Here is a 55,573-nt window from a genome sequence, read left to right as displayed (position 1 = left end):
GCACGTAGGCCGGTTCGTTGGACAGCACGACGTCCGTCGCCACGATGCGCTGGTGCAGCCCTTCCTGGGCCAGCTCCCACCGCGCCGAGGCCTCGCTGGACAGCACGCCATCGACCCGCCCGAGTTCCAGCATCTGCCACAGGCTGCGGCGCGTGGTGGCCTGCGTCAGCCGGGTGCGGAAGGCCGGCTGCGACACCAGCTCAGCGTACTCGGGGCCGTAGACCACGCCGATCTGCACCCCCAGGCGCAGGCCCGGCACCTCGGCCAGCCGGGTGGCCGCACCGACGCGCGCACGGTCCGCGGCCCGCACGTACAGCCGGTTGCGAGACAACTCATGCTGGGCGACGAAATACGCATACCCCTCGCGCTCCGGGCGGCGGAATCCGCCGGGCAGCACGTCCAGTCGGCCGGCTTCCAGCTCCACCAGCGCGCGGGCCCAGGGCAGCTCCACCCACTGCACGCGGCAGCCCATGCGGCCGAGCACCAGCTCGACCATCTCCACGTTCAGCCCCGACAGCCGGCCGTCGGCCAGCCGCATCGAGTACGGCGGGTCGTCGTTCCAGCGGGCCCGCACCTCGCAGGCTTGCGCGCCGGCACCCAGGGCCAGCAGGAGGCAGACAGAGGCGATGAACTTCACGCCAGCATTGTGGCCGGGCTGACGGCTTTGTCAGTGGTCTCCGACACGCCCGCGCGCCCCCAACCGATACGCGGCGCCAAGCCTGTCACGGATGCTGTGCCCATCACTCGCCGGAGCACGACATGACCCTCGACGCCCACCTGCCCCATCCTTCCGCCCTTGAAGCGATTGCCCTGCCCGCGGCGCAGTGGATGATGCCCGCGCCGCCGGCACGCATCATCGTGGTGCCCTCACTGCCCGAAGCGGAGCTGGGCTACGAATCGGCCCTGCCCTGGACCCTGGGCGACGAGCTCGCGCCGACGGGTTACTGAATCAGGCCGTTCTTCAGCGCGTAGTAGGTCAGATCACTGTTGGTCTGCAGCTTGAGCTTCTCCAGCACGCGCGTGCGGTAGGTGCTGACCGTCTTGACGCTCAGGAAGAGCGCCTCGGCGATATGGCCCACCGTTTCTCCCTTGGCCAGGCGCAGGAAGACCTGGAACTCCCGTTCAGACAGCGCCTCGTGCAAGGGCTTGTCCTGAGCGCCGGGTGAGCCGGCATTGCCCACCACGCTGTCGGCCAGCTGCTCGGCGACCGCGGCGCTGATGTAGCGCCGGCCGCGCGACACCTGCCGGATCGCATTGGCGATCTCCTCAGGATCACATTCCTTGTTCAGGTAGCCGCTGGCGCCTTGGCGCAGCAGCGTCGTCGCGTAGTGCGCCTCCGGAAAGCCGCTCAGGATGAGCACCGGCAGTTCGGGGAAGCGCGCCTTGATCGCGGCCAGCGCATCCACACCGCTTTGATCGGGCATGGAGATGTCCAGCAGCAGCACGTCCACCTCGCCGCCCCGGGCCATCTCGAGCGCGTCATGGCCGCTGGCGCCTTCCCCGGTCACGCGCAGGTCCACGTGATCGGACAGGTACTGGCGCAGCCCGGTGCGGACGATGGCGTGGTCGTCGACGATGCCGATTCTGATCATGGTGGGGGAACTCTGGCGTGGAACTTGTTCTCAGAGTAGCAGCCCGTCTGCCGCACGGGCAGCGCCTGCCGTCCTACATCGCTGACGGTCCAGTCCGACAGGGCGCCGCGCCGCGGGACTATGTCACCGCATGTAGCCGGGCCCGATAGTGAGGCCAGCGGTTCTCGAAGCCGCCCACCTACAGGAGATGCCAAATGTTCAACAAGTCCATCCTGACCGCCGCCGTCACCACCGCCCTCGTCGCCACCCTGGCTGCCACCACCGGCTGTGCCGTCACCCGTGACCAGGAAACCGTCGGCGCCTACGTCGACGACACCGCCGTGACCACCCGCGTCAAGGCCAAGTTCGCCGCCGACCCCACCGTCAGCGCCATGGCCATCAGCGTCGAGACGCTGAAGGGCACGGTGCAGCTGTCGGGCTTTGCCAAGTCAGCCGAAGAGCGCGCCATGGCCGAGAAGCTCGCCCGCGAGACTTCGGGCGTGAAGGCCGTGAAGAACGACATCGCCGTCCGCCAAGGTTCCTGAGTCCCGCTATAGGACTAGTCCTACAACGCGACAAGCCGCCGGCACTGCCGGCGCGAGGTCGAAGCGGGCCATACTTGAGCCTCCCTGAATCCCACCGCAGCCCTCGGGTCATGCCTGCACTCAAAGCCTTCATCGTCGAAGACAGTCCGGTGATCCTTGAGAACCTCATCGCGACGCTCGAAGAGGTGGCCCAGGTGGAAGTGGTGGGTTCGGTCGCCGATGAAGCCGGCGCGGTGCGCTGGATGAAGCGCGACCCCGATGCCACCGCCGACCTGTTCATCGTCGACGTGTTCCTGCGCTCGGGCACGGGGCTGGGCGTGCTGCAGGCCGCCCAGCAACTCGGCGTCCGCGCCAGGCGCGTCGTGCTGACCAATTACGCCACCGAGGAAATGCGGCGCCGTTGCGCCAGCCTCGGGGCCGAGCGCGTGTTCGACAAGAGCCGCGAACTCGACGACCTCATCAGCTACTGCGCCGAACTGGCTGGTCCAGCGGCAGCATCGCTTTGACTGTGCTGAGCCGGTTCGATCCCTGGCTGGAGGGTGCCAGCCGCAACCGTGGCCTGGCCGTGGCCTTCGCCGCCCTGGCCGCAGCTGCGGTGATGGGCGTCAGCGAAGCCGCGTTCTGGAGCGCCGACGAAGCCCTTCGGCAGAGCCAGGCCCGACACGTGGCCCGCAACGACGGCCTGCGCCTTCGCGAGCTGCTGACCGATGCTGAAACCGCCCAGCGCGGCTTCCTGCTGACCGGCCGCGACGACTACCTCACCCCCATCCAGCTGGCCGAGCGCGAGCTGCCGAGCGTGCTGTCCCGCCTGCGCGGCCAGTACGCCAGCTCCGAGTGGGAGGCCCTGGTGGCCGACGCCAGCCGCCGGGCACGCGAGAAGCTCTCGGAGCTGCAGTTGGTGGTGCAGCTCTACCGGGAAGGCAACGTCACCGCCTGGCGCGGCCTGGTCGAATCCGACATCGGCCGCGAGAAGATGCAGGCGGTGCGCGATGCGGTCGCCCAGCTGGACCAGCACGAGCTGGTACAGATCGCCGGCGAACGCGATGCGGTCGCCCGCTCCCTGATGTATGGGCGCCTGGGCGTCCACGGCCTGACGCTGATCAGCCTGTTCGGCCTGGCCATCTTCCTGCGCCGCAACGAAGCCCTGCACCGCACCCGCCGGGAGCATGCGCAGGAGCTGGCCCAGGAACGCGACCGCCTGGACCGCGAGGTGGCCCACCGCACGGCGGAGCTGACCGAGCTGGCCCGCCACCTGCAGACGGTGCGCGAAGATGAGCGCGCCCACCTGGCCCGCGAGCTGCATGACGAGCTCGGCGCGCTGCTGACCGCCGCCAAGCTCGACGTCGCCCGCATCCGCCGCATGACACGCACCGGCGCGCCCGAGATCGATGACCGCCTCAAGCACATGAGCGAGCTGCTCGACCAGGGCATCGCGCTGAAGCGCCGCATCATCGAAGACCTGCGCCCGTCCGCCCTGTCCAACCTCGGCCTGATCCCGGCGCTGGAGATCCTGACCCAGGAGTTCGCCCAGCGTTCGGGCCTGCAGCTGAGCCTGGAGCTCGCCGAGGCGCCCACCAACGAGGCCGGCCGCCTGGCGCTGTACCGCCTGGTGCAGGAGGCCCTGACCAATGTGATGCGCCATGCCAAGGCCAAGCATGTGCGGGTGTCGCTCGACGAAGCCGATGGCTGGCTGCAGCTGCACATCCGCGACGACGGCCAGGGCTTCAACCCCGACGCCGTCGGCTCCGGCCATCATGGCCTGCTCGGCATGCGCTATCGCATCGAGAGCCTGGGCGGCACGCTGCAGCTGCTGTCCGCCCCGGGGCGCGGCACGCTCGTGCTGGCGCGGCTGCCGCTGGCCGAACCGGAGCCGGAACCCGAGCTGCCGCCGGTCACGGCACCGGGCGACCTGGGGCCGGCCGTCAGCCCGCCCATCGGCCTGAGCACGCCGGGCGGCGCCGCCGCCTGACCCGCCTGCCGTCCTACAGCGCGAGTCCGCGCGAGCCGACACCGCCGCCTGCCGGCCCCGCCCACACTGAAGGCCACAACACCTTCAGGAGGGGTCATGCAAGTTCCAGGATCGACACGCGCGCACGGCTGGCAGGCGCAGCCACCTGCGTATTGCCCCCTGCCGGACCTGACGACCACCACACGGGACGCCGATGTGATTTCGCCTTCGCGACGCCGCCGCCTGCAACACGCGCTGGCCCTGATGGTCGCCGCCGGCACGCTGGCCACCGCCGCCGTGATGGCCTTGATCGATGATCCGCGCCCGCTGGACGTGCAGCTCAGCACCGCCCTGAGCGACGCCGGCCAGACGCTCCACGGCTGGCAGCAACAGCTATCTCGCGGCTTGCAGGTCTCGCTGCTGGCCGTGGCCGATGGGCAGGAGACCGCCCCGCAGGCGCAGGCCACGACGGCCCTGGCACCCGCCGCAGCGGCCGCCTCGGCGCCGCTTGCGGTCGACACCGTTCAGTAGACCGACGTGGCCTCCGGCACCGCCGCCACCACGTCGGTGAGCGGCTGCGGCCGATGCAGCAGGAAGCCCTGCACCTCCCCCACACCCAGCCGCACCAGCTCCAGCAACACCTCGGGCGTCTCCACGCACTCGGCCACCGTCGTGAGGCCCAGCGTGCGGGCCGCGTCCACAAAGCTGCGTACGGCGACCTGATCGAGCGGATCGGTCATCAGCGCACGCACGAACTGGCCGTCGATCTTGAGCAGGTCCACCGGCAGCACCTTGAGATAGCTGAAGGAGGAAGACCCGGCGCCGAAGTCGTCCAGCGCGATGCGCGCACCCAGGGCCTGCATCTGCTCGATGAATCGAGCCGCCTCTTCCAGCTGGGTGATGACCGCCGTCTCGGTGATCTCCAGGCACAGGGCCGCGGCTCGCGCAGGGCCGAGTGCGGTGAGCAGGCGGCGCGCCTCGTCGTGATACGCCGCGTCCTGCAAGGTCAGCGCAGACACATTGATGGACAGCGACGCGATCGCGCCGACGGTGTCCTGTGCCAGCAAGGCCACCGCCTGACGCAGCACCCAGCGGTCCAGGCGCGGCGCGAGGTGAAAACGCTCGGCCGCCGGCATGAAGGCCCCGGGCAGCACACGGCTGCCGTCGCGCTCGCGCAGGCGCAGCAGCAGCTCGCCGCGCAGGCGGCCGTCATCCTCGCCCTGGGCCGGCAGCACGCGCTGCAGGTCGAGCTCGAAACGGTCTTCGTCGAGGGCCTGCTGCAGCCGCGTCGCCCAGCGGTGCTCGCTCTGGTGCGCGCGCAGCGCGATGTCGTCCGCCGCCCAGAGCTGCACCCGGTTGCGCCCGCGCTCCTTGGCCGTCATACAGCAGGCATCGGCCTCGCGCAGCGCCGTGTCGGCGTCGGGCCAGCGCGCATCCAGCGGTGCCACGCCGATGCTGGTGCCGATGCGAAAGCGCTGCTCGCCGTGCACATAGCGGTATTGGTCCATGGCATCGCACAGCTTCTGCGCCACATGCACGGCCTCCTCCAGCGAGCAGTTCTCCAGCAAGGCCGCGAACTCGTCGCCGCCCAGCCGCGCCACGGTGTCGCGCCCCCGCACGCCGGCCTCCAGGCGGCGAGCCACCTCGCGCAGCACCTCGTCGCCGGCGGCGTGGCCGCAATGGTCATTGACGAGCTTGAAGCGGTCGAGGTCGAAGGCCAGCAGCGCATGGCGGCTGCCGTCACGCCGCGCCCGCTCGAGCGTGCGGCTCAACCGCTGGCTGAACTCCGTACGGTTGACCAGCCCCGTCAGGCCGTCATGGCTGGCGCGCCAGCGGATCTCATCGAACTGGCGACGCTGCTGGGTCACGTCGCGGAACACCAGCACGGCGCCCCGCACCTGCCCGTCGGCATCCCGGATCGGGGCCACCGAGTCGTCCACCGCACGCAGCTCGCCGTCCCGGGCGCGCAGCACGGTGCCTGGCGGCAGCGCAGTCGGGCGCCCGGTGTCCAGGCAGCGCTGCACCGGGTCGGGCAAGGGCTCGCCACTGTCTTCGCGCTGCGGCCGGAAGACCTCGCGCGCCGGCTGACCCAGGGCCTCGGCCCCCGACCAACCCGTGAGCCGCTGCGCGACCGGGTTGAGCCAGGTCACCCGGCCCCGGGCATCGGTGGTGAGCACCGCGTCGGCGATGGACTGCAGCGTCACCTCCAGCAGCTCCCGCTGCTCCTCCAGTTGCCGCTGCAGCCGGCGCGGCTCGCTGACATCCCAGCACACGCCCGACAGCCGCAGCGGCCGGCCAGCGGCGTCACGCAGCACCCGGCCCGTGCCGCGCAGCTCGTGCACGCTGCCGTCGGGCCAGCGCACCCGCCACTCGCCTTCCAGCTGCGGGCCACCGCGCAGCGCGGCCCGCAGCGCGCCGGCCGCAGCGCGGCGGTCCTGCGGGTGCAGCCGGTGCCGCCAGCGGGCCATGTCGATGCGCTGTCCGTGGGCCGCCTCGCCATGCAGGCGCCACATCACGTCGTCCCAACTGAGCTGGCCGTCGCGCAGGTCCAAGTCCCAGACGCCGATGCCGCCGCTGTGCGTGGCCAGCGCCAGGCGCTCCAGCGCCCGCTCCAGCTCGGCGCGCACCTCGGCCGGCTCGCTGACGTCCAGCATCACGACCCCCACGCGCCGGCCGTTTTCGTCTTCGTCCGCCCGCCCGACCACGCGCAGCACGCGCGACACCGGCGCCCCCATCTCACCGACCGCGCAGGGCAACTCCACATCCCAGCCCTGACCGTCGCGCGCCGCACGCTGCAAGGCCGCGTCGAGCATGGCGGCACCATCCGGGCCGAACCGCGCCAGCAACATCGCCAGCGTCGGCACGCGGTCGACCGGCAAGCCGAGCAGTTCACAGGCGGACTCCGACAGGGTCAACTGGCCGCTGTCCGCCTGCCACTCCCACGCGCCCACACCCGCCAACCGGGTGCACCGGGCCAGGAAGCGCGCGTTCTGCGCCAAGGCCTGCTGGGCGGCCGAGAGGGCCGTGGGATCGCTCATCGGTGCCTGCTCCATTGCCAAGACAGGCAAGCGTCGCGCCCGGGCGGCTGTCGCCGCGTCGGCCAGACGGGGGCGGGCACGTAGGACAAGGCCGCATTCCGCCCCAGCGTTGACGCTGTCCTACAAGCGGCGGGTCATCTCGCACGTTGAATACGCATCGCGGCATGACCGCATGGCCCAGGAGACCTTCATGACCCCGTCCCGCCAGACCTTCGCCCGCTGGAGCGCGCCTGCCGCTCTGGCCCTCGCTGCCCTGGCCGCCTCGCCGACCGCCCAGGCCACCGATGTCGGTGTGTCGATCGGTTTCAGCCAACCCGGGGTCTATGGCCGCGTCGACATCGGCCGCTACCCCAGCCCGGTGCTCGTGGCGCCTCAGCCGGTCGTCATCGGGCGACCGGTGGTCCGCGAGCCGGTGTACCTGTGGGTGCCGCCCGGTCACCGGCGCGACTGGCGCCATCACTGCCGCCAGTACGCGGCCTGCGGTGCGCCTGTGTATTTCGTGCAGGACGGCTGGTACCGCGAGCACGTGATCGTCCGCCGTGACGGGCCGCCGCACCGCCACGAGCATCACGGCCATGGACACGGCCACGGCCGCGGTCACGGCCCGCACTGACGGGCGGCCGCGGCCGCGATCGGGCGAATAGGCCACACCCGGCCGCCACTTCCGGGCACCGCCGCCCGTGACGGCGGCCTACAGTCAGGCCCCACCCGACCGTTGCGCCGCTGCCTGCGGCTGGCCTGGATGCGCGCCTCCGTCCCTCCCGCACAACGCCTGAAGCCCCTCACCCCGCCGCCGGCGCCGCAGCGACGGAGTGCCTCGGCCTATGCCTGGCCCATGCTGCTGGTGCTGGTGGCCTGCGGCGGCGGCGGGAGTGGCAGCCCCGCGCCCGACACCACCCCGCCACCGCCGCCCGCCGCCACGCCCAGCCCGCTGCCCATGCCGGTGCCGGCGCCGAGCCCCAGCCCGGCCCCCAGTCCCTCCCCCAGCCCGGCGCCCTCGCCAGCCCCCAGTCCTGCACCGTCCCCGGCCCCCACGCCGGCACCCGCGCCCACGCCCGCTCCGAGTCCCGCGCCAACCCCCACGCCTGCACCGGCGCCCACACCGACGCCGCCACCTCCGCCGCCCGCGCCTCCACCGCCTCCAGCACCGCCCCCGCCGCCACCGGTGGCAGGCACGGTGGCCGGTGGCCTCGCCCTGAGCGGCGCCACGGTGCGGGTGCTGGACCCGTCCGGCAAGGCCATCGCCACCGGCAAGGCGGTCAGCGCGACGACCGGCACCTATGGGCCGATCACGCTCACGGGCACCGGCACCTTCCGGGTCGAAGCCTGCGGCACCGTGGCCGACAAGCCGCTGTGCGTCTGGGGCCTGACCAACACCGGTGGCACCCTGCACCTGACCCCGATGACCAGCGCCATCGCCGTGCTGGCCAGCGGCCTGGGCCCCGAAGCGCTGATGAACGGCGCCCTCGCCGCCATACCCGACGCCACGCTGGCCAACGTGCACACGCAGCTGCGCACCGCTTTGGCCCCAGCGCTGGCCGACGCCGGGCTGGCCGCCGGTTTCGACCTGCTCGCCGGCGCCCTCACGCCCGGCGCCCACACCGGCTACGACCGCCTGCTCGACACCGTGGGCGTCTCGCTGGGCACCGACACCAAGGCCTTCGTGTCACTCACGTCCCGGCTCGGCAGCGGCACGGCCTACCTGGAGCCGGGCACGACCCAGGGCAGCCTCAGCGTCGATGCTGCGGCGGCCAGCGTCGATCTGCCGGCGCTGGATGCGTTGTTCGCCAAGCTCATCGGGGCCACCGCGAGCAATGCCGCCTGCGTGAACTCGCAAACGGGCCTGGCCTCGCTCATGGACCCCAATGCCCGGGCCAGCATCGACCCGGCGACCAGCGCCTTCACCGGCGCCACGCAGGCCGCGCAGATCATCTGCCTGCGGCTGAACGGTGTGCTGGGCGAGGGTGAGGTGATGTTCGGCGGCAAGCTGCTGCCCACCACGCTGGGCCGCTGCGCCCTGGGCGCCGGCGATCCGCTGTGCCGCATCGACTTCGTCTACCAGAACAGCAAGGGCTTTCAGCGCCGCCTGGGCGTAGAGCAGGCCGCCGTGAAGCGCAGCAGCGGCTGGGTGCTGCTGGGCAACCGGCTGGAAGTGCAAGCCACGGCCGTGTCGCGCGTGGTGCTGACGCGCCGGGTCGATGCGACCGCAGCCGACAGCACCGCGCGCTACCTGGACATCAGCATCCCCGCCTTGACCGTGAGCGGGGGGGCGGTGCTGCAGTGCGCCCGCGTCAGCCAGCTCGATGCCAGCGGGAACAGCCTGCCGCTGGCCTTCTTCAAGAACGCCGGCAGCGGCAGCTACCTCAGCCTGTGGAGCGCCAGCAGCAGCGACGCCACGCCCAGCCTCGACCCGGCCACCGGCGCCCTGCGAGGCGCCGACCAGGTCGCCCTGCCGCTGGCCAGCGGCGCCGCGGGCGATGCGGTGGCCCGCAACTTCGCCCGCGCCGGCCGCGCGCTGCAGATCGACCTCTACAGCGACAGCGCCTGCGCCACGCCGCTGAGCGGGCTGGATGGGGCCTCGATCAGCATCGACCTGGCGGGCCTGCCCCCGATCGCGGCCGCCAGCCAGAGCGGCCAGCCGTGGCCGGCCCTGGCCACGGCGGCCAACTCGGCGCTGGCGGCACTGAAGGTGGCGGCCAACGCCAAGCTGACCTACAACCCCACCTGGACGACCACGCGCGCCGGGCTGGCCTTCAATCGCGCGCAGCTGTGCCCCGACAAGGCCTGCAACACCCGCCTGGCCGAAACGGAACTCGCCGCCGGCGCGACCACGGCGGCACTCAGCGCCACGCTTGGCAGCACCGCCCTGGCCGACAACGCCTACAAGCTGCTGCGCCTGACCGGCCGCACGCTGGACGGCCTGGTGCTGCAGCTGGACGCCCAGTCCTGCTCGGCCCTGCCCGCCGGCTCGCCCTGCTGACGGCTCAGGACGGCGCCACGCGGTACAGGCGCCCGCTGTCGGTCACGAACACCAGCGCGCCGTCGCGCGCCTGCTTGACATCGCGGATGCGCTGGCCGAGGTTGGCAAACAGCGCCTCCTTGGCCACCACCGTGTCGCCCGACAGCGTCAGCCGCCACAGCGCCTGCCCGGCCAAGGACCCGACGAAGAGCTGGCCCTGCCATTGCGGGATGAGCGCGCCGGTGTAGAAGGCCATGCCTGACGGCGCCACCGAGGTGGGTGTCCAGGTGGTGAGCGGCTCCACGAAGCGCGGCGCATGCGTGCCGCCCCCGATGCGGCAGGCGTCGCCCACCGGGTCGCCGTAATTGCAGCCATAGCTCACCAGCGGCCAGCCGTAGTTGGCCCCGGCCCGGGCGATGTTGATCTCGTCCCCGCCCTGCGGGCCGTGCTCACCCACCCACAACTCTCCGGTGACCGGATGCAGGGCCGCCCCCTGCGGGTTGCGGTGGCCCCAGCTCCACAGCCCCGGTCGCGCGCCCGCCGCCAGCGCCGGGTTGCCCGTGGGCAGGCTGCCGTCGCGCTGCAGGCGCACCACCTTGCCCAGGGTCTGGGTGAGGTCCTGCGCGGGGCTGCCCTGCTGGCGCTCGCCAAGGGTGATGAAGAGCGTCTTGTCACGCCCGAACACCAGGCGCGAGCCGTAGTGCCCGCTGCCACTCACCTTGGGCGCCTGCCGGAAGATGACCGTCAGCCCCTGCAAGGCATTGCCCACCAGCTGGGCGCGCGCCACCGCCGTGCCCGAGCGCCCGGCCTCGCTGCCGCTGCCGGGCTCCGAATAGCTGAGGTAGACGTAGGGGCTGCTGTCGAAGTCGGGGTCCAGCGCCACATCGAGCAGGCCGCCTTGCCCGGCAGTGTCGACAGCCGGCGCGCCGCTGACGGCCTGGCGGCTCGTGAAGTCGGCCGACACGCGCACCAGGCCACCGGTGCGTTGTGTGACCAGCCAGCTGCCGTCGGGCAACTGGGCCAGGCCCCAGGGCGCATCCAGCTGCACCGGCTGAGCGGTGGCCACGGGCGGGCCCGCGGTGGGGGTCGGCGCGGGTGCGGGCGCAGGCGCGCCAGGCGACGCGACGGGCGTCGCACCGCCACCGCCGCCACAGGCCACCAGCAGCCCTGCCAGGCCGAGCGCGCTGCAGGTGCGTGCGAGCGAGGTGTTCATGCCGGGATGATGGCGCGGTGCGCGCCGTGTGCAAATCACGCCGGGCAGCGGTTCAAGCCGAGGTTGTTGCCAGCGGTTAACGAGATGACCCACGGGCAACGTCGCGTTACGGGCGTGACGGCATGCGCGCCACCATGCGCGGCCTTGCCCGAGGACCCGACCCATGCGCCTGCCCGCTCTCCTGCTGGTGCCCGCCTGTGCTGCCCTGCTGCTGACCGCCTGCGGTGGCGGTGGCGGGGCCGGCGGCACCAGCCCTGACGCCTCGCCCGTCAGCTCGCCCGTCACCACGCCCACCGCGCCGCCCATGACCCAGCGCGATGCGGTGCGCCTGGCCTCGCAGGCCACCTTCGGCGCGACCGAGCCGCTGATCGCGCAGATGCGCACCCAGAGCGCGGCCGCCTGGGTGCAGGCCCAGGTCAACCTGCCGGCCAGCTCCCGCTACACCAGCGGTGGCGGCACCGCCATCCACACCGACACCAGCGGTGTGGGCTACTGCGACCAGCCCGCGCACCAGAGCGACACCTGCTGGCGCGACTGGTACTCCGGCCAGCCGCTGCTGTGGGACTTCTACCGCAATGCCGTCAACCAGCCCGACCAGCTGCGCCAGCGCGTGGCCTGGGCGCTGCAGCAGATCACGGTGGTCAGCAACCTCGAAGTGCAAGGCACCTATGGCCTGCGCCGCTACCACAACGCCTTGCTGGACAACGCGCTGGGCAACTACCGCGACGTGCTGCGCGCCGTGGCGCTCAGCCCGGTCATGGGCGACTACCTGAACGGCGTCAACAACGACAAGGCGGCGCCCAACGAGAACTTCGCTCGCGAGCTGCTGCAGCTGTTCTCGCTGGGCACCTGCCTGCTGAATGCCGACGGCAGCCTGAAGGGCGGCCGCTGCACCGCCACCTATGACAACGCCGCGGTGCGCGCCTATGCCTATGCGCTGACGGGCTGGACGTATCCGGCCGGCGGCGCCTCCAAATGGGGCTGCTGGCCCAAGGGCGCCAACTGCACCTTCTACGACGGCGAGATGGTGCCGCTGCCCGCCCTGCATGACACCACCGCCCGCACGCTGCTGGCCGGCGGCAGCGTGCCCGTCAACAGCACGCCCGCCCAGGCGCTGGACGCGGTGCTCGACAGCCTGATGGCCCACCCCAACCTCGCCCCCTTCATCGGCCGGCAGCTGATCCAGGCCCTGGTGCGCTCCAACCCGTCGCCAGCCTATGTGGGCCGGGTGTCGGCGGCGTTCACGGCGGGTCGTTTCACGAATGCCGGCGTGAGCTTCGGCGCCGGCAAGCCGGGCGACCTGGCGGCCACCGTGGCCGCCGTGCTGCTGGATGCCGAAGCCCGGGGCGACAGCTCGCCCGGCTCGACCGGCGGCCGGCTGCGCGAGCCAGCGCTGATGATGGCCAGCGTGCTGCGCGCCCTGAACGGCCGCACCGATGGCGACGCGCTGGGCTGGTGGTGGGGCGAGACGCTGCGCCAGCATGTGTTCCGCCCGCCGTCCGTCTTCAACTTCTACCCGCCGGACTACCCCGTCGCCGGCACCTCGCTGCAGGGCTCGGCCTTCGGCATCCACAACGCCAACACGGCACTGGAGCGGCTGAACTTCCTGACCTATCTGCTGAACTGGGGCGGCTCCAAGCCCGCGACCAACGTGCCGAATGCCGTCGGCACGCAGGTCGTGCTCGACAGCTTCGATGCCGATGCCGCCGATGCCGCCAAGCTGGTGGACCGCCTGTCGCTGCTGGCCCATGGCGAGCCCCTGCCCGACGGCCCGCGCGCCAAGGTGCTGGAGGCGGTGCAGTGGTGGACCGACAAGACCGACGCCAAGACCTGGCAGCGCAACCGCGTCGCCACTGCCGCCTACCTCGTGTTCGCGGCGCCGCAGTTCCAGATCGTGCGCTGAGAGGGCCATCACCATGCATCACCACACCCCCGTGAGCCGCCGCCGCCTGATGGCCGGCGCCCTGGGCCTGGGCACGCTCGGCGCGCTGGCGCCACTGCGCAGTGCGCTGGCGGCCGACTTCAAGGCCCTGGTCTGCGTCTTCCTGTACGGCGGCAATGACGGCATGAACACGGTCGTGCCGATGGACGCCACGCGCTATGGCGACTACGCCCGCGTGCGCGCCGGCCTGGCCCTCCCGCAAGCCAGCCTCGGCCGCCTGGGCAACACCGACTTCGGCCTGCACCCGGCGCTGGCCGCGCTGAACCCGCTGTATGCCGCAGGCCGGCTGGCGGTGCAATTCAACGTCGGCCCGCTGTACGCGCCGCTCACCAAGGCCCAGTACCGGGCGGACGCCGGCAAGACCGCGCTGACCCCGCCCAGCCTCTTCTCCCACAGCGACCAACAGGTGCTGTGGGAATCCGCCAGCACCGATGCCCAAAGCCGCACCGGCTGGGGGGGCCGCAGCGCCCAGGCCCTGGCGCTGGCCAGCCCCGTGATCAGCGTGGGTGGCAATGGCCATTTCGGCCTGTCGGAGCTGGCGGTGCCGCTGGTGCTGCCCGGCCCGGGCGACGGCTTTGGCGCCGCCGGCCTGGGCGCGGCCGACATCGGCTGGAAGCCCAACGCGCTCAAGCTCGACGCCATCAAGGCCCTCGCCGCCCAGACCTCCGACACCGACCTGGCCAATGCCTTCCAGCGCCAGCAGCAGAGCGCCATGGCGCTGTCCGAACAACTCGGCCCGCTGGTCAAGCGCAAGCCGGGCGAGGCCGGCAGCAATGCCGCCATCGACAACGCCTTCGCCCCGCTGATCACCAACGGCAACGTGAGCACGCGCCTCGGCCGCCAGCTCTACCAGGCGGCCAAGCTGCTGGACGTGCGCGCCACACTCGGTGGCAACCGGCAGATCTACTTCGCCCAGCTCGGCGGCTTCGACACCCACGGCAACCAGGCGGGCAGCGACATCGTCTCGGGCACGCACGCGGCGCTGCTGAAGGAACTGGGCGATGCACTGGCCTGCTTCCAGGCTGCGCTGACCGCCCTGGGCCTGGCGGAATCGGTGACGACCTTCACCCAGAGCGACTTCGGCCGCACCTTCAAACCCAACAACAGCGGCGGCACCGACCACGCCTGGGGCAACCATCACCTGGTGCTGGGCGGCGCGGTGCGCGGCGGGCTGTACGGCAGCTACCCGACGCTCGCCCTGGGCGGGCCCGACGACGTGGGCGTGGACGCCTGGGAGCAGCAAGGGCGCTGGATTCCGACCCGCTCGGTCGATCAGTACGCCGCCACGCTGCTGGGCTGGATGGGCGCGACCAACGCCCAGCTCGACCAGATCCTGCCCAACCTCACGAACTTCGGCAGCGCGCGCTCGCTGGGCTTCCTGTGAGCTGAAGGCCGCGGCCCGCACAAAAAACTTGCGGCGCGATGGCGGAGTCGCCGCCCCGAATCCGTACGACAAGAAGCGAGGCGCCTGAAAACCTGGCCTAGCCAGCGCAGGCAGACGTCTCGCCCATGTCACGGACCAGGGGAATCACGCCATGAACGGACTTTCACGCCGCCTGCGCCGCGGCTTTTGCAGCCTGTTGCCGGCACTGGGCATCGCCGGCGCCGGACCCGCAGCTGCACTCTCGCTGACGCCAGTCTCCGTCTCCAGCTATACGGAGGCCTACACCTGCAGTGCCTTCCGGTGCGAGCGCAACGGCGTCACCGGCACGGGCAACCAGACGGCCTACGCCCCGAACACCTCCGCCACCGCCACGCTGAAGTGGGGCGCAGCGCCCGTCATCACGACGACGTCCACCGCCGATCTGCAGACCGGCGCGGGCAGCGGGCCCGATCCCGTGAGCAGCCGCTCCGGCGCCAGCATGACGCTGATCTACCAGATGCAGCTGCAGGGCCCCAGCTCGATCAGCCTGCCGGTCGTCATGCACACCTCGGGGCAGCTCAAGCTGACGGGGTCCAATCTCGACGGCGAGGTGGGCTTCGCCACGCTGTCGCTCAAGATCCTCGGCGATCAGAACGGCGCCATGAACCCGATCTACCGGGAATACCTGCACATCTCCAGCCGCGACATCGGCCCCACCGGCACGCTGACCCTGCCCTTTGACGACAGCAAGACCTTCAACATGGGCAGCAACCTGCTCTATGAGGTGCAGATGTTCGTGTCGTCGATCACCCAGATCGAGCCCGGGCAAGGCCCCGTGAACAGCGGCATGACCAGCCTGGCGACGCTGGACCCGCTGTTCGAGATCGATCCGACCTTTGCCGCCGCCTACCCGGACTACCGGCTGGTGTTCAGCAGCGGCGCGCCGGTCTCCACCGTGCCGCAGCCGCCGTCTGCCGCGCTGCTGTCGCTGGGGCTGCTCGCGATGGGCGGCGTGCGACGCTGGCGCCGCAGCACGACCGACGACTAACGCCGCGGCAGCGGGAACGCCGCCAGGCTCGCGTAGCCCTTGCGTGAGACGGCCTGGACGCCGAACACCACGTTGTCCTTGGACACCGGCAGCGTCACCCGTGTCACGCGGCCGACGTCCTTGAACTGCTGCCAGGCGGCCGAGTCGGTGTCGCGCCAGACGACGCGGTAGCCGGCCACCTCGGGGTCATCGCTCGGCTGCCATTCCAGCGTCGAGTCATTCGTCAGCTCGCGCGCATCCAGGCGCAGGCCCTTGACCGGGGCCGGGGCCCACGCGAGCGTGGCCAGGCCGGCGAGGTTGGCGCGGGTCACGTCGCCCACGTAGGCGAAGTCGACGAACTCGGGCAGGTCGCCGTAGACGACGCCGTTCTCGGTCCTGGGGTTCTGGTGCTGGTGGGCGAAGTTCTCGAACGGCTCGCTGATGCGCACGGCCGCATAGCCGCGCTCCAGGAAGGGAATGTGGTCACCGCCGCGCAGGTAGCGGTCGCGGCGCTGGATGAGCTGCACCGTGAAGCCCGGCATGGCCGCCTCGGCCGCCGCCTTCAGGTGCCGGCCCAGCTGATGCGTGGGCAGGTCTTCGCTGCCGCCGGCCTGCAGCAGCGGCAGCAGCTCGGCCTGCATTGCGGCCAGGGCCTTGGTGTCGGCCTCGGTGGCGGGGCGGTTGGCATTGGCGGCGGTGAGCAGGCGCACGAGCGGGTCCAGCCCGTCGGCGAAGAGGCGCAGGCGCTTGGGGTCGACCTGCCCGGCGTCACCGCGCGAGCTGCCGATGATGTCGTTGGTGATCATGGCCTCGACGTTCGTGCCGGCCGCCCGGGCTTCGCGCGCCCATTGCGCCGCGCCCAGCAGGCCCTGCTCCTCGCCCGGCACGGCCATGAACACCAGCGTGGCGTCGAACTGCCGGCGCGCCATCACGCAGGCCAGCTCCATCACGGCCGCGGTGCCGGAGGCATCGTCGTTGGCACCGGGGGCTTCGCCCAGCGAATCCATCACGTCGCTGTTGCGTGAGTCGTAGTGGCCGCTGACCACCAGCACGCGGGACTTGCTGGCCCCCCGCCCGGGCAGGGTTGCGACCACGTTGACCAGCTCGGTCGGCTGGCTCACGCGGTTGCCCGCCGGCTCGATGAAGCTCTGCTCCTCCACCTGCAGCCGGCCACCCGCGGCCTTGCTGCAGGCGGTGAGCTCGGCCGTGATCCAGCGCCGCGCGGCACCGATGCCGCGGGTGTCGGACGCGATGTCCGACAGCGTATGCCGGGTGCCGAAGCTCACCAGCTTGCGGATGCGCGCCTCGATGCGCGCCGGGCTGACCTCGGCCAGCATGGCCTTGAGTTCATCGGCCGGGACGGCGGGCTGAGCCTGGGCTGACAGCGCCAGCAGGGTCAGGGCGAAGGCAAAGGGGCGTGCGGTGTGGCGAAGCATGCAAATGATTCTGCCCTTGCCCGCCGGGCCGCGTTCTTCTACGCTGGCCTTTCCCCCACGAGGAGAGTCCGATGAGCGCGAGCCTGGATTCACGAGTGAACGCGATCCGCGCGGTCGCACTGGTCGGCCCCGCCGCCGCCGGCAAGACCCTGCTGCTGGACGCCCTGCTGGCCCATGCCGGCACCCTGCCCCAGGCGGGCAGCATCGAACGGGGCAGCACGGTCAGCGACCACGACCCGCTGGAGAAACGCCTGGGCCATTCCCTGCAATCGAGCCTCGCACACTTCACGCACGGCGGTATCCGCGTGCATGCCATCGACACGCCGGGCGCTCCCGACTTCGTCGGCCAGGCCTTGCCGGCCCTGGAAGCCGCCGACACCGCGGTGGTCGTCATCAATGCGCAGAACGGCATCGAGCTGATGGCCCAGCGCCTGATGACGACCGCGGGCGAGCGGGGCCTCGCGCGGCTGATCGTCATCAACAAGATCGACGCGGCCGGCGTCGACCTACCCGCGCTGCTCGCGCAACTGCGCGAGGTCTTCGGGCGCGAATGCCTGCCGCTGAACCTGCCGGCCGACGGCGCACGGCGCGTGGCCGACTGCTTCTTCGCGGCCAGCGGCGAGGCCGACCTTTCGTCGGTCGCCGACGCCCACCGCGCGCTGGTGGAGCAGGTGGTGGAGGTGGATGCCGCCTTCGTGGACCGCTACCTGACGGAGGGCGATGTCGACCCGCGCGAGCTGCACGCGCCGCTGGAGCAGGCGCTGCGGGAAGGGCACCTGATCCCGGTGTGCTTCTGCTCCGCCAAGACAGGCGCAGGCATCGGCGAGCTGCTGGCAGCCATCGAGGCGCTGATGCCCAACCCGGCCGAAGGCAACCCGCCACCCTTTCTGGAGGGCAAGGGCACCGAGCCCGCGCCCTACCCCGTGCGGCCCGACCCCGCCGCGCATGCGCTGGCCCACGTGTTCAAGATCGTGGCCGACCCCTACCTCGGCAAGATGGGCGTGATGCGCGTGCACCAGGGCCGCATCGCCAAGGGCGGGTTGCTGTACGTCGGGCATGCGCGCAAGCCCATCCGTGTCGCGCACCTCTTCATGCTGCAGGGCGCCCGGCACCTGGAAGTGGACGAAGCCCTGCCGGGCGACCTGTGCGCCATTGCCAAGGTGGACGACCTCGCCTTCGACGCCGTGCTGCACGACGCGCAGGAAGACGAGCACATCTTCCTGCGCCCGCTGGACTTCCCGACGCCGGTGCACGGCCTGGCCATCAGCCCGGCACGCCGGGGTGATGAGCAAAAGCTCTGGGAGGTGCTGGCGCGGCTGGTGGATGAAGACCCCTGCCTGCGCATCGAGCAGACGGGGCAGGACGGCATGCACGGCCAGCAGACCCTGGTCTACGGCCTGGGCGAGCTGCACCTGCGGCTGCTGCTGGAGCGGCTGCGTGAGCTCTACAAGGGCGAGGTGCTGACCGAACCGCCGCGCATCGCCTACCGAGAAACCATCGCCGCGCCGGCCGAGGGCCACTACCGCCACAAGAAGCAAAGCGGCGGCGCCGGGCAGTTCGGCGAGGTCTACCTGCGCGTGGAGCCGCTGGCGCGTGGCGCGGGCTTCGAGTTCGTCGACGCGGTCAAGGGCGGCACCATCCCGGGCCCATTCATGCCGGCCGTGGAGAAAGGCGTGCGGGCAGCGCTGGCCAGCGGCGTGATCGCGGGCTTTCCGCTGGTGGACCTGCGGGTGGTGGTCTACGACGGCAAGCACCATGCGGTGGACAGCAAGGAGATCGCCTTCGTGACCGCCGGCCGGCGCGCGCTCATCGAAGCCGTGCGCGCTGCCCGGCCGCTGGTGCTGGAGCCCGTCGTGCAGGTGGAGATCACCGCGCCCGAGCACAGCATCGGCGACATCACCGGCGACCTGGCCTCGCGCCGCGGCCAGGTCAACGGCACGCGGGTGGCCGTGCCGGGCAGCCTGATCGTGCAGGGCCTGGCGCCGCTGGCCGAACTGGCCAGTTACCAGTCGCGGCTCAATGCGATGACGGCCGGCCAGGGGCGCTACACCCTGCTGCTGAGCCACTACGACGCCGTGCCGCCCAACACCCAGGCGGCCCTGACCGCCGCGTACCAGGGCACGGACGAGCCCGATTGATACCCCCGCGCACTGGGGCTTGGTGAACGGTCATTTATCATCGCCCCCCATGCCCAGCGCCCCCCGCGACGTCGCGCAGATCCGATTGGACAACGCGATGCGGCTGTTCGAAGAGTTCGTCAGCGCCACCGTCAAACATCCCGATGCGGCCACCCTGCGTGGCCTGGAGCGGCGCTTTGCCGAGAAGCTGCAGATCCAGCCCAGCTACTGGAGCCAGATCAAGGGCCGGTCGCGCCAGATTGGCGAACGCCTGGCGCGGCAGTTCGAGCAGCTCTGCCACAAGCCGCCTGGCTGGATGGACATCGACCATGGCGCCGCGCCTGGCCCGGCACCGCTCACCTCGATGGCTGCCGCCATGGGGCATGTGGCTCCGCCACCGCCCGAGCCGTCGCCCAGCTTGCCGGCGGATGACGACGAACGCTTCATCGTCGGCCTGGTGCTGACCTACTACCGCCGCCATCCGCAGCGCGCCCGCACGCGGCTGCTGGACCTGCTGGGCGAAGTGCTCACGCCGGAGCCGGCGGCGACACCCCGAGCACTCCCCAAGGCAACGGCCAAGCCGGCCGCCTCGGCCCCGCAGGCCGAGCTCGACGAGTGGCGCAGGCTGCAGGCGGGCATCGCGCCGCTCAAGCCCAAGAAGCGCTGAAGCTTCCTCACATCCGTCATTGGACGGACGGAACCACGCACGTTAGGGGTGTGGGATAAAAACCGCTTGTGCAAGATCAACGTTTGTTTATCATTTGCGCAAGTTGTGACGTTGAAGTCCCCTAGCGCCACAGCGAGGTTGCACACCAACCCCTGACCCGCCCGGCCCGCTTGTCTCGAGCGCAAGCCCCAGGCCTCTCTCTCCAAACCTTTCGCGCAAACGCAGGCCCCTCCCGGGTCGAGCCGCTGCATGGCCCGCCGCACATCCGCGGCTTTCACCGGAGCACTTCATGCCCCAGTTCACCTCGCCCCGTCCCCTGCAACTGACCCTGCGCAAGCCGCGCAATCCGCTCGTCGCGCCGGCCATGAAACGCCAGGCCGGCCGGCACCAGACGCCGCAGGACGCCCGCACCTTGCGCCAGCAAGCCCGCCTGGACCTGCGAAAGCTGCTGCGCGAACGCTTCCCCGACGACAGCCCCTGAACCGCCCGCGCCGCCCGCCCCTCGATCCATGTGATGAGGGCCGCCGGGCCAGCGCCCAAGGAGACCCTCATGAGATTGATCGAACTGCGCGGCCCCGACGCCGCCGAAACCCACGCCGCCTGGGCCCGCCGCTTCAAGCGCATCAAGCGCGCGCTGCGGGCGATCCGGCTGGTGTTCTCGCCCGCCTACCGCCGCCGCCGCGAGCGCAGCCAGCTGGAGTTCTACGCCGAAGCCGGCGCGCCCGAAGGGGCGCTGTACGCCGACGGCCAGCTGATCGCGCAACTGGACGGCGTGCGCCGGCTGTGAACTGAGCCGCAAAACGGGGCCGCCTCCGACGAGCAGGCGGCCCCGCCCGGGCCTAGCATCGCGGCATGTCCGCCCTGCTGCGCCTGACCGCCCCGCTGCCTCGCCTGGAAGCCTGGGTGGACGCCTTTGCCCGGGCCGAGATCCCGGTGCTGGCCGACACGGCCGAAGCCCTGGAGCACATGCGGGCGACCGAAGACGACGTCGACGCCCACATCCTGGGCGAGGCCTTCGCCAGCGACCCGCTGATGACGCTGAAGGTGCTGGTGCACGCCAGCGAGCAGCGCCGCAGCCGCAACGCCGGCCTGCGCGCCGACGCCGAGACCGTCACCGCAGCGCTCGTGCTGACGGGCATCTCGCCCTTCTTCCGCGCCTTCGGGCCGCAGCCCACGCTGGAGGCCGTGCTGGCCGACCATGAAGAGGCGCTGCTGGGGCTGTCCCGCGTGATGCAGCGCGCCGAGCGCGCCTCGCGCTACGCCCTGGGCTTTGCCGCCCACCGCGCCGACCCCGACGCAGCGGTCATCCACAGCGCCGCGCTGCTGCACGACTTCGCCGAAATGCTGTTGTGGGTGCACGCCCCCGACCTCGCCCTGCAGATCGCCCGGCTTCAGGAGCAAGACCGCCACCTGCGCAGCATCCAGGCCCAGCGCCAGGTGCTGGGCATCACGCTGGCGGACCTCGAACAGGCCCTGATGAAGCGCTGGCACCTGCCCGAGCTGCTCACCCGCATCACCGCCGACACCGACGGCCGCGACCCGCAGGTGCGCTGCGTTCAGCTCGCCGTCCGCCTGGCCCGCCACACCGCCCGCGGCTGGGACGACGCCGGCGTGCCCGACGACCTGCACGACATCGCCGACCTGCTCAACCTCGGGCCTGAGCCGACGCTGAAACTGTTGCACGAGTTCGACTGACGGGGCTACCCGCTGGGGCTACTGAGGCCGGTGACCTACACGGGCGGCGGAGCACGATGGCGCACCTCGGCGCGCTGCGGGGCGAACGGGAGAGATCGCCCCGCAGCGGTCCTCCGGCCCATCGAACTCGCGGGAAGAAAGCAGTCGTTCAGCGGCTTGACCCCGAGGACGCTGCAGGGCCGGATCGGCGCAGGCAGCGGGGCGGGCCTGATGCTCCATGTCCCCCGGCCCGCTACGCGGTCCTCCTCCTTTACTTGCGCATCAGGCCCGCACCACTGCCCGCTTGCGCGACGCTCGACTTGTTCGTCGAGGACACCCAACGGTGCTGCAGTGGGATGCGGGGGGACGCAATTGCGAAGGTACAGGAGGAGGGCCGCGCAGCGGCCCGGGGGACACGTAGCAATTGCGTCCTCCCGTGTCCAACTGCCATCCCGATGTAAGCGAAAGCAGACCTCCGCAGCCGGGCCGCTTCTGGCCCACAGCCGCCTTCTGTCACCGCATGTCGACTGCCCGCAGTCGCCGTGCGGTCATCCCCTGCGCACCTCACACCGGCACGGCCGTCGTGTTCTTCAAGCGCTCCAGCACGAAGCTGGTCTTGCAGTCCTGCACGCTGGGGTGCATGAGCAACGTGTCGGAGATGAAGCGGGCGTAGTGCTGCATGTCCTGCACCAGCACGCGGAGCAGGTAATCCATCTCGCCGGTGAGCGCGGCGCACTCCACCACTTCGGGCCAGGTCTGGACCGCGGCGCGGAAGAGGTCGCGGGGGTTGCGCAAAGGGTTGTCGGTCTGCTTCTCCAGGCGCACGTTGATGTAGGCCGTCAGGCCCAGGCCGATGCGCTCGGGCGGCACCAGGGCCACATAGCTGGCAATGACGCCAGCGTCCTCCAGCCGCCGCACGCGGCGCAGCACGGCGGAGGACGACAGGCCAGCCTCGCTGGCCAGCGCGTCGTAGGTGACACGGCCGTCCTGCTGCAGCGCGCGCAGCAGGCGGCGGTCGATGGCGTCGAGCTCGATCGGGGCGTCCATGCAACGCATTTTGCAGTTTTCCTGCGTTTTGCATGGCCTGCGCGCCGAACAAAGCATGAAACCTGCGCGAACCGCGCCGCAGAATTTCGAGCTTCATCGCCTTGCTGCTGGAGACCTTCATGGCCAAGTTCACCCCCTGGGACAACCCGATGGGCACCGACGGGTTCGAGTTCATCGAGTTCGCCGCCCCCGATCCGGCCGGGCTCGGCAAGCTGTTCGAGACCATGGGCTTCACCGCGGTCGCCAAGCACCGCCACAAGAACGTGACGCTGTACCGCCAGGGCGGCGTGAACTTCATCATCAATGCCGAGACCGACTCCTTCGCGCAGCGCTTCGCGCGGCTGCACGGGCCGTCGATCTGCGCGATTGCCTTCCGCGTGCAGGACGCCGCGCATGCCTACCAGCGCGCGCTGGAGCTTGGCGCCTGGGGCTTTGACAACAAGGCCGGCCCGATGGAGCTGAACATCCCGGCCATCAAGGGCATCGGCGACAGCCTCATCTACTTCGTCGACCGCTGGCAGGGCAAGGGCGGCGCCAAGGCGGGCGCCATCGGCAACATCAGCATCTATGACGTCGACTTCGTGCCGCTGCTGGACGCTGCCGGCCAGCCGGTCGACCCCAACCCGGTGGGCCATGGGCTGACCGAGATCGACCACCTGACGCACAACGTCTTCCGCGGCCGCATGAAGGAGTGGTCGGAGTTCTACGAGCGCTTCTTCAACTTCCGCGAGGTGCGCTACTTCGACATCGAAGGCAAGCTGACGGGCCTGAAGAGCAAGGCCATGACCAGCCCCTGCGGCAAGATCCGCATCCCGATCAACGAGAGCAGCGACGACAAGAGCCAGATCGCCGAATACCTGGACCTGTACCGCGGCGAGGGCATTCAGCACGTGGCCCTGGGCACGACGGACATCTACAAGTCGGTGGAAGGCATGAAGGGCACGGGTGTGGCCTTCCAGGACACCATCGACACCTACTTCGACCTGATCGACAAGCGCCTGCCGCAACACGGCGAGAACGTGGCGGAGCTGCGCCGCCTGCGCATCCTGATCGATGGCGCCACCCACCTGGGCGCCGACAACGAGCTGCTGCTGCAGATCTTCACCAAGGAAGTGATCGGGCCGATCTTCTTCGAGCTCATCCAGCGCAAGGGCAACGAGGGTTTCGGTGAAGGCAACTTCAAGGCGCTGTTCGAGAGCATCGAACTCGACCAGATCCGCCGCGGCGTGCTGAAGGACGACGCCAAGGAAGCGGCCGGGGCCGCCTGAGGTCGCCAGGCCCCGGCCTGCGCAATCCCTCTTGACCGTTAAGTCTACATATGTAGACTTAACGGCATGGCACGCTCCCGCGCTTTCTCTCCCCAGGCATTGAGGGCCCTCGCCGTGCTGGCCGACGCCGGCGCTGACTGGCGGCATGGCTACGACATCACCGCCCAATCGGGCCTGAAGTCGGGCACGCTCTATCCGCTGCTGATGCGGCTGGAAGCGGCGGGCCAGTTGGAGGCGCGCTGGGAGGAATCTCCCATCGCCGGCCGCCCGCCCCGGCATGTGTACCGGCTGACCGACGCCGGCGTGGCGCTCGTGAACTCGATGGCCGACGCGCTGGCCGAGGCGCGCGCCTTGTTGACCCGCGTCACCCCCGACGACAACGCCGACGCCGCGGAGCCGGCATGAGTCGCACCCTGCCACGCTGGCTGTGCGCCGGCGTCACCCGTACCCTGCTGACCCTGGCCCAGGCGCTGATGCCCTCGCGCCAGGCGGATTGGGCTCGCGCCATGCGGGCCGAGGTGCTGGCGATCGACGATGCCCAGGACGCGCTGATCTACGCCTGGGGCTGCTTCACCGCGGCGCTTCATCTCGCCACGTGCCGCGCCGTGGGGTCGCTGAGCGAGCCGGACCACCTGGGCCTGGCCTGCGCCGGTCTCGTCGTCGGCCTGGGCGGCACCTTCATGGCCACGCGAGACGCGCCGAGCGGCTATGCCTGGGTGAACGGCCTGTCGCTCGCCCTGGCCTGCGCCAGTTTTTGGCTGCTGCCCCGCCCCCGCCTGCAGCAGGACGCCCGCTGGCGAGCCGCCACCACCTTCGCCCTCGGCGCCGCGCTGCTCTGGGCCAGCGCGCCGCAAGCTGATGGCGCCGCCCCGACGGGTTGGCTGCGCCTGGGCCCGCTGCCGGTGCAGGCCACCTGGTTGCTGTGCCCAGCCTGGTGGGCGGTGTCAGCCCCTGTCGCGGGGGCCTCACCCCTGCCGCTGACGCTGCGCGCGCTGCAGCTGACGGGGCTGGCGATGGGGCTGTTCGCGCTGGCCGCTCAGGCGCAGGCGCCGCTGCTGGCCGTGACGGCGATGCTGCTCGCGATGCGCGCGGCGCGGGCCCGCTCGGGCGCACTGGCAGCCCTGGCCCTGCTGGCCGTGGCGCTCGCCTGCGCCGCCCTGGCCCGCTGGACGGCCCCGCCGCCCAGCCCGTATGTCGACGAGGTGTTGCAGCTGGCCTTCACGCACAGCGCGGCGTTGGGCGGGCTGATGACCGCCGCCTGGCTGACGTTGCTGCTGCCAGGCCTGCTGCACCGGCGCGCCCGTGAGCACGGCCTCGCCTGGGCGGCTCTGCTCGGGCTGGCCCTGCCGGGCTGGCTGCCCGCGCCGGTGCTGGGCTTTGGCGGCAGCTTCATCGTCGGCTATGTGCTGAGCCTGGCGCTGCTGCCCGGTGGCCCCGCCACAGCCTCGCGCCGGCCCCGCGTCTCATCCGCGTCGCCGCCCGCCCGCCGCGCGCCGCCGCTGCCCCGCGCCGGCGTGGCCTGACGCCCCCTTCCCCTGTCGCACCGCAGCTGCGGTGAGCTGCCGCATGGCCGAGCGGCCCAGCCTTTCAACGAGCACTTCCGATGAACACCTCCTCCCTGCACCGCCTGGCGCACCGCCTCGCCCTGCCCGCCCTGATCCTGCTGGCGCTCGTGGCGCTGGCGTCCATGGCCTGGGCCCGGCTCACCGCCCCTCAAGGCGAGCAGGCCGTCACCTTCACGCCCGCTCGGCAAACCTGCGGCACGCTGGACGACTTGCACTACTGCATCAACCAGCCCACCGGCCCGAGCGCCCCCGATCGCGTCTACCACCTGCATGGCCGCGGGCTGGACGCAGAGGCCTGGAACGACCCGAGCTACTTCACCGCCCAGGTGCAGGGCGAATGGCAGCGCCTGGGCCTGCCGGCACCGACGGTCGTCACCCTGTCCTACGGGCGGGAATGGCTGCTGACGCCGCGCGCGCAAGCGCCGCGCAGCGGACTGCTGGACCGTATCGGCCCACAGCTGGACCGGCTGGATGCGCAGCTCGACGCGCAAACGGGCACACCGCGTCGGCGCATGCTGGTGGGCGAATCCATGGGCGGCCTGAACGTGCTGACGCTGGGCCTGAGCCAGCCCGGCCGCTTCGACCGGATCGCCGCCCTCTGCCCCGGCGTCTACCAAGACTCGCCGTTCGCGAGCCTGGGCACACTCCGCGCCGCGCTGCAGCGCACCGGCGCCGACCCCAAGGTCGCCTTCGGCGTGTGGTGGCTGGCCCGCCAGCATGTGGCTGATGACGCCGAATGGGCGCGGGTATCACCGCTGGCCCTGATCGAGACCCTGGCCGGCGCGCCGCGGCGGCCCGCGCTGTACCTGTCCTGCGGCTTGTATGACCGTTACGGCAATTTCGAGGGCACCCAGGCGCTGGCGACGCGGGCCCAGGCGTTGGGTGTCGATACCGAATGGCATCCGCTGTACGGCGGCCATTGCGCCATCGACATCACCTCGCTGGCGCGCTTCCTGTCGGCGCGGGACTGACGGGCGCCTGGCCGCTCAGCGCCACCTGCAACTGCTGCCAGGCAGCGTCGGAGTGCACCAGGCCCATGTGCCCCACCGCGTCCACCCGGTGCGCGCGTCCTTCAGCCTGGATGGCGGTTGCGGCCGGGTTGACCACCTGATCGCACGGCGTCCAGAAGCAGTCGACATCCGGCAGGCCCGGCAGGGCTGCCAGCCAGGCGCTGCCGCGGCGCATCTGGGCCGCGTTCACGCCCAGGCCAAGTGCCGCCATGCGGGTGCCCTGGTGGGGCGAGCCGAGCGTGATCGCGCGGGGCGCTTGCGCATGCTGCGCGCCGTACCGGCGCCACCAGGCCCGCAGCGCCAGGCCGCCCATGCTGTGCGCGCAGACCACCGGCATGCGGCCGGTCGCGGCCATCAGGCGGCGCACGCCGGCCTCGATCTCGTCGGCGTAATCGTCGATGCTGCCGAAGGCTGGCTCCAGCGACGGCGCGACAAAGGCCACCCCGTCGGCCCGCAGCCGGCGCATCCAGCCGTTCCAGCGACCACGGTTGCAGGCGAAGCCGTGCACCAGCAGCACCCCCTGCCGGGCGCCTTCGGGCAGGTGGTCAGGCTCCGCCCATTCGCGCCAGGGCTGGCGCCAGGAGAAGGCCAGCTCGCTGGCCACCGCTTCACCCGCCCAGGCCTTGAGCAAGGCACCCCAGCCCGGCGCTGGCTGGTTGACCCAGCGAAGCTGCACGAACCCCAGGGCCAGCACCAGGCTCTGGAGCGCCAGCGTCGCAAGTCCCCATCCCCACCCGGCGACCCAGCCCACGGCCACGGCCAGTGAAAGGCGCACGAGAACCCAGAAGCGCTGCAGGCTTGCATTCATCGGGGCAGTCTAAGCGCGCCAAAATGGGGCCTACCCCATGGACCCGCTGACCGCTGACTCCCTGCTGAACGAACTGCGCGCCGTCGACGCCGAGCGCGCCCGCCGCGCCGCCGAGCCAGAGCTCGACGCCCGGGTGCAGGCGCTCAAGGCCTACCAGCAACGGCGTTTCGCACAGACCTATGCCGACCTGCTGGCCCACCCGCGCTACCAGGCGGCGACGCGCTTCTTCCTGCAGGAGCTCTACGGCCCCGACGACTTCCGCCAGCGTGATGCGCAGTTCGCCCGCGTCATCCCGACGCTGACCCGGCTCTTCCCCGACGAAGTGATCGAGACCGTGGCCCGCCTGGCCCGCCTGCACGCCCTCTCCGAGCGACTGGACACCCGCATGGCCGAACGGCTCGACTCAGCGGACATCACGCCCGCACGCTATGCCGACGCCTGGCGCGCCTGCGGCGAGCCGGCCGCCCGGCAGCAGCAGATCGAACTCACCATGGCCGTGGGCGATGCGCTGGACCGTCTCACCCGCAAGCCGCTGCTGCGCCAGTCGCTGCGGCTGATGCGCGGCCCGGCGCAGCTTGCGGGGCTGGGGGCGCTGCAGAACTTTCTCGAATGCGGCTTCGACACCTTCCGCGCGATGCGTGGCGCAGCGGAGTTCCTGTCGACTGTGCGACAGCGCGAGGACGCCCTCGCACGCGGTTTGTTTCAAGCGGACGCCACAACCCTAGGGCAACTCCCCTAGCTTGAAGTAACCGGGCGAACCACCATCAACGGCTCCACGCGTTGCACGCCAGAAGGGCCCCGCCGATGACTGCCGTCCTTGCCGAAGAAGCCACCGCTGTCCCCGAGGCGACATCCGCCACCAAGCCCTGGCTGGCGAGCTACCCGGCTGGCGTCCCCGCCAGCATCGACACCGGCGTCTATCGCTCGCTGGTGCAATTGCTGGAAGAGGCTTTCCGCAAGCATGCCCAGCGCGACGCCGCCATCTGCATGGGCCAGCGCATGCGCTTCTCGGAGATCGACCAGCTCTCCCTGCAGCTCGGCGCCTGGCTGCAGGCCCAGGGCCTGAAGCAGGGCGACCGCGTCGCCATCATGATGCCCAACGTGCTGCAGTACGGCGTGGCCATCGCGGCCATCCTGCGCGCGGGCTTCGTGGTGGTGAACGTCAACCCGCTGTACACGCCGCGCGAACTGGAGCACCAGCTCAAGGACTCCGGCGCGCGGGCGATCGTCGTGCTGGAGAACTTCGCGCACACGCTGGAGGAGGTCATCGCCGCCACCGACGTGAAGCACGTCGTGCTGGCCTCGATGGGCGACCTGCTGAACTGGTGGAAGGGCCCGCTGATCAACTTTGCGGTGCGCCACCTCAAGAAGATGGTGCCGGAGTTCCGCCTGCCGGTGGGCGAAGGTCGCACGGTGGTGCGCTTCAACGAGGCGCTGCGCCACGGCGAGCGGCTCAACCTGAAGAAGCCCGAGCTCGGGCCGGACGACGTCGCCTTCCTGCAGTACACCGGCGGCACGACCGGGGTGTCCAAGGGCGCCACCCTCCTGCACCGCAACATCGTCGCCAACATCCTGCAGGTGGAGGCCTGGTTCCAGCCGATGCTGGCCAAGCTCCCCGGATTTGCCAGCGGGGACATGCAGTTCACCAACGTCTGCGCACTGCCGCTGTATCACATCTTCGCGCTGACGGCCTGCTTCATGCTGGGCGCACGGATGGGCCACCTCAACATCCTGGTGCCCAACCCGCGCGACATCCCCGGCTTCATCGAAACGCTGCGCGGCCACAAGATCCACATCTTCCCGGCCGTGAACACGCTGTTCAACGCGCTGGCCAACGAGCCGGGCTTCTCACGGCTTGATTTCTCCGAGCTCGTCATTTCCAACGGCGGTGGCATGGCCGTGCAGCAGGCCACGGCCGAGAAATGGCTCAAGGTCACCGGCTGCCCGGTGGTGGAGGGCTACGGCCTGTCGGAGACCTCGCCGGCCGCCACCATCAACCCGCTGGACCTGCGGGTGTTCAACGGCAGCATCGGCCTGCCGATCTCGTCCACCGAGATCGCCATCCGCGACGACGACGGCCGTGACGTGCCGCTGGGCGAGCGCGGCGAGATCTGCATCCGCGGCCCGCAGGTGATGGCCGGCTACTGGAAGCGCCCCGACGAGACCGCCAACGTCATGACCGCTGACGGCTTCTTCAAGAGCGGCGACATCGGCATCATGGACGCGACCGGCTATGTCCGCATCGTCGACCGCAAGAAGGACATGATCCTGGTCAGCGGCTTCAACGTGTACCCGACCGAGATCGAGCAGGTGGTGAACCTCTTCCCGGGCGTGCTCGAATGCGCCGCGGTGGGGGTGCCTGACGCCAAGTCGGGCGAGGCGGTCAAGCTCTTCGTGGTCAAGAGCGACCCGGCCCTGGCCGAGGAAGACCTCGCCACCTACTGCGCCCAGCAGATGACGGCCTACAAGCGCCCCAAGTTCATCGAGTTCCGCGACGAGCTGCCCAAAACCAACGTCGGCAAGATCCTGCGCCGCGAACTCCGTTCGAGCACCTCCTGACGCCGGCAACGGCCGCCTCGCAGGCGACAGCCCAAGCCCGCCGCAGGCCGGCCGCCTCTCCAGCAACTCGCGCTGATCCGGCTTTGCCGGGCAGCCGCGAGTGCCCCCTTGAGGGGGGTGAAGCCGGACAAGAAGAGCCCAGTGGGCTCTTGTTGCCTGCGCAACGACAAGGCCACTGGCCTTGGCACGGCGAAGCCGGTACGGGGTGGGACGTTCAGAACGGGTTGTTCTTGGCGCGCGACAGCACCAGCGTCCCGATGCGCTGCTGCGCCACCGGGCTGAGCAGGGTGTCGCCCGCCCACAGCCATTGCGTCGTGTTGGCGTCGGTCACCAGCGTGTTGGGCGTGCAGTCCTGCCGCGCGATATCGGTGCGGCAGGCGGCGTCGGTCACGTTGGTGTAGCCGAAGGCCGCCGGGAAGCGCGAGATCTGCTGCACGGTTTCGTCCACCAGCACCAGGCCCACCAGGCGGCCGTCGTTCAGCACGTTCAGCCGCAGCGCGGTATTGAAGGCCGTGCTCAGGTCGTTCAGGAAGACCGCGCGGTCGATGTCGGTCTGCTGCAGCTTTTCCTTCTGGGCGAAGGGCGTCAGGCCGACGTCGAAGATCGTGCTCACGACCACGCGGCCATTGGCGTTGGCGATGCGGTTGACCTGGTCAGCCAGCAGCCTGCCGCGGGCCTTGGCCTCGTTGATCAGGGAATCACGGCTTTGCTGCGGGAACTGGCGGTACAGCTCCAGGATGTCATTCACGCCGACCATGATGCCGACGATGTCCTTGGGGCCGAAGCGGTCGTTGGACAGATGCTGGTCGATCTTGTCGCGCACGTCGGCCACCTTGTAGCCATCGACCGTGTACATGATGCCCTGGGGCAGCGCGACGAAGTCGTTGTTGCACTGCGGATAGACGAAGCCGAAACCGCTCGCGAGCACCTGCGCCCAGTTGGGGTTGATGCGGCAGTCGATGAGCTGGGTGTCGGCGTTCAGGCCGTTCACGCCGTACTTCTTGCCGCTTTGCAGGATGGCCGCGCTCTCGTCGCCGAAGGCGATGACCCGCGTGGGCGAGAAGGGGTCGATCTGCTGGGTGCTGCCACCGCCGCAGCCCGCCAGCAGGGCGGCTGCCGCCACCGCGGCCAGGGCCAGGGTGCGCTTCAGATTCTGGGAGACAACACGTTGCATGACGATCAACTCAGGGACAAAACTCAATCGGTGAAGGCGGCGGCGGCCCGGCTCAGCCGGTCTCGCACACCGGCCCAGGCCGGATCGCGGGGCGGCGCCTCGACCCAGATTTCCCGGGCGCCGGCGGCGTCCAGCTCGCGCAGCACCGCAAACAGTTCGTGGGCGGCTGCCGCCGGGTCGGCCGGCATTGCCTGCCAGCGCCACGCCGGGAGCTGGGCGCGTGAATATACCGCCAGCCCTTCGAGACTCCCGCTGGCGCTCGCTGTGGCAAAACGTAAAGCCAGCGCCTCGGCATCCAGCAGCCGCACGCGGGCGCTGGGCGCGTAATGCGCGGCCAGCGTGCCCGAGGCCTTGGGCGCGGCAGCGTCGGGCGCCATCAGGGGCTCGCCCAGCACCGCTTCGATGCGCGACTGCGCCAGCAGGCCGGGGCGCAGCAGCGCCGGGCGGGCCCGGCTGCAGTCGACGATGGTGGACTCGATGCCCACATCGCAGGCACCGCCGTCCAGCACCATCAGCCCCGGGCCGAACTCCTCCACCACATGCCGGGCCTGGGTCGGGCTCACGCGGCCGAAGCGGTTCGCGCTCGGGGCGGCCAGGCCATCGACGCCGAGATCGCGGGCGGCCGCCATCACGGCGCGGGCAACCGGGTGGGCCGGCGAGCGCAAGGCCACCGTGGCGTGCCCACCGGCCGCGGCCTGGGCCACGCCCGCCTTGCGCGGCACGATGACGGTCAGCGGCCCTGGCCAGAAGGCGTCCATCAGCCGGCGCGCGGTGGTCGGCAGGTGATCGGCAAAGGTGTCGGCGGCGGCGGCGTCCAGCACATGGACGATCAGCGGGTGATCGCTCGGCCGCCCTTTGGCGGCAAAAATCTTGGCGACCGCGGCGTCCTGGTCGGCACGCGCCGCCAGGCCATAGACGGTCTCGGTCGGCAGGCCGAGCAGCTCGCCCTCGGCCAGGCAGCGGGCAGCGGCCTGGATGGCTTGCGGGTCATGACCAGGCAGGGCCAGCATCAGAAGTCGGTGGGCAGGCCGAGCAGCGCCGCCGCCTGCAACGCCACCGCATGCGCCGCCTCGGGCGTGTCGGCGGTGATGTTCAAGTGGCCCATCTTGCGGCCGTGCCGCGCTTCGGCCTTGCCGTACAGGTGCAGATGTGTGCCGGGCAGGGCCAGCAAGCGGTCCCAGGCCGGTGGCGTGGGACCGCCCTCGGCGGTGAACCACAGGTCGCCCAGCAGGTTGAGCATGACGGTCGCCGAGTGCTGCCGCGGCTCGGGCAGTGGCAGCCCGGCCAGGGCGCGCACCTGCAGTTCGAACTGCGACACGCTGGCGCCGTTCATCGTCCAGTGGCCGGAGTTGTGCGGGCGCGGTGCCATCTCGTTGACCACCAGCCGGCCGTCGTCCAGCCAGAAGAACTCGATGCACAGCACGCCGACGTAGGCCAGCGCCTGCGCCACCTGGCGGGCCGACGCGATGGCGAGGGTGGCCACCTCGGCCGGCACGTCGGGCGCCGGCACTTCGGTCACCGCCAGGATGCCGCCGCGGTGCAGGTTCTGCTGCACGGGGTAGGTCACCACCTGGCCATCGGCGCCGCGCGCCACCAGCACGCTCAGCTCGGCCTTCAGCGGCAGCATCTGCTCCAGCACGCAAGGCACGCGCTTGAGGTCGTTCCAGGCCTGGGCCAGTTCAGCGGCGGTTTTCACGCGCACCTGGCCCTTGCCGTCGTAGCCCATGCGGCTGGTCTTGAGGATGCCGGGCAGCAAGGCCGGGTCGACAGCGGCCAGCTCGATGTCGTTCGTGATGACGGCATGCGGCGCGCAGGGCACGCCGGCCGACTCGAAATGCGCCTTCTCGACCGCCCGGTCCTGGCAGACGGCCACGGCTGCCGCAGCGGGTGCCACCACGCGCATGCCGGCCAGGGTTTCGAGCGCCAGGGCGGGCACGTTCTCGAACTCGGTGGTGATGGCGTCGCAGTCGCGGGCCAGCTGGGCGAGGCCGAGGTGGTCGAGGTAGTCGGCCTGGATGTGCTTCTCGGCCACGGCTCCCGCCGGGCTGATGGCGTCGGGGTCGAGCACGATGCAGCGGTAGCCCATGGCCTGGGCGGCGTGCACGAACATGCGGCCGAGCTGGCCGCCACCGAGGACGCCGAGCGTCGCGGTGCCGGGAAGCAGCGGCGGCATCAGCGGAGTTCCTCGGTCATGGCCTGCGCGGCGGCCGTCTGGCGGGCGCGGAAGGCCTGCAGCTTGCCCAGCAGCGAGGCGTCGCCCGTGGCCAGCATGGCGACCGCGAACAGCGCCGCGTTGGCGGCACCGGCATTGCCGATGGCGAAGGTAGCCACCGGAATGCCCTTGGGCATCTGCACGATGCTGTGCAGCGAGTCGACGCCTTGCAGGTGCCGGCTGGCCACCGGCACGCCGAGCACGGGCACCGTGGTCTTGGCGGCGAGCATGCCCGGCAGGTGGGCCGCGCCGCCCGCGCCGGCAATGATGGCCTTCAGGCCCCGGCCGCTGGCGGCCTCGGCGTAGGCGAACATCTCGTCGGGCATGCGGTGGGCCGACACGACGCGCGCCTCGAAGGCGACACCGAACTCGGTCAGAATCTCGGCCGCCAGCTTCATCGTCTCCCAGTCGCTGCTGGAGCCCATGACGATGCCGATGACGGCGTCGGGGTTCTGGGGGGCTGGGGTGGACAAGGTCTCGCTCCGGGGCTCTGGAAAGCCTTGAATTGTAGAAGCCGAGACACCAACTGCCCCGACGACCACCTTGCAGCCATGATCGACATCACCCTCCAGAACTTCGAAGCCGAACTGATCGTCGCCTCCCAGCAGCGTCCCGTGCTGCTGGACATCTGGGCGCCGTGGTGCGGCCCCTGCCGCACGCTCGGCCCCATCCTGGAAAAGCTGGAGGTGGCCTACGCCGGTCGCTTCACGCTCGCCAAGCTCAACAGCGACGAGGTGCCCGAGATCGCCGGGCAGCTCAGCCAGATGTTCGGCGTGCGCTCGATACCGTTCTGCGTGATGTTCGCGGGCGGCCAGCCGGTGGACGGTTTCGTGGGCGCCCTGCCCGAGGCCCAGATCCGCGAGTTCCTGGACAAGCATGTGCCCGCCGGTGAAGAACTCGAAGCCGAGGCAGACCTCGCCGAAGCCCAGGAGTTGCTGGAAGACGGCGACCTGGAGTCGGCCCTGGGCAAGCTCGCCCACGCGGTGGAGCTCGACCCCGCCAACGATGCGGCCCGCTTCGACTACGTGAAGGCCCTGCTGGAGCTGGGGCTGCTGGCCGAAGCCCGCGAGGCCTTTGCCCCGGTGGCGGCCAAGGCGGCCGACACCCTGACGCCGGCCCCGCGCCTGGCGGCCCTGGCCACCTGGCTCACGGCCTTCGATGCTGCGGCGGGTGCCGATCCTGCCGCCCTGCAGGCCGCCATCGCCGCCAACAAGCGCGACTTCGACGCCCGCTTCACGCTCGCCCAGCTGCACCTGGCCAGCCAGCGCTTCACCGAGGCCATGGACGAGCTGCTGGAGATCATCATGCGCGACAAGACCTGGAACGGCGAAGCCGCGCGCAAGACCTACGTGGCCATCCTGGAGCTGCTGACCAAGCCCGCCCCGAAGCCGGCGGCTGAAGCCAAGACCGGCACGCTCGAAATCGCCGGCAAGGCCGCCGTCGTGCAGAGCGACCCGCTGATCGACAGCTACCGCCGCAAGCTGTCGATGGCACTCTTCTGAGCGGCAACCCTCAGGGGTTGTTGTTGTTGCGGCTGCTGCGGATGTCGCGCAGCCGCACGCAGTCGGGGTCGTCCCGGTAGATCGGCTTCTCGCACTGCCGGTCGATGCACCAGGCCCGCGCGAACAGCACGCGGCCCCCGCAGGCCTCGCTGGCCGTCTTGGGCTCGGCCGGCGGTGCGGGCTCGGGCGCCGGCTTGGGCGCCGCGCTGGCGGCCACAGACGCCGGAGCTTCGACAACCGCCGACGCCACCGGCCTGAACTCACCCGCCTTTTCGGTCAGGATGGGCTTGGGCTCGCGCCGGGCCACGGCGGGGCGGGGAGGCGGGCTCGCCGTGGGCACGGCGCCGCTGGCGGGTACCGCTGACGCCACCGGCACGACCGGGGCAGAAGCCGCCGCCACCTCGGGCGCACTCGCCGCCGCGTCGCTCATGGCTGCCGAGGCTGCGGGCGCGGAGGCCTCGGGCGCGGGCTGCGCCACCTCCAGACGCGCCGGGCGCGGGCGCAACTGCAGCGCGAAGACCCCCAGCAGCACCAGGGCCGCGACGCCACCGCCCAGGATCAACGGGCCGGACCCATAACGCCAGGGCGTCGGCGCGGCCGGCTTGGCCGTGGGCGAAGCCGGCGGCTTGGGCTTGCGGGGTTTCAGGACCCGCTGCGCCTCAGCCTTGGGCGGCGGTTCGGGCGCCCTCATTTGCGCCGCCAGCGCCTCCGGCAGCTCGAACTGGGAGGGCACGGCCTGCACGGTGTCGGCGAACTCCAGATCCAGCAGCTGCATCGGCGCCGGGGGCGGCGGTGGCGGCACCGGTGCGGGCCGCGGCGCCGCGGCCTGGGGCGCGGGCACCGGGGCGCGACCGTCCAGCACCTCGCGCCAGGCCGCCGCCGTCTGGGGCCGCTGGTGCGGCGGCACGCGCAACGCCCAGTCCAGGCCGGCCAGGAAGGCCGACTCGTAACCGGCCAGCGCCTGCGCAGCCAGGGGCTCGCATTCGTCGGTCATCGCACGGGCCGTGGCGGGCGGCGGCGGGCGGCCCGTCAGCAGTTCGTACATGACGGCCGCCAGCGCGTAGAAGTCGGTCCACGGCCCCTGGCGCAGCGTGGTGGCCTCGGCGTACTGCTCGATGGGCGCGAAGCTGGGCTTGAGGATGGCGGTGAACAACTGCGTTCGGTCACCGATGGCCTGGCGGGCCGCGCCGAAGTCCAGCAGGATGGGCGGGCCGCCATCCGCCGGCAGCAGGATGTTGTCCGGCGCCACGTCGCGGTGCCAGACCTGCTGGGCATGCAGGGTCTCCAGGCCGCCGAGCACCGCGTCGAAGATGCGCCTCAGCCAGGCGGCCGGCGGCGGCGTGGTCTGGGTGGTGCGGGCCTCGCGCAGGCTCTGGCCGCTCAGGCGCGGCATGGCCATGTAGGCGGTGCCGTTGGCCTCCCAGAAGCGGTAGACCTTCAGCAGCGACGGGTGATCGAAGCGCGCGAGCAGCTTGGCTTCATTGACGAAACTGCTGAGCCCCAGTTCGAAGGTCTCGCGCATGGAGGCCGCGCGCACCGACACATGGCTGCGCCCGTCGCGCGAGGCGAACTGGCTGGGCATGTATTCCTTGACCGCCACGTCGCGCTCCAGCGCGTGGTCGCGTGCCAGGTAGACGATGCCGAAGCCGCCCACCCCCAGCGTGCCGAGGATCTCCAGCTCGCCAAAGCGTGTGCCCACCGGCAAGGCGTTGGGCGTGGCGTCGTCGCGGGCGTCGGCGGTCATAGACCAATGAGCGTAACGCAGCCCAAGGCCGCCGAACGGCCGATAAAAGCGGGATCAGCGTGGCGGAGTACCCAAACCCGCGCTGCTCAAGCGGGCCGCCCAGAGTCGACGTTGGGCGGCGTCATCGGCCCAAGCCGCCTGGGCCGCGTCGCCGTGGCGGGCGGCCAGGCCGGCTTCGTTCAAGCGCGCATAGACCTGCGCCAGCCGGGCGTGCAGCGCGGCGCGTTCGTCGAGGTCGCAGTGGGGGGAGTCTTCGGCCAGCACCTCGACCGCGGCCTGGTCGGCCAGCGCGCGGGCGCGGGTGGTATCACCGGTGTTGGCCCAGCACCAGGCCAGGTCGGCCAGCAGGCTGCCGCCCGTACGGGCCAGGCCAGCGGCGATGGCCTCGGGCAGGTGTGCTTCGAGCAGCGCCGCCGCCGCGGCAAAGTCGCCCTGCACGGTGAGCAGCTGTGCGCGCAGCAACGGCGTCAGGTCGGCCCGCGCCGATCCGCCGACGGCATCGTCGAAATGCCCGATGGAATCGACCCCCAGCAACACGGCCGGTGCCTCACCGGGCTCGCCGGCCAGCGCCGCATGCCGGATGCGCAGCGCGCGCATCTGCATCTGGTTGTAGAGCAAGGCCGCGAGCGCGGCGTCGTCGCCATCGGCGCTGCCGGCGCGGCGCCCCCAGGCGTACCAGGACGACGCCGAGGCCTCGTCCTGGGCCAGGTCCCAGGCCATGCCCAGGGCGGAGGCCACGCGGCAGGCTGCACCGTTGTCGGCGGGCGCGGCGAGCACCGCGGTGGCATGCGTGACCAGGCTGTCGATGTCACGCTCGACGAAGGCCATCTGCGCCAGCCAGGCATCGCACATCGACTGCAAGCCCTTGAGACCCGCGGCAGCCGCCATCACGTGGGCGCGGCGAATGCGTTCACGCGCCCCGCCCCCGAAGGCGCTGAAGTAGGCCGTCAGGCCCTCCGCCAGGTGCAGCCAGGCGGCCAGGTCGACCCGCGGGTGCACCAGGGCACGCGCCTGCAGCCGGTTGAGTTCCTCACGGGCCTCCGCCTCGCGACCGTGGCGCAGCCACAGGATGGCGCGCTGTACCTGCAGCACCGCAGCACGCGCCGGCACGGCGGCGGCCGAGGCGATCTCGGCGTCGAGCTTCTGCGCCAGGCGGCTGCGCAGCTTCACGGGCGCCGCGGCACTCACGCTCATGCCGTCAGCCGCTGCAGGGCCTCTTCGTACTTCTGCACGGTGTTGGCGATCACCTCGGGCGGCAGGGCCGGCGCGGGCGCCTTCTTGCCCCAGGGCTGGCCGTCGATGCGCACGGCCTCCAGCCAGTCGCGCACGAACTGCTTGTCGTAGCTCGGCGGGTTGCTGCCCGGCGCGTAGCTTTCGACCGGCCAGTAGCGGGAGGAGTCGGGCGTCAGCACTTCGTCCATCAACGTGAGCGTGCCGTCGGCGTCCAGGCCGAACTCGAACTTGGTGTCGGCAATGATGATGCCCTTGGTGAGGGCGAAATCAGCCGCGCGCTGGTAGAGCTGGATGGAGATGTCCCGCACCCGGGCGGCCAGTTCGGGGCCGATGATGGCGGCCGCTTGCTCGAAGCTGATGTTCTCGTCGTGGTCGCCCATCTCGGCCTTGGTGGCGGGCGTGAAGATGGGCGTGGGCAGCTTGTCGGCATTGCGCAGGCCCGCGGGCAGGGCCACGCCACAGACGCTCTGCGTCTTCTGGTACTCGGCCCAGCCGCTGCCGGCGAGGTAGCCGCGCACCACGGCCTCGATGGGCAGGGGCTTGAGGCGCTTGACCAGCATGGCCCGGTCGCGGATCTGCTCGCGCTCGGCATCGGTCGCGACCGCGGCCAGCGGGTCGTCACCAGTCAGGTGGTTGGGCACGATGCCTTGCAGCTTGTCGAACCAGAACAGCGCCATCTTGGTGAGTAGCGCGCCCTTGCCGGGGATGGGCTCGCCCATGATGACGTCGAAGGCCGAGAGGCGGTCGCTGGCGACCATCAGGATGCGGTCCTCGCCCACCGCGTAGTTCTCGCGTACCTTGCCGCGGCCGAGCAGGGGGAGGGAAGGCAGGCGGGATTCGTACAGGGCTTGGGACATGACAGCTCAGCTCGGGCAGAAGCCCGCGATTCTAGAAGCCACCCCGCCCGGGCTCAGCCTGCCCCCTGGCGGCGAGCCACTCGGCCCGGCCGGGGCTGGCGAGCAGCCCGCAGCATCGCATCGCTCACCTCGGCCTGAGCCTGGTGGCCCTGGCCTTCGGCGATGGCGTGCGCGGACCGCGACAAGGCCTCGATCTCGTCCACCCCCAGCGCCAGCGCGCTCCAGACGATGACGGGCAGATCGGCCCAGCGCGGCTGGCGGCGCAACTCGTGCAGCACCTGGAAGCCGTCGATGCCCGGCATCATCAGGTCGAGCACCATGGCGGCCGGCTGCTGGGTGTCGAGCGCGGCGAGTGCGGCGGCGCCGCTGTGCACGGCGGTGCAGTCGATGCCGCTGGCCTGCAGTGCCGCGCACATAAGCTCGCGCGATGCGGCCTCGTCGTCCACGACGAGCACCGGGCGCCCGGGCACGAGCCGGTCGCGCAGTGGCACCAGCGCGCGCGCCAGTGCCGCACGGCGCAAGGGCTTGGCCAGCACGTCGGCCACGGGAAACGCCACGCCAGCGCCGGACGGCGGCGTCAGCGCCAGGGCCTTCACCGCCGCATGGCGCGACGGCCCCCCGCTGCGCAGGGCGTCCAGCAGCGCCAGGCCCGACGAGTCGGGCAGGCCCAGGTCGATGGCCAGCTCGGTGTAGCGCCGCACCCGCGCCAGGCGGAGCACCTCGGCCGCCGTGGCGGCGGTGTCGGCGGCCACGCCAGCCTGGGCCAGCTCCCGGGCGACGCCGTCACGCAGCGGATGGTCCCGCAGCGCGACGAGCTGCTGGTGGTCGGGGTGCGGCGCCGGTGCACCGGCCGTGGTGGCCTCGCGGGGCAGCACCGCGTAGAAGCGGCTGCCGCGGCCCGGGTCGCTGTACACACCCACGCGCCCGCCCTGGGCCTCCACGAGCCGCCGCGTGAGCGCCAGCCCCAGGCCCGTGCCCTGGTGGCGCTTGGACAGGCCATCGTCGAGCTGCTGAAACTCCACGAACAGCTGCCCCACGCGGTCGGCCGGGATGCCGATGCCGCTGTCCTCGACCTCCAGACGCCAGCGCTGCGGGCCCTCGCCCAACATGCGCAGCACCACCTGCCCGCCGGCGGGCGTGAACTTGATCGCGTTGGACAGGTAGTTCAGCAGCACCTGCTTGAGACGGGCCGGGTCGAGCACCAGGTCGCGCAGCTCGGGCGCGATGGAGGACCTCAGCGCGATGCCGCGCGGCGCGGCCAGCACGGCCATGGTGCTCATGACCTCGTCGACCAAGGCCGGCAGGTCCAGCGGCTCCGGGTGGAAGTCGAGCTTGCCGGCCTCGACCTTGGACAGGTCGAGCACGTCGTTGATCATGGCCAGCAGATGCCGGCCGCTGCTGGCGATGTGCTGCAGCCACTGCTGCTGGCGCGCAGGGTCGGCTGCATGGTCGTCACGGCTGAGGAGGTCGGAGAAGCCGATGATGGCGTTCAACGGCGTGCGCAGCTCGTGCGACATGTTGGCCAGGAACAGGCTCTTGAGCCGGCTGGACTCCTGCATGCGGCGGTTCTCGGCGGCCAGCCACACTGCCTGCTCGCGGGCCTGCTCGGCAGTCCGGGTGGCGGTGACGTCGGCCACGATGCCGACGAGTCTCGGCACCCCACCGTCGTCATGGCTGACGCGCGCGTCCAGGCGCAGCCAGTGCAGGCTGCCATCGGGCCACTGCACACGGAATTCGGAGTGCCACGGGGCGCTGCTGTCGGCCAGCGACTGCAGGCCGGCGGCCACGGCGGCGCGGTCGTCGGCATGCGCGGCGGCGATCAGCCGGTCACGGTCCCAGGGCTGGGCGGAATCGGTGATGCCGAAGCACTGGTCGTGCCGCCGCGAGCGATGGATGGCCCCGGTGTCCAGCGCCATCTCCCAGTCGCCCAGGCCGGCGGACTCCAGCGCGAAGCGCAGCCGCGCCTCGCTCTGCCGCAGGGCGGTCTCGATCTGGCGCTGGTGTGTGAGGTCTCGAGCCGACTTGACGCCGCCAATCACCCGGCCCGCCGGATCGCGCAGCGGCGACACCTGCACGGAAATATCCAGCCGCCGCCCGTCCTTGGCCACCCGCACCGTGCGGAATGGCGGCACCTGCTGCCCCTGGGCAAGCCTGGCCAGGATGTGCATCTCCTCGGCCTCGCGCTCAGGCGGCAGCAGCATCTGCACCGGCTGGCCGACGGCCTCCTTCGCGGTGTAGCCGAACATGCGCTCGGCCGCAGCGTTCCAGTTGGTGATGCGGCCGTCCAGCGTCTTCACGACGATGGCATCAGCCGAGGACTCCACCACCGCCGCCAGGCGGCGCGCCTCGGCCTCGACCTCGCCGAGGCGTCCCATGTCCTGCAGCTGGCTGTCGGTGGCGCCCTGGGCCAGCAGTCGCGGCAGGCGCGGCATCAGCCGCCACGTGGCGCCGGCCATCAGGGCGGCGCCTGCGGCCGTGACCAGCCCCGCCCAGCTGCGGACGGCCCCGTCGGGCTGCCACACGGCCCAGATGTCCGCCCCCTGGGCCAGGGCCACCAGCAGCGCCGCACTGCTGAGCAGCCAACCGGCCGCATCCAGCGGCTGGCGTCGCAGCAGGCGCCACAGGCCCAGCGGCAGGCCCAGGCAGACCAGGCCGATGCCGAGGTCAGCAGCCGTCCAGGCCCACTGCAGGCTTGATTGCAGGCCCGCGGCGTCGAGTGCCGCGCCGTGCATTGCATCCATCTTGCACTCCCCTACCCCAGTCTTGTGGAGTTATGAGGTGCATTGTGATCCTCCCACCGCAGCGGCGGGTGGCTGTTGCATCAGCGCGGGTCGATCAGGTCGAAACCGACATACCGCGCCAGGAAGCGCTGCCGACCCTCCCGGGCGAAGGCCTCGGCATCCCAGGGCCCGGCGAGCAGTCGGCCGGCAAAGGCCTCGCGAAAGCGGTAGACCTGGGCCGGCACCACACGCCCGTCAGCGAGCGCCACCTGCACCGCGGCGCGCTCGTACTCCTCACCCTCGAAGGCATCCAGGCGCGCCCAGGCCTCGGCGTCGACGTCGCGATAGAGCCGCCCCGGCACGACGCTGCCCGGTGCCGGACGCAGGCCGGGGTAGTCCTGGCCGCGCACCGGGTGGCGGGCGTGGTCGGCCAGCGAAGCCGGCTCGCTGGCGAACTCACGGCCGCAGACGCGGGCCATGATGTCGGCCCACATCAGCGAGCCGTAGGTGAAGGCATGCGCCGGGCTCACTGCACCTTCTGCGCCAGTTCGCCGCGGGCGTAGGCCGCGGCAATGTCGACCAGGGTGCGGCCCTTGATCTTGCCGGCTTGGCCTTCGCAACCGAACTGCAGATAGCGCTCCTTGGCGATGGCCTTGGCCGCCTCGCGGGCGGGCTTGAGCCATTCGCGGGCGTCGAACTTGTCGGGGTTCTCGGCCATGAACTTGCGCACCGCACCGGTCATCGCGAGGCGGATGTCGGTGTCGATGTTGATCTTGCGCACGCCGTGCTTGATGGCTTCCTGGATCTCTTCGACCGGCACGCCGAAGGTCTCCTTCATCTTGCCGCCGTACTGGTTGATGATGGCCAGCAGCTCCTGCGGCACGCTGGACGAACCATGCATGACGAGGTGGGTGTTGGGAATGCGCGCGTGGATTTCCTTCACGCGGCCGATGGCCAGGATGTCGCCCGTGGGCTTGCGGCTGAACTTGTAGGCGCCATGGCTGGTGCCGATGGCGATGGCCAGTGCGTCGAGCTGCGTGGCCTTCACGAAGGTGGCGGCCTCTTCGGGGTCGGTCAGCATCTGCGAGTGATCGAGCTTGCCGGCCGCGCCGATGCCGTCTTCCTCGCCGGCATCACCGGTTTCGAGGTTGCCCAGGCAGCCGAGTTCACCTTCCACCGTCACGCCGACCGCATGGGCCATCTCGACGACCTTGCGGGTGACCTCCACGTTGTAGTCGAAACTCGACGGCGTCTTGCCGTCTTCCATCAGCGAGCCGTCCATCATGACCGAGCCAAAGCCCAGCTCGATGGCGCCGGCGCAGACCTTGGGGCTGGTGCCGTGGTCCTGGTGCATCACCAGCGGGATGTGCGGGTACATCTCGGCCGCGGCCTGGATGAGGTGCTTGATGAAAGGCTCGCCCGCGTATTTGCGCGCACCGGCCGAGGCCTGCAGGATGACCGGCGCACCGACTTCGTCGGCGGCGGCCATGACGGCCTGCACCTGCTCCAGGTTGTTGACGTTGAAGGCTGGAATGCCGTAGCCGTGGTCGGCGGCGTGGTCCAGCAGCTGGCGCATGGAAACGAGAGGCATGGGATTTCCCCGGTGGAGTTGAAAAGCCTGGGCCGACTGCGACACCCACTGCAGGTGGTAACCGCGCCGTAACTGCCCGGGATTCTATGGAGTCAGGGACCGCCCCACCCCCCATGGATGAGAGTAGTCAGCACAATGCGCAAATGACAAGACTGGTGTTCGACCACCTCACCAACTGGATCACGGCCGCCGCCAGCGAGCATTCCCATGATCTGGCCACCCACATCGAGGAGCGCACCGGCGCCAGCCACCGCGCCGCACTGGCGGCGCTGAAGCGGCTCGTCGACGCCGGCTGGCTGGTGCGCTCCGGCACGCGCGCCCGCCCCGTCTTCGCCCCCGGCGCGCTGCGCCAGGTGGCCCGCAGCTACACCCTCTACGGCCTGCAGGAAGACCTGCCCTGGCAGCGCGACTTCGCGCCTCACTTCGCGCTACCCAAGCCAGTGGAGCGCATGATCCGCCACGGTTTCACCGAGCTGGTCAACAACGCGGCCGACCACTCCGGCGGCAGCAGCGTCACCGTGTCGCTGCGCCAGACGCCCACGCACGTGCAGTTGCTGGTGAGCGACGACGGCATTGGCGTGTTCGACAAGATCTGCAACGCCTTCCAGCTCGAAGACCCGCAGCACGCCATGCTGGAGCTGAGCAAGGGGCGCCTGACCAGCGCGCCCGACGCCCACACCGGCCGGGGCCTCTTCTTCAGCAGCCAGTTGGCCGACGTGTTCGACATCCACGCCAACAACACCGCCTACCAGCGCCGCGCCTGGGAAAGCAGCGGCTGGAAAAAGGGCCGCGCCCTGCCCCGCCAGGGCAGCAGCATCTACATGGCGATCGCGCTGAACACCACGCGCACGCTGGACAGCGTCATGGAGGCCTGGAGCCTGCAAGGCGACGGCATCGAGTTCGACCGGACCGTGGTGCAGCTGCGCCTGCTGGCCGGCGAAGGCCAGGCGCTCGACTCCCGCGCCCAGGCCCGCCGCGTGGGCCTGCGGCTGACCACTTTCAAGCGTGCCACCATCGACTTCGAGGGCGTGACCGACGTGGGCCACGGCTTCACCGACGAACTGTTCCGCGTCTTTGCCAAGGCCAACCCGCAGATCGAGCTGGTGGCCACGAACACGACACCGCGCATCGAGGCGTTGATCAAGAGCGCGCGGGCCGGGTGAGAGGCGTCATCGTCCTGCTGCTGGGGCTCGCCGCAGCCCTTGCCCAGGCGCGCGACATCAGCGGCTGTACGCCTGGCATCGAAAGCGCCCTGCGGGCGTTGAACCCGAAGCAACCCATCACCGGTGCGCTGGTCAGCGCCCAATGCAAGGGCTGGCCGCCCGGCCGCGGCAAGGTCTTGGCTGCCGTCATGGCCTTCGAGCAAGCGCCGCGCCCGGACCGGCGCTGGGTCGGCGTGCTGGCACTTGTAAACACCCAGAGGCTCCAGTTGCTCAACAGCCATCGATTCGAGATCGCGGAAGAATCGGGGATCGGGGTCGATGACAACAGCCTGCGCCTGGACACCGCCCCCTACGACCTGGCGCCTGGCCTGCGCGCACTTGGCCTGCGCTACGCCAGCAGCGCCCCGGGCCCGTCTGCGGCTGACGCGGGTTTCGGCGACGAGCTGACCCTTTTTGTGCCGGAGGGTCACACCCTCCGGCCCGTGTTCGGCATGTCGATGCTGCGCACTCGCGCCGTGGAGGGTTGCCTGGGCAAGTGTCCGCATGCCGCCTGGGACACTGCGAGCTTCACGATCGCCATCGGGCCGCCCGGCCCGATGGGCTGGAACGATCTGCACGTGACGGCCACGGTGGTGCGCAACAGCGCAGCAGCGACGGCCCAGGCCGACGCGACACCGCAGCGACAGCGCCTCGTCTACCGCTACACGGGCAACGCCTACCGGCAGGAGGCGTCCCCGTTCGATTGGGACGACTACTGCTGCAGGGCGGGGGGGCCGGCGGCGCGGTGAGGCAACGATCACCGTGTCGCGAGGCCCGGCAACCCGCAGCACCCACCTGAACACCCCACCAGAGATCGACGCGAAGCGCCTATCGGCGACAAGCGTTTGCACGATGTGCGAACGGCACAGTTCACCGCACAATGGGTGCGCACCACTACAGCAATCTAGGGAGCCTTCATGTCCGTCTTGTCCCCTATCAGCAGCCGCTTGCGCACGCCGCTGGTCGTCGCATCTCTGTTCGCCACCCTCTCCGCCTCGGGCGCTGCGCTGGCCCAGGCGCCGCTGTCAGCCCTGAAGCTCGAGTTCGTGCAACCGACCGGCACCGTCTCGCCCACGGCGTCCATCAACGTGTCGATCCGGCTGACCAACACCGACGCCACCCAGGCCTTCAGCTTCAACCCGACGACCGGTGTCGCCGGCCTACCCAACTCCAGTCTGCCAACTTCGGCCTGGGCCTGGAACCCGAGCACCTCGACTTATGAGGCCGTCGCGTTCGACCGCTTGACGGGCTTTGACATTGGCGTGAGCTACGCCTGTTCCAGCACCTTCAGCAAGCCTGACTGCCAGCAAGGCCCTTATGCGTTCACCTTCGGCGACACGGGCCTGGGCGGCGGCTTCGTACTCGGCGCTGGGCAGTCCTACCAGTACGACTACGGCGTTCTGTCGCCGCTCGGCGTCACGCCAGCGGGCACCTATTCGATCTTCAGCGCGCCGCTGGTGCTCAAGGTGCTCGGCTTCAGCGCTGACAACCAGCCGCTGACCGCCCTGTACGAACTCAGCAACACCTGCCAGGCCTCGACCGCCGACTGCCTCGCCTCCGGCCTGGTCTTCAGCCGAACCGTGTCAGCGGTGCCAGAGCCCACCAACGCCGCGCTGTTCGGCCTCGGTCTGGCGGCCGTCCTGGCGGTGCGGCGCCGCCCACGCTGAAGCCATCGGCCGCCTCCCCCGATCGGCGTGCCGCAGGAAGACAAACGGGCCGCACAGCTCAGTGCGGCCCGCTGTGTCGGGACACTTCAACGTGGGCGGACTGGAACCGACCATGCACGATGTTCAGCTCAAGGCTTATGCAGCAGCGCCTGCGTCAGCCTTGCGGCGGATGTAGAGCAGCGTAGCGACCTGCTCAGGCACGTCACTGTCGAAGCTCATCAGTGCGTCAGCCGCCTGGCCTGCCGCGGCGGCCTTGAGCACCTCGGTCACGCTGGCCTTCTGTGCATCGCTCGCCACATGGGTGAGCTTGCCCTCCAGCAACCGGATGGTCTCGTCGCGCAGCCGCTCCGAACCCAACACGTGCCAGGCGTAGTCGACTTCGTAGCGTTCAACAGCATCTTTCAAGCTCTCACCGTCGTGCTGCGATTCCCGGGCGAAGGTCGCCAACGGACGGGTGCAGAGACTCTGGGCGACCAGCGCGAGCAGTTCATCTCGCAGCTTGGCATGGGAGGCAATCATGGTGGGTCCTTCGCATCTTGAATCAACCCACGGGAATCGGAGCTGCCCCAAGCCCATGGGCGGACTCGAAGGCATCGGCGGCAAGGCCGGGAGAAGCCCAGAAAGCAAAAACCCCTGGCTCATTGCTGAGTCAGGGGCCTGCAATCTTGGTGGCCTGGGGCGGAATCGAACCACCGACACGCGGATTTTCAACTCGGCTGTTGACCAACTTTGACGGCAAGAAACTAGGAAATCGTAGCCTGTTGTGCGCCGAAGGCACGTACACGGGCTTTCCATACTTCCACTGGCTAAGCCATTGTAGGGCAAGGCTTCGCGACGAGCGCAAAGCTGCCGGCACGAGTTCCATCTTGCGCCAACCCAGTCCGAAGTCCCGGCTATGGACCGGCGGAAGTCCGGTCATCGCCAGCGGCTCTCGCCGCTACTTTGTTGAACTTAGCCTCCCGGGCAGCCGGCGCGCGCGACACCCGCAGCATCAACGGCGCGCCCGGCGAATTCCCGGCGCATCACTTTTGATTCCCTAGAAATCGCTGCTCCAGCTCGGCTGCCCACTGCGGCCGCCGCAACCCGTGCCATCGAGAGGGGATCACGGTCGAAAGTCCGTGGTCACTAACTTAGTCGCCGAGGGCGTCTTTCCAACAAACACATAGAGCTTCGGCACCAAAGCCGAGGCCCGCCGTTGTTGCGCCGGTTCTAAGCCGGTCCCGCCGACGTCCCTCAACCTAGCTGGCATCGACTTTCATGAAGCAAACCGCGCAGTCCAAGGCATCTGCCTCTAACGCCGTTCTCTCACCCGCCGTCATCACGTTCACGCAGCAGCATGCGGCAAGACTCCCCGAAGGCTACGCCTACCAAGGAGGGCGACTCATGGGCCCCGCAGGCACCACGAAAGGACCGCGAACGGTCGCGATCACATACAAGCCGGTGGCCGTCGTCACCTTGCTGCATAGCGCGGATGGAAACAGTTGGGCGCTGCGCGTCAGGTTCCTCGACTTCAACGACGAGATCCGGACCTTGGACATCCCGTGGCCCGCTATCCAGACCCGTGACGTCGAAACCGTGCGTACGATGACTCATGCCGGGATGCCGCTCATCTCCGGCGAGGCGCCTGCCCTGTTCAGGTTTTTTTCCGCAGCACCGACCAACCCCGACCTGCCGCGCATCCTGACCGTCGCGAACATGGGCTTCTGTCATGGCTGGGACAAGTCGCAGCCGGACCGCCTCGCTTTCGCGCTTCCTAGCGGCTGCTTGGTGGCGGCTCCCGCCGCCGCACCGGCTGAGCCCGACGACGCTCCGACCGCCGACCTGGAAGCCCGCCATGTTCACCCCGGCCTTCAGGTTATGGCGGACATCCCGCCCGAGTACCTGGAGCCCTACCACCCCGGCAGTACCCTGCCGGAATGGCAAGAACTGGCGCTGCTGGCAAAGGGGGACTTCTTGCTGACATTCTTCCTGTCGGCGGCCTTCGCGGCGCCGCTGCTTCAGATGGCTGGCGGCGAAAACGCCTTCCTGCACGTCTTCGGTACGAGCAGCCGCGGCAAGACCACCGCGGCACAACTGGCGGGCTCCGTGATGGGACGCGCTGGCGACCCGCAAGGAAGCACTCAGCCGACCGTAGTCGCTCGCTGGCACTCAACTGCGAACGGCCTGGAACTCGTGTACGCCAGCCGTTCTGGCGTAGGCCTCATCACCGACGAACTCGGCAACCTGACCTCGGCACTGGACCTCTATGCCGCAGCCGGCGGCATGTCCAAGGTCCGGATGAGCCGGGAGCTGGGCTTTCAGCCCAGCCGTCGCTGGAGCCTGCTAGGCATCAGCACGGGCGAGCTGTCCATGGCCGAGGCCATGCAGGAACTCGGCAAGCGCAAGCCCAAGATCGGTGAGCGTGTGCGCGGCATCGACATTCCTGCGCAGCCGCTGCTGGTGCGGGCGGGCTTGTCCGACGATGAGGCCGCCGCCCGCGCCAAGCTGATCAAGCGGTGGGCGGCCGAGCGCTACGGCGTTGCAGGCCCGGTGTTCGCCCAGCAGCTGCTCAACCGGCACGCGACGTTGCCGGAGCTCCGTGCCGTCGTGAGCGAACTGGTCGACGACATCCACCCTCGGCTAATCGAGGTGCTGGAGCGCGCGGGGCACCAGCTGAGGCCGGCCGAGCGGCGCGTGCTCAGGCAGTTTTCGCTCGTCATGGCTGCCGGCTGGCTCGCCATCGAGACCGGCGTACTTCCCCTGGCGGAGAACGATGTCAGCGAGGCGGTCGAGGCCGCTGCGACCGCATGGCTGTCAGCGTCGACGTACATGGACGAAGAGAAGTCAGCGGTCGACGCTGTGCGGCACTACGTGCTGCAGCATCAAGGCGAAATCTTCAACGTTGACGACGGCGTGGACTCCGTGCCGCCCCGCCAAACGTACGGGCTCCTTTACCGTGACCTCATCCTGCTGGACGAGCAGCAGTTCGAAGAGGCGTGCGCGGGGCTGAACACGTTCCATGCCAAGCAGGCACTCAGGGCGGCAGGCATCCTCAAGACCGAGGGCGACAAGCTAGGCCTACGGGTCTCGATCTCGCGCCTTGGCATAAAGGGTGCTCGCTTTTTCGCGATCCGGCTCAGGAAGCTTTTCGAGGACAGCAGCATCCCGCTGCCGACTTTCACGCGGGCTGACGACCAAGGTGGAAACAGCGCCCAGCCAACAAGCTGATGCATGACCCAGCCCTCTGCGGGCTGGGTCATCCTGCGTCATGCCTCCGGGGCGTCACTCGGGGAAACAGGGAGCTTCGCGATCGTGCCAGCTGCATTCAAAAGAGTGACGCGGGCCGGTCGGCCACGGCCACGCTCGACAGCGATCAAGCGCACAGCAGCGAGGCGGGTCAGGGCTTGGTAGAGCGCGTCAGGGGCGACGCCGTAGGTTCGAAGGCGAGTCGACTGCACGACGAAGCTGGCGGCGCCGCAGGCACCAGCATGAGCCCACAAAACCAGCCCCACCGTCAAGGCCTTTCCAGGCAACTTGGCTGCGGTGCGCAACCACCAGGCAGGAACGCTGACTGGCTCCTCGCGAAGCAAGCGAAGTCGAGACTTAGGGGCGGGCAACATCATGGTGCACTTTCGGCTGTGATCATTAGCCTGTTCAGGCAATCCGCACGAACTTCCCAACCTCACACGAAGGCAACGCCATTGCGGGCGCCAGCTTGAACTGATCAACTACGGTTGTTGCCAGCCAGTGTTGACCCTTGCGAACGGCGCCTCTTCGGGGGCCTCGGTAACTCGCGGCGCCGTAATGGTGTGATGGCTACTGGCCAGAAAAGGTCGCCGAGCCACGGCCGGCAGCGCTGCCGCCGTTGCTGCCGCTCACATGCCTCGGCGCCGCCCACCGGTCTGCGCCAAAGCGGTCATTCGTCAGAATGAAGATTGGTGTGTGGCAATCACCCGCCGTGCGCAAGGGCAAGAAGCTTGTCGACCCCGACTGGCTCCTCCGCCAGCAGGGGCACCACTGCATATCGCTTGGCGTGGCCGTGCACGACGGCGTCGATGAACGGCAGCTCCTTCGCCGCCCGAGCCTTGAGCAATGGCGACTGCACGCGGGTCGCTGCAACGCTGTTGTTGACCACCCAGGCCCATGGCTCGATGCCGGCGCGGCGCAAGTCGTTCTGAAGCCCCGCAGCCTCCTGCACCGGCGTGTTCTCGGCCAAGGTGACGATCAGCACCTTGGTGCGTTCGGCATCCTGCAGTTGCATCATCGGCGTCGTGAAATGAACCCCAGACCCGGCCATCTGCCTCGCAATCTCGCGGTGGTAGGCGCCTGTCGCGTCCAGCAGCAGGAGCGTGTGGCCGGTCGGTGCGGTGTCCATCACCACGAACTTGCGCCCCGCCTCACGGATGATCCTGGAGAAGGCCTGGAACACGGCAATCTCCTCGGTGCATGGTGAGCGCACGTCCTCCTCAAGCAGCGCTCGCCCTTGCGCGTCCAGCCCCTTGCCCTTGCTGGCAAGGACTTCATTTCGGTAGCGCTCGGTTTCCGCCTGTGGGTCGATGCGGCTTACTGTCAGGTGCTCCATCTGACCGGACAAGGTTTCGGTCAGGTGTGCGGCAGGGTCGGAGGTCGTGAGATGGACGGCCAGCCCGCGCTGCGCCAGCTCAACAGCGATGGCTGCGGCCAGCGTCGTCTTGCCGACGCCGCCCTTGCCCATCATCATGATGAGCCCGTGTCCGAGCTCCGCCATGCCGTCCACCAACTGTGCAAGGCTCGGAGCGTCCAGCCTCGGCGCCGCGGGTAGAGGTGTGTTCGGCGATAGTGCTTCTTCGAAGAACTGGCGCAGCGCATCCAATCCCACCAGGTCGAATGCCTTCAATGGCACCTGGTCGATGGGCAACGGCCGCAGGATGTCTGGCATCGCCGCAAGGGCGGCTTGCTCCCGACGCACCACCGCCGCGGCCAGCTCGTCATGCTGGCCTTCGGCCGCAGGCATCACGCCGTTGACGACCAGGTGCTGCTGCGTCAGACCGATGCGCGCGAGTTCGTCGTGGGTGCGTGCGACCTCTCGCAGGGTCGAGGCCTGGGCCCTCGCGACCAGTACGAGCCGCGTGCGCTGAGGGTCGGCAAGGGCATCCACCGCCGCCTTGTACTGAGCGCGTTGCTTGTCCAGTCCAGCCAATGGCCCCAGGCATGATGCATCACCCTTGCCGGCCTCAAGAAAGCTGTTCCACGCGCCGGGGAGTTGAAGCAGGCGGATCGTGTGACCGGTCGGCGCGGTGTCGAAGAGCACATGCTCGAACCTCCCCACAAGGGCCTCATCCGTCAGCAGGCCGGTGAACTCGTCGAAGGCGGCGATTTCAGTGGTGCAGGCGCCGGACAGTTGCTCCTCGATGCCCTTCACCACATCGGCAGGCAAAACGCCCCGTACCGGCCCGACGATGCGGTCCCGGTAGCCTTGCGCCGCCGCCTGCGGGTCAATCTCCATGGCCCACAGGTTCGGCACGGCGGGCACCGCCGTGACCTGGTTGCCGATGCTGATGCTGAAGACCTGGCCGACGTTGGAAGCCGGATCGGTGCTGACCAACAGGACCCTTTTGCCCGCGTCAGCCAGCTTGACCGCCGTGGCGCAGGCCAGTGAGGTCTTGCCGACGCCGCCCTTGCCCGTGAAAAAGGCGAAGCGCGGCAACTGCTCAATGAACTTCATGGCGCGCTCCAAGCGCTCAGCAGCACTTGCCGCCACTGCAGCAACTGCCCGCGTTGGCGTTCGCGGACGGTGTAGCGATCTTGAGCCATTGCCCCAGTTGCTGCCGGCTGGGGTAGCGACCGGCCAGCACGACCTCGCCATCCAGCAGCGTGATGGGCAAGGCCGCCTGGCCTGAGCGTTCCAGGAAGCCCCGCACCGCAGCGTTCTGGGCGAAGACCATGGGTTGTTGCGCCAGATTGAAGCGCTCCACCTGCGCTCCTTGGCTCTTGGCCCAGTCGATGTCCGCGGCCGCCTGCACCAGGTAGGCATCGACATCCTGACCGCAGACGCCACTGCTGCAGCAAAGGGCTGGGTCAAAAATCTGAATCGCGGACATGGCGGACTCCTAGGGCTGGGTTGTCACTGAATCGTCACAAGTCTGGAGCACAGTGCGCCCCGCCGACTTGCGTTGCATCAACATTTCCAAGTTTATGGAATAATTTAACCATGGAAGAGCAACACGTCGTCCGTTCCCTCGCCGCCTTGGCGCAAACCCACAGGCTCAGGGTGTTTCGTCTACTCGTGGTGGCAGGCCAGCAAGGCATGACGCCTGGCGCACTCGCGGAATCACTAGAGCTGCCTGCGGCGACGTTGTCCTTCCATCTGAAGGAGCTGAGTCATGCAGGGTTGGTGACCCAGGAGCGCGTCAGCCGCAATGTGGTCTACCGCGCGTCGTTCGACCACATGAACGACTTGCTGACCTACCTCACCGAGAACTGCTGCCAAGGGGCTGAGTGCTCCGTTGAAGGCACGACGACAACCTGTGCCTGCTAAGGAAGACCTTCATGCTGGAAAACACATACAACGTCCTCTTCATCTGCACAGGCAACTCAGCGCGGTCCATCATGGCCGAAGGACTGATGAACAGCCTGGGCAACCGGCGCTTCAAGGCCTACTCGGCCGGCAGCCACCCCAACGGTGTCGTCAACGCGCTGGCGCTGCAGACCCTGGCTTCGCTGCACATCCCAACCGAAGGCTTCCGCAGCAAGAGCTGGGACGAGTTCGCGGTGCCTGGTACGCCCATCATGGACTTCGTGTTCACCGTCTGCGACTCGGCAGCGGGCGAGGTCTGCCCCGTGTGGCCTGGCCAGCCGATGACGGCCCACTGGGGCGTGCCTGACCCCGGCCATGTGGAGGGCAGCGACGCCGTGAAGCAGCAAGCCTTCCTCGACGTGGCCATCACGCTCAAGCGCCGCATCGAGCTACTGCTGGCGCTGCCCCTGACCAAGCTGGAACCGCTGGCCATCCAGCACGAAATCAAACAGATCGGCACGCGCTGAGTACCTCATGACGACCAACGTTCTCATCCTCTGCACCCACAACTCCGCGCGCAGCGTGCTGTCCGAGGGCATGCTCAACCACCTGGCTGTCAAGGCAGGCAAGGACGTCCGGGCCTACAGTGCCGGCAGCGCCCCCAGCGGTCGCTTGAACCCCTTCGCGCTGGAAGCGCTCACCCAGGCCGGCGTCGATGTCAGCGGCTACCGCAGCAAAAGCTGGGACGAGTTCACCACGCCCGAAGCGCCGCCGCTGTCCATAGTCATCACGGTGTGCGACAGCGCGGCGGCCGAGCAGTGCCCGGTGTTCTTTGGCGCTGGCATCTACGGAGGCCAGCCGGTCAAGGTGCACTGGGGCTACCCCGACCCGTCCAACGCCGAGGGTGGCGACGAAGGCAAGCGCCGTGCTTTCGAGCTGACCCGCCAGGCCATCGGCTACCGCATGCTGCAGCTGCTCGCACTGCCGCTGGACACGATGACCAAGGCCGAGCTGCAACAGGCCCTGGCCGACATCTCCAAGAGTTGACCCCATGAGCCTCTCTCGCAAGCTCTTCGCAGAACTGCTGGGGACGGCACTGCTGCTGGCCGTCGTCATCGGCTCCGGTGTGATGGCAGAGCGCCTGTCAGGCGGCAACGTGGCCATCGCGCTGTTGGCCAACACGCTGGCCACGGTGGGCGGCCTCTACATACTGATCGAGGTCTTTGGCCCGATCAGCGGCGCCCACTTCAACCCCGCCGTCAGCGCCGTGATGGCCTGGCGCGGTGAACTGCCCGCGGGTGCTTTGCTGCCCTACGTCGCGGTGCAACTCATCGGCGCCATGCTGGGCGCCTGGTTGGTGCATGCGATGTTCGACATGAACATCCTTCAGTTCTCTGCCAAGGTGCGTGCTGGCACCGGTCAGTGGATCGCCGAGGGTGTCGCCACCTTCGGCTTGCTGCTGGTGATCCTGCGTGCCCCCAGCGCGAGAGTCGCGGCCATGGTGGCGGCGTACATCGGTGCGGCCTACTGGTTCACAGCGTCCACGTCTTTCGCCAACCCGGCCGCCGTCTTCGGCCGCATGTTCAGTGACAGCTTTGCTGGCATTGCGCCCAGCAGCGCTCTGGGCTTCGTCGTCGCCGAGTTGGTCGGTGCGGCGGTGGCGGTAGGCGTTCATCAACTGCTGGCCGCAGCGCCGGCGGCGAAGACAACGCCGGCAGCAACCGGAGAGGCCCGCCATGTCTGAGCCGCTGTTTCCGGATGCGACCTTCCCGGCGCTGCGCGCTGACCTGTTTGACGTAGCGACGCAGGAGCGGCTGACTGTTCCCACCCCCTCACAGCACCGGCCGCGCTTTCTGATGTTGTACGGCTCGCTGCGCGAGCGCTCCTACAGCCGGCTGCTGACCTTCGAGGCCGCGCGACTGCTGGAGGCCATGGGCGCCGAGGTGCGCATCTTCAATCCCAGCGGCTTGCCGCTGCCCGACGATGCACCGGATACCCACCCTAAGGTCCAGGAACTGCGCGAGCTGGCGGCCTGGTCCGAGGGCATGGTCTGGACCTCGCCCGAGCGGCACGGTGCCATGACCGGCATCATGAAAGCGCAGATCGACTGGATTCCGCTGTCGTCTGGCGCGGTGAGGCCGACGCAGGGGAAGACGCTTGCCGTGATGCAGGTATCGGGCGGCTCGCAGTCCTTCAACGCGGTTAACCAGATGCGCGTGCTGGGCCGTTGGATGCGCATGCTGACCATCCCGAACCAGTCATCGGTGGCCAAGGCATTCGCCGAGTTCACGGAAGAGGGGCGCATGAAGCCGTCTTCGTTCTACGACCGGGTCGTGGACGTCATGGAGGAGCTGTTCAAGTTCACTCTGCTGACCCGCGACCTGGGGCCCTACCTCGTGGACCGATACAGCGAGCGCAAGGAAAGTGCCGACGAGCTGTCCAAGCGCGTGAACCAGCGCACGATCTAGGGGCTCGCGGAGTACGTCAATTCTGTAGCGCTGGCCTTCCGCTGACGCAGCGACCGGTTTGCTACTGGTTTGTGGTCATCGACGGGCATTGGGCCTTTGGCTGCAATCCGCCTAATCCGGTCGTCACCGGCAACCGGAGATCAGCAAAGCCGGAAGGCGCACCGGACCACACCCTCGGATGAGCCGAGGGTCAGCCGGTCGGGTACAGAATGAAGACTCAGGCCTTGTTTAGCACCCTGTTCATGACGCCCCTACGGGAAGAGAAGGCCCGCTTGCGCGGGCCATAGGTTCCCGACAAACCGCCGGTGTGGCGGTGACCGCCCTGGGTCAGCTAGGCGAAGCGGGGACTACTGCTCGACCGAGAGACGGCTTAGTACACGACATTGAATAGGCCACCGACACGATCCAGGTGATCAAAGCGAGCCCGCCATTTCTCCTCGATTGCCTCTAGCTCAGCGGGCTCCCACAGCGCTTGATGCAGTGCAGGATCAATCGTCCGAAAGAGCGCATCGCGCAGCGACTTCGCGCCTTCGGGAGCAACCTGCGCCCAGGTGCCCTCGAACTTCTGATCGGCGAACTCAAGGGTCAGGTGGTCCACTACCGCATTGACCGGTTCGAAATCAGGCAAAGGCATCCAGACCAGGTTGCCGTTCGACAGAGGATCGACCGGATGGGCGCCCCAGAGGAAGACTTCAGCGACGAGCTGCGTTGCATGCGCGTGGACAACGCCGGTCACGACGCCTACGGCTTCGACCTGGTCATGCTGAACGTGGACGACCATGTCGCCACGCGCCAGCGAAGGCCGCTCTTGATTCCAGCCGATCGGCTTCAGGTGAACCTGCGATTTCGAGCGCTCGCCGAGCGGGAACGTACCCGCATCCGCGAGATAGCCCGACGCACCGGCCTGTCTCGCAACACCATCAGGAAGTACCTGCGCAGCGGCGACCAAGAGCCGACCTACGCCAAGCGGG

The 55,573-nt window shown here is 69.8% G+C and carries 54 protein-coding genes (1 of these 54 cut by a window edge); 32 read left to right on the top strand and 22 right to left on the bottom strand.

Translation table 11 applies throughout. From position 1 onward, the window contains the following. Positions 1–637 carry the 5' portion of a substrate-binding periplasmic protein gene (locus CDO81_RS22580; protein WP_088485507.1) on the bottom strand. It extends 116 nt beyond the left edge of the window, so only the first 637 of its 753 coding nucleotides appear in the window; the start codon lies at positions 635–637; the stop codon falls past the left edge of the window. Between the two features lie 122 nt (positions 638–759). On the opposite strand from CDO81_RS22580, the gene CDO81_RS22575 reads away from it, so the two are divergent. Continuing rightward, positions 760–948: a hypothetical protein gene (locus CDO81_RS22575; protein WP_088485506.1), complete on the top strand. Its 189-nt coding sequence runs from the start codon at positions 760–762 to the stop codon at positions 946–948. Here the strand turns inward: CDO81_RS22575 and CDO81_RS22570 are convergent. Beyond that, entirely contained in the window at positions 942–1,592 is a 651-nt protein-coding gene (locus CDO81_RS22570; RefSeq protein ID WP_088485505.1) for a response regulator, read from the bottom strand. The genes CDO81_RS22575 and CDO81_RS22570 overlap by 7 nt on opposite strands. Positions 1,593–1,786: 194 nt before the next feature. On the opposite strand from CDO81_RS22570, the gene CDO81_RS22565 reads away from it, so the two are divergent. The 4 genes from CDO81_RS22565 (at position 1,787) to CDO81_RS27825 (ending at position 4,595) form a co-directional block, all read left to right on the top strand. Beyond that, entirely contained in the window at positions 1,787–2,116 is a 330-nt protein-coding gene (locus CDO81_RS22565; RefSeq protein ID WP_088485504.1) for a BON domain-containing protein, read from the top strand. A 110-nt stretch (positions 2,117–2,226) separates the two neighbouring features. After that, entirely contained in the window at positions 2,227–2,622 is a 396-nt protein-coding gene (locus CDO81_RS22560) for a response regulator (RefSeq protein WP_088485503.1), read from the top strand. Positions 2,623–2,624: 2 nt separating this feature from the next. Further along, the gene (locus CDO81_RS22555) at positions 2,625–4,085 is read left to right on the top strand and encodes a CHASE3 domain-containing protein (RefSeq protein ID WP_088485502.1); all 1,461 of its coding nucleotides are present in this window, start codon (positions 2,625–2,627) and stop codon (positions 4,083–4,085) included. Between the two features lie 96 nt (positions 4,086–4,181). Beyond that, the gene (locus CDO81_RS27825; RefSeq protein ID WP_144397366.1) at positions 4,182–4,595 is read left to right on the top strand and encodes a hypothetical protein; all 414 of its coding nucleotides are present in this window, start codon (positions 4,182–4,184) and stop codon (positions 4,593–4,595) included. On the opposite strand, the gene CDO81_RS22545 is transcribed toward CDO81_RS27825, so the two are convergent. Further along, positions 4,589–7,102 (bottom strand): EAL domain-containing protein, encoded by a 2,514-nt coding sequence (locus CDO81_RS22545; RefSeq protein WP_158218388.1) that lies wholly within the window; start codon positions 7,100–7,102, stop codon positions 4,589–4,591. The two genes, CDO81_RS27825 and CDO81_RS22545, sit on opposite strands and share 7 nt — an antisense overlap. A 190-nt stretch (positions 7,103–7,292) precedes the next feature. Between CDO81_RS22545 and CDO81_RS22540 the strand changes: the two genes are divergently transcribed. Beyond that, positions 7,293–7,715: a hypothetical protein gene (locus CDO81_RS22540; protein WP_088485593.1), complete on the top strand. Its 423-nt coding sequence runs from the start codon at positions 7,293–7,295 to the stop codon at positions 7,713–7,715. Between the two features lie 209 nt (positions 7,716–7,924). On the opposite strand, the gene CDO81_RS27820 is transcribed toward CDO81_RS22540, so the two are convergent. Further along, complete coding sequence (locus CDO81_RS27820) at positions 7,925–8,278, bottom strand: hypothetical protein (RefSeq protein ID WP_144397364.1); 354 nt, start codon at positions 8,276–8,278, stop codon at positions 7,925–7,927. Between the two features lies 1 nt (position 8,279). On the opposite strand from CDO81_RS27820, the gene CDO81_RS27815 reads away from it, so the two are divergent. After that, complete coding sequence (locus CDO81_RS27815; RefSeq protein WP_158218387.1) at positions 8,280–10,082, top strand: hypothetical protein; 1,803 nt, start codon at positions 8,280–8,282, stop codon at positions 10,080–10,082. A gap of 4 nt (positions 10,083–10,086) precedes the next feature. Here CDO81_RS27815 and CDO81_RS22530 read toward each other — a convergent pair whose 3' ends face one another. Next, the gene (locus CDO81_RS22530) at positions 10,087–11,274 is read right to left on the bottom strand and encodes a PQQ-dependent sugar dehydrogenase (RefSeq protein ID WP_088485499.1); all 1,188 of its coding nucleotides are present in this window, start codon (positions 11,272–11,274) and stop codon (positions 10,087–10,089) included. A gap of 163 nt (positions 11,275–11,437) precedes the next feature. On the opposite strand from CDO81_RS22530, the gene CDO81_RS22525 reads away from it, so the two are divergent. The 3 genes from CDO81_RS22525 to CDO81_RS22515 all read left to right on the top strand — a co-directional run bounded on the left by CDO81_RS22525 (position 11,438) and on the right by CDO81_RS22515 (position 15,627). Next, entirely contained in the window at positions 11,438–13,177 is a 1,740-nt protein-coding gene (locus tag CDO81_RS22525) for a DUF1800 domain-containing protein (RefSeq protein WP_088485498.1), read from the top strand. Between the two features lie 13 nt (positions 13,178–13,190). Next, positions 13,191–14,600, top strand: a complete 1,410-nt coding sequence (locus CDO81_RS22520; protein WP_088485497.1) for a DUF1501 domain-containing protein — start codon at positions 13,191–13,193, stop codon at positions 14,598–14,600. 151 nt (positions 14,601–14,751) lie between these two features. Further along, positions 14,752–15,627 (top strand): hypothetical protein, encoded by an 876-nt coding sequence (locus CDO81_RS22515; RefSeq protein ID WP_088485496.1) that lies wholly within the window; start codon positions 14,752–14,754, stop codon positions 15,625–15,627. On the opposite strand, the gene CDO81_RS22510 is transcribed toward CDO81_RS22515, so the two are convergent. After that, positions 15,624–17,042, bottom strand: coding sequence for a M28 family metallopeptidase (locus tag CDO81_RS22510; RefSeq protein WP_088485495.1), 1,419 nt, complete (start codon positions 17,040–17,042; stop codon positions 15,624–15,626). The two genes, CDO81_RS22515 and CDO81_RS22510, sit on opposite strands and share 4 nt — an antisense overlap. Positions 17,043–17,113: 71 nt before the next feature. Between CDO81_RS22510 and fusA the strand changes: the two genes are divergently transcribed. The 5 genes from fusA to CDO81_RS22485 all read left to right on the top strand — a co-directional run bounded on the left by fusA (position 17,114) and on the right by CDO81_RS22485 (position 21,521). Continuing rightward, on the top strand, positions 17,114–19,180 hold the full coding sequence (gene fusA, locus CDO81_RS22505) for an elongation factor G (RefSeq protein ID WP_088485494.1): 2,067 nt from the start codon (positions 17,114–17,116) through the stop codon (positions 19,178–19,180). 49 nt (positions 19,181–19,229) lie between these two features. Further along, positions 19,230–19,826 carry a hypothetical protein gene (locus CDO81_RS22500; protein ID WP_241517100.1) on the top strand — a complete coding sequence of 199 codons (597 nt, stop codon included), beginning with the start codon at positions 19,230–19,232 and terminating at the stop codon, positions 19,824–19,826. Between the two features lie 289 nt (positions 19,827–20,115). Then, entirely contained in the window at positions 20,116–20,307 is a 192-nt protein-coding gene (locus tag CDO81_RS22495; RefSeq protein ID WP_088485493.1) for a hypothetical protein, read from the top strand. A 69-nt stretch (positions 20,308–20,376) separates the two neighbouring features. Then, entirely contained in the window at positions 20,377–20,613 is a 237-nt protein-coding gene (locus tag CDO81_RS22490) for a hypothetical protein (protein ID WP_144397362.1), read from the top strand. 65 nt (positions 20,614–20,678) lie between these two features. Continuing rightward, complete coding sequence (locus tag CDO81_RS22485; RefSeq protein WP_088485491.1) at positions 20,679–21,521, top strand: HDOD domain-containing protein; 843 nt, start codon at positions 20,679–20,681, stop codon at positions 21,519–21,521. A 543-nt stretch (positions 21,522–22,064) separates the two neighbouring features. Here CDO81_RS22485 and CDO81_RS22480 read toward each other — a convergent pair. Then, a complete protein-coding gene (locus CDO81_RS22480; RefSeq protein ID WP_193466531.1) occupies positions 22,065–22,547 on the bottom strand; it encodes an Lrp/AsnC family transcriptional regulator in 483 nt (160 codons plus the stop codon). A 119-nt stretch (positions 22,548–22,666) separates the two neighbouring features. On the opposite strand from CDO81_RS22480, the gene hppD reads away from it, so the two are divergent. The 4 genes from hppD to CDO81_RS22460 all read left to right on the top strand — a co-directional run bounded on the left by hppD (position 22,667) and on the right by CDO81_RS22460 (position 26,351). Next, positions 22,667–23,815, top strand: coding sequence for a 4-hydroxyphenylpyruvate dioxygenase (gene hppD / locus CDO81_RS22475; RefSeq protein ID WP_088485590.1), 1,149 nt, complete (start codon positions 22,667–22,669; stop codon positions 23,813–23,815). A 66-nt stretch (positions 23,816–23,881) separates the two neighbouring features. Next, positions 23,882–24,220, top strand: coding sequence for a PadR family transcriptional regulator (locus CDO81_RS22470; protein ID WP_088485490.1), 339 nt, complete (start codon positions 23,882–23,884; stop codon positions 24,218–24,220). Further along, a complete protein-coding gene (locus CDO81_RS22465; protein ID WP_088485489.1) occupies positions 24,217–25,338 on the top strand; it encodes a hypothetical protein in 1,122 nt (373 codons plus the stop codon). Before CDO81_RS22470 ends, CDO81_RS22465 begins: the two co-directional genes overlap by 4 nt. A gap of 80 nt (positions 25,339–25,418) precedes the next feature. After that, a complete protein-coding gene (locus CDO81_RS22460) occupies positions 25,419–26,351 on the top strand; it encodes an alpha/beta hydrolase-fold protein (RefSeq protein WP_088485488.1) in 933 nt (310 codons plus the stop codon). Here CDO81_RS22460 and CDO81_RS22455 read toward each other — a convergent pair. Then, positions 26,314–27,198 (bottom strand): esterase/lipase family protein, encoded by an 885-nt coding sequence (locus tag CDO81_RS22455; protein WP_088485487.1) that lies wholly within the window; start codon positions 27,196–27,198, stop codon positions 26,314–26,316. The two genes, CDO81_RS22460 and CDO81_RS22455, sit on opposite strands and share 38 nt — an antisense overlap. 37 nt (positions 27,199–27,235) lie before the next feature. On the opposite strand from CDO81_RS22455, the gene CDO81_RS22450 reads away from it, so the two are divergent. Then, complete coding sequence (locus CDO81_RS22450; protein ID WP_088485486.1) at positions 27,236–27,937, top strand: DUF8198 family protein; 702 nt, start codon at positions 27,236–27,238, stop codon at positions 27,935–27,937. A 65-nt stretch (positions 27,938–28,002) separates the two neighbouring features. Continuing rightward, positions 28,003–29,757, top strand: a complete 1,755-nt coding sequence (locus tag CDO81_RS22445; RefSeq protein WP_088485485.1) for a long-chain-fatty-acid--CoA ligase — start codon at positions 28,003–28,005, stop codon at positions 29,755–29,757. Positions 29,758–29,971: 214 nt separating this feature from the next. Here CDO81_RS22445 and CDO81_RS22440 read toward each other — a convergent pair whose 3' ends face one another. The 4 genes from CDO81_RS22440 to purE are packed head-to-tail and all read right to left on the bottom strand — an operon-like array spanning position 29,972 to position 33,568. Further along, positions 29,972–30,931, bottom strand: a complete 960-nt coding sequence (locus CDO81_RS22440; RefSeq protein WP_144397361.1) for an SGNH/GDSL hydrolase family protein — start codon at positions 30,929–30,931, stop codon at positions 29,972–29,974. 23 nt (positions 30,932–30,954) lie between these two features. Next, a complete protein-coding gene (locus CDO81_RS22435; protein WP_088485483.1) occupies positions 30,955–31,941 on the bottom strand; it encodes an L-threonylcarbamoyladenylate synthase in 987 nt (328 codons plus the stop codon). Next, entirely contained in the window at positions 31,941–33,104 is a 1,164-nt protein-coding gene (locus CDO81_RS22430) for a 5-(carboxyamino)imidazole ribonucleotide synthase (RefSeq protein ID WP_088485482.1), read from the bottom strand. Before CDO81_RS22430 ends, CDO81_RS22435 begins: the two co-directional genes overlap by 1 nt. Next, positions 33,104–33,568, bottom strand: a complete 465-nt coding sequence (purE, locus tag CDO81_RS22425; RefSeq protein ID WP_088485589.1) for a 5-(carboxyamino)imidazole ribonucleotide mutase — start codon at positions 33,566–33,568, stop codon at positions 33,104–33,106. The genes CDO81_RS22430 and purE overlap by 1 nt, the downstream gene beginning before the upstream one ends. Positions 33,569–33,694: 126 nt before the next feature. Between purE and CDO81_RS22420 the strand changes: the two genes are divergently transcribed. After that, the gene (locus CDO81_RS22420; protein ID WP_088485481.1) at positions 33,695–34,645 is read left to right on the top strand and encodes a tetratricopeptide repeat protein; all 951 of its coding nucleotides are present in this window, start codon (positions 33,695–33,697) and stop codon (positions 34,643–34,645) included. A 10-nt stretch (positions 34,646–34,655) separates the two neighbouring features. Here CDO81_RS22420 and CDO81_RS22415 read toward each other — a convergent pair whose 3' ends face one another. The 6 genes from CDO81_RS22415 to fba form a co-directional block, all read right to left on the bottom strand. Continuing rightward, a complete protein-coding gene (locus CDO81_RS22415) occupies positions 34,656–36,389 on the bottom strand; it encodes a serine/threonine protein kinase (RefSeq protein ID WP_088485480.1) in 1,734 nt (577 codons plus the stop codon). Between the two features lie 54 nt (positions 36,390–36,443). Then, the gene (locus CDO81_RS22410; RefSeq protein ID WP_088485479.1) at positions 36,444–37,583 is read right to left on the bottom strand and encodes a hypothetical protein; all 1,140 of its coding nucleotides are present in this window, start codon (positions 37,581–37,583) and stop codon (positions 36,444–36,446) included. After that, a complete protein-coding gene (locus CDO81_RS22405; RefSeq protein WP_088485478.1) occupies positions 37,580–38,479 on the bottom strand; it encodes a phosphoribosylaminoimidazolesuccinocarboxamide synthase in 900 nt (299 codons plus the stop codon). The genes CDO81_RS22410 and CDO81_RS22405 overlap by 4 nt, the downstream gene beginning before the upstream one ends. Positions 38,480–38,532: 53 nt before the next feature. Continuing rightward, complete coding sequence (locus tag CDO81_RS29170) at positions 38,533–41,220, bottom strand: PAS domain S-box protein (protein ID WP_088485477.1); 2,688 nt, start codon at positions 41,218–41,220, stop codon at positions 38,533–38,535. An 80-nt stretch (positions 41,221–41,300) separates the two neighbouring features. Then, the gene (locus tag CDO81_RS22395; RefSeq protein WP_206602154.1) at positions 41,301–41,729 is read right to left on the bottom strand and encodes a gamma-glutamylcyclotransferase family protein; all 429 of its coding nucleotides are present in this window, start codon (positions 41,727–41,729) and stop codon (positions 41,301–41,303) included. Next, on the bottom strand, positions 41,726–42,790 hold the full coding sequence (gene fba, locus CDO81_RS22390; RefSeq protein WP_088485476.1) for a class II fructose-bisphosphate aldolase: 1,065 nt from the start codon (positions 42,788–42,790) through the stop codon (positions 41,726–41,728). Before fba ends, CDO81_RS22395 begins: the two co-directional genes overlap by 4 nt. A 143-nt stretch (positions 42,791–42,933) precedes the next feature. Here fba and CDO81_RS22385 point away from each other — a divergent pair, with 143 nt between their 5' ends. From CDO81_RS22385 to CDO81_RS22375, 3 genes are all read left to right on the top strand, one after another. Then, the gene (locus CDO81_RS22385; RefSeq protein WP_088485475.1) at positions 42,934–43,953 is read left to right on the top strand and encodes an ATP-binding protein; all 1,020 of its coding nucleotides are present in this window, start codon (positions 42,934–42,936) and stop codon (positions 43,951–43,953) included. Continuing rightward, a complete protein-coding gene (locus CDO81_RS22380) occupies positions 43,950–44,741 on the top strand; it encodes a PA3715 family protein (RefSeq protein ID WP_088485474.1) in 792 nt (263 codons plus the stop codon). Before CDO81_RS22385 ends, CDO81_RS22380 begins: the two co-directional genes overlap by 4 nt. Before the next feature lie 168 nt (positions 44,742–44,909). After that, complete coding sequence (locus CDO81_RS22375) at positions 44,910–45,659, top strand: PEP-CTERM sorting domain-containing protein (protein ID WP_088485473.1); 750 nt, start codon at positions 44,910–44,912, stop codon at positions 45,657–45,659. Between the two features lie 135 nt (positions 45,660–45,794). On the opposite strand, the gene CDO81_RS22370 is transcribed toward CDO81_RS22375, so the two are convergent. Then, complete coding sequence (locus tag CDO81_RS22370) at positions 45,795–46,178, bottom strand: hypothetical protein (protein WP_088485472.1); 384 nt, start codon at positions 46,176–46,178, stop codon at positions 45,795–45,797. Between the two features lie 738 nt (positions 46,179–46,916). Here CDO81_RS22370 and CDO81_RS22365 point away from each other — a divergent pair. Then, positions 46,917–48,866 carry a DUF927 domain-containing protein gene (locus CDO81_RS22365; protein WP_088485471.1) on the top strand — a complete coding sequence of 650 codons (1,950 nt, stop codon included), beginning with the start codon at positions 46,917–46,919 and terminating at the stop codon, positions 48,864–48,866. Between the two features lie 721 nt (positions 48,867–49,587). On the opposite strand, the gene arsA is transcribed toward CDO81_RS22365, so the two are convergent. Then, positions 49,588–51,342: an arsenical pump-driving ATPase gene (gene arsA / locus CDO81_RS22360; RefSeq protein WP_088485470.1), complete on the bottom strand. Its 1,755-nt coding sequence runs from the start codon at positions 51,340–51,342 to the stop codon at positions 49,588–49,590. Between the two features lie 16 nt (positions 51,343–51,358). After that, complete coding sequence (gene arsD, locus CDO81_RS22355; protein ID WP_088485469.1) at positions 51,359–51,718, bottom strand: arsenite efflux transporter metallochaperone ArsD; 360 nt, start codon at positions 51,716–51,718, stop codon at positions 51,359–51,361. Positions 51,719–51,828: 110 nt separating this feature from the next. Here arsD and CDO81_RS22350 point away from each other — a divergent pair, with 110 nt between their 5' ends. From CDO81_RS22350 to arsH, 5 genes are read left to right on the top strand one after another with little or no spacing between them, the layout of a single operon-like run. Continuing rightward, positions 51,829–52,155: an ArsR/SmtB family transcription factor gene (locus CDO81_RS22350; RefSeq protein ID WP_088485468.1), complete on the top strand. Its 327-nt coding sequence runs from the start codon at positions 51,829–51,831 to the stop codon at positions 52,153–52,155. A gap of 11 nt (positions 52,156–52,166) precedes the next feature. Next, positions 52,167–52,661, top strand: coding sequence for an arsenate reductase ArsC (locus CDO81_RS22345; protein WP_088485467.1), 495 nt, complete (start codon positions 52,167–52,169; stop codon positions 52,659–52,661). Positions 52,662–52,668: 7 nt separating this feature from the next. Continuing rightward, positions 52,669–53,181 (top strand): arsenate reductase ArsC, encoded by a 513-nt coding sequence (locus CDO81_RS22340; RefSeq protein ID WP_088485466.1) that lies wholly within the window; start codon positions 52,669–52,671, stop codon positions 53,179–53,181. 4 nt (positions 53,182–53,185) lie between these two features. Further along, on the top strand, positions 53,186–53,878 hold the full coding sequence (locus tag CDO81_RS22335; protein ID WP_088485465.1) for an aquaporin: 693 nt from the start codon (positions 53,186–53,188) through the stop codon (positions 53,876–53,878). Next, complete coding sequence (gene arsH, locus CDO81_RS22330) at positions 53,871–54,602, top strand: arsenical resistance protein ArsH (protein WP_088485464.1); 732 nt, start codon at positions 53,871–53,873, stop codon at positions 54,600–54,602. The genes CDO81_RS22335 and arsH overlap by 8 nt, the downstream gene beginning before the upstream one ends. A gap of 370 nt (positions 54,603–54,972) precedes the next feature. On the opposite strand, the gene CDO81_RS27810 is transcribed toward arsH, so the two are convergent. Further along, a complete protein-coding gene (locus tag CDO81_RS27810; RefSeq protein ID WP_144397359.1) occupies positions 54,973–55,338 on the bottom strand; it encodes a hypothetical protein in 366 nt (121 codons plus the stop codon). 96 nt (positions 55,339–55,434) lie between these two features. Here CDO81_RS27810 and CDO81_RS27805 point away from each other — a divergent pair. Continuing rightward, positions 55,435–55,573, top strand: a 139-nt coding sequence (locus CDO81_RS27805; protein ID WP_144397372.1) for a helix-turn-helix domain-containing protein, incomplete at its 3' end; no start/stop codon positions are given.

The sequence above is a fragment of the Roseateles puraquae genome, from assembly GCF_002205845.1.
Classification (GTDB): Bacteria; Pseudomonadota; Gammaproteobacteria; order Burkholderiales; family Burkholderiaceae_C; genus Pelomonas; species Pelomonas puraquae.
The sequence above is the reverse complement of the archived record's forward strand: the minus strand, read 5'-3'. Positions and strand labels throughout refer to the sequence as shown.

Coding starts and splice junctions, on each gene's coding strand:
- CDO81_RS22375 (WP_088485473.1), top strand. CDS start 44,910: ATGTCCGTCTTGTCCCCTATCAGCAGCCGCTTGCGCACGCCGCTGGTC.
- CDO81_RS22510 (WP_088485495.1), bottom strand. CDS start 17,042: ATGCTTCGCCACACCGCACGCCCCTTTGCCTTCGCCCTGACCCTGCTG.
- CDO81_RS22470 (WP_088485490.1), top strand. CDS start 23,882: ATGGCACGCTCCCGCGCTTTCTCTCCCCAGGCATTGAGGGCCCTCGCC.
- CDO81_RS22460 (WP_088485488.1), top strand. CDS start 25,419: ATGAACACCTCCTCCCTGCACCGCCTGGCGCACCGCCTCGCCCTGCCC.
- CDO81_RS22435 (WP_088485483.1), bottom strand. CDS start 31,941: ATGCTGGCCCTGCCTGGTCATGACCCGCAAGCCATCCAGGCCGCTGCC.
- CDO81_RS22560 (WP_088485503.1), top strand. CDS start 2,227: ATGCCTGCACTCAAAGCCTTCATCGTCGAAGACAGTCCGGTGATCCTT.
- CDO81_RS22340 (WP_088485466.1), top strand. CDS start 52,669: ATGACGACCAACGTTCTCATCCTCTGCACCCACAACTCCGCGCGCAGC.
- CDO81_RS22335 (WP_088485465.1), top strand. CDS start 53,186: ATGAGCCTCTCTCGCAAGCTCTTCGCAGAACTGCTGGGGACGGCACTG.
- CDO81_RS22420 (WP_088485481.1), top strand. CDS start 33,695: ATGATCGACATCACCCTCCAGAACTTCGAAGCCGAACTGATCGTCGCC.
- arsA (WP_088485470.1), bottom strand. CDS start 51,342: ATGAAGTTCATTGAGCAGTTGCCGCGCTTCGCCTTTTTCACGGGCAAG.
- CDO81_RS22450 (WP_088485486.1), top strand. CDS start 27,236: ATGGACCCGCTGACCGCTGACTCCCTGCTGAACGAACTGCGCGCCGTC.
- fba (WP_088485476.1), bottom strand. CDS start 42,790: ATGCCTCTCGTTTCCATGCGCCAGCTGCTGGACCACGCCGCCGACCAC.
- CDO81_RS27825 (WP_144397366.1), top strand. CDS start 4,182: ATGCAAGTTCCAGGATCGACACGCGCGCACGGCTGGCAGGCGCAGCCA.
- CDO81_RS22430 (WP_088485482.1), bottom strand. CDS start 33,104: ATGCCGCCGCTGCTTCCCGGCACCGCGACGCTCGGCGTCCTCGGTGGC.
- CDO81_RS22445 (WP_088485485.1), top strand. CDS start 28,003: ATGACTGCCGTCCTTGCCGAAGAAGCCACCGCTGTCCCCGAGGCGACA.
- CDO81_RS22415 (WP_088485480.1), bottom strand. CDS start 36,389: ATGACCGCCGACGCCCGCGACGACGCCACGCCCAACGCCTTGCCGGTG.
- CDO81_RS22370 (WP_088485472.1), bottom strand. CDS start 46,178: ATGATTGCCTCCCATGCCAAGCTGCGAGATGAACTGCTCGCGCTGGTC.
- CDO81_RS22545 (WP_158218388.1), bottom strand. CDS start 7,102: ATGAGCGATCCCACGGCCCTCTCGGCCGCCCAGCAGGCCTTGGCGCAG.
- arsD (WP_088485469.1), bottom strand. CDS start 51,718: ATGTCCGCGATTCAGATTTTTGACCCAGCCCTTTGCTGCAGCAGTGGC.
- CDO81_RS22495 (WP_088485493.1), top strand. CDS start 20,116: ATGCCCCAGTTCACCTCGCCCCGTCCCCTGCAACTGACCCTGCGCAAG.
- CDO81_RS22500 (WP_241517100.1), top strand. CDS start 19,230: ATGCCCAGCGCCCCCCGCGACGTCGCGCAGATCCGATTGGACAACGCG.
- hppD (WP_088485590.1), top strand. CDS start 22,667: ATGGCCAAGTTCACCCCCTGGGACAACCCGATGGGCACCGACGGGTTC.
- CDO81_RS22570 (WP_088485505.1), bottom strand. CDS start 1,592: ATGATCAGAATCGGCATCGTCGACGACCACGCCATCGTCCGCACCGGG.
- CDO81_RS22405 (WP_088485478.1), bottom strand. CDS start 38,479: ATGTCCCAAGCCCTGTACGAATCCCGCCTGCCTTCCCTCCCCCTGCTC.
- CDO81_RS22465 (WP_088485489.1), top strand. CDS start 24,217: ATGAGTCGCACCCTGCCACGCTGGCTGTGCGCCGGCGTCACCCGTACC.
- CDO81_RS22345 (WP_088485467.1), top strand. CDS start 52,167: ATGCTGGAAAACACATACAACGTCCTCTTCATCTGCACAGGCAACTCA.
- CDO81_RS22575 (WP_088485506.1), top strand. CDS start 760: ATGACCCTCGACGCCCACCTGCCCCATCCTTCCGCCCTTGAAGCGATT.
- CDO81_RS22385 (WP_088485475.1), top strand. CDS start 42,934: ATGACAAGACTGGTGTTCGACCACCTCACCAACTGGATCACGGCCGCC.
- CDO81_RS22455 (WP_088485487.1), bottom strand. CDS start 27,198: ATGAATGCAAGCCTGCAGCGCTTCTGGGTTCTCGTGCGCCTTTCACTG.
- CDO81_RS22525 (WP_088485498.1), top strand. CDS start 11,438: ATGCGCCTGCCCGCTCTCCTGCTGGTGCCCGCCTGTGCTGCCCTGCTG.
- CDO81_RS22365 (WP_088485471.1), top strand. CDS start 46,917: ATGAAGCAAACCGCGCAGTCCAAGGCATCTGCCTCTAACGCCGTTCTC.
- CDO81_RS22520 (WP_088485497.1), top strand. CDS start 13,191: ATGCATCACCACACCCCCGTGAGCCGCCGCCGCCTGATGGCCGGCGCC.
- CDO81_RS22565 (WP_088485504.1), top strand. CDS start 1,787: ATGTTCAACAAGTCCATCCTGACCGCCGCCGTCACCACCGCCCTCGTC.
- CDO81_RS22350 (WP_088485468.1), top strand. CDS start 51,829: ATGGAAGAGCAACACGTCGTCCGTTCCCTCGCCGCCTTGGCGCAAACC.
- fusA (WP_088485494.1), top strand. CDS start 17,114: ATGAGCGCGAGCCTGGATTCACGAGTGAACGCGATCCGCGCGGTCGCA.
- CDO81_RS22485 (WP_088485491.1), top strand. CDS start 20,679: ATGTCCGCCCTGCTGCGCCTGACCGCCCCGCTGCCTCGCCTGGAAGCC.
- purE (WP_088485589.1), bottom strand. CDS start 33,568: ATGGGCTCCAGCAGCGACTGGGAGACGATGAAGCTGGCGGCCGAGATT.
- CDO81_RS22410 (WP_088485479.1), bottom strand. CDS start 37,583: ATGAGCGTGAGTGCCGCGGCGCCCGTGAAGCTGCGCAGCCGCCTGGCG.
- CDO81_RS29170 (WP_088485477.1), bottom strand. CDS start 41,220: ATGGATGCAATGCACGGCGCGGCACTCGACGCCGCGGGCCTGCAATCA.
- CDO81_RS22440 (WP_144397361.1), bottom strand. CDS start 30,931: ATGCAACGTGTTGTCTCCCAGAATCTGAAGCGCACCCTGGCCCTGGCC.
- CDO81_RS22540 (WP_088485593.1), top strand. CDS start 7,293: ATGACCCCGTCCCGCCAGACCTTCGCCCGCTGGAGCGCGCCTGCCGCT.
- CDO81_RS22515 (WP_088485496.1), top strand. CDS start 14,752: ATGAACGGACTTTCACGCCGCCTGCGCCGCGGCTTTTGCAGCCTGTTG.
- CDO81_RS22480 (WP_193466531.1), bottom strand. CDS start 22,547: ATGGACGCCCCGATCGAGCTCGACGCCATCGACCGCCGCCTGCTGCGC.
- arsH (WP_088485464.1), top strand. CDS start 53,871: ATGTCTGAGCCGCTGTTTCCGGATGCGACCTTCCCGGCGCTGCGCGCT.
- CDO81_RS22530 (WP_088485499.1), bottom strand. CDS start 11,274: ATGAACACCTCGCTCGCACGCACCTGCAGCGCGCTCGGCCTGGCAGGG.
- CDO81_RS22490 (WP_144397362.1), top strand. CDS start 20,377: ATGAGATTGATCGAACTGCGCGGCCCCGACGCCGCCGAAACCCACGCC.